Origin of the sequence: Diaphorobacter sp. (assembly GCF_050251835.1) — a bacterium.
GTDB lineage: Bacteria > Pseudomonadota > Gammaproteobacteria > Burkholderiales > Burkholderiaceae_C > JBFXIE01.
The window spans coordinates 15,468-60,776 of the sequence record NZ_JBFWLZ010000018.1 but is presented as its reverse complement, the minus strand read 5'-3'; the positions used below and the strand labels follow the sequence as shown (position 1 = coordinate 60,776).

Here is a 45,309-nt window from a genome sequence, read left to right as displayed (position 1 = left end):
TCACCTTCAACGAGCGCCTGTCGCAGCAGTTCCGCCAGTTCTTTGCGCGCACCGACACCTTCGGCCTGGGCGTGTGCAACGGCTGCCAGATGTTTGCCGAGCTGGCCGACATCATCCCCGGCGCGCAGGACTGGCCGCGCTTCACGACGAACCAGAGCCACCGCTTTGAAGCGCGTCTGTCGATGGTCGAGGTGCTGGAGTCGCCCAGCCTCTTCCTGCAGGGCATGGCCGGCAGCCGCCTGCCGATTGCCGTGGCACACGGCGAGGGTTATGCCAACTTCCAGTACCGCGGCGACGCGGACAAGGTGGTGCGCGCCATGCGCTTCGTGGACAACCACGGCCAGCCGACCGAACGCTACCCCTTCAACCCCAACGGCAGCGCAGGCGGCCTGACGGCCGTGACCACGGCAGACGGCCGCTTCACGGCCATGATGCCCCACCCCGAGCGGGTGCTGCGCAACATCCAGATGAGCTGGACCGACCTGGCCGCCACCGGCGGCAAGGATGCGCTGAGCCCCTGGATGCGCGTGTGGCGCAACGCGCGCAAGTGGGTGGGCTGACAGAGCCGACGAAAGACGACGGCACTATTAAAACCATAGCCTCCAGCGCTTGATGGGCAAGCGCTGGAGTCGGTTCTGGTCATAATGCCATTCCCTGACTATTTGGAGTGACCATGGCCGGTGCAAGCCTTCTGACCCTGCTGGACGACATCGCCACCATCCTCGACGACGTGGCACTGATGACCAAGGTGGCTGCCAAAAAGAGCGCAGCCATGGCCGACGATGTGTCCGTCATGACCAAGGTGGCGGCGCAAAAGACGGCTGGCGTGCTGGGTGATGACCTGGCGCTCAACGCCCAGCAGGTGACCGGTGTGCGTGCCGACCGTGAACTGCCCGTGGTGTGGGCCGTGGCCAAGGGGTCGATGGTCAACAAGGCAATTTTGGTGCCCGCGGCGCTGCTCATCAGCGCCTTTCTGCCCTGGCTGATCACGCCCTTGCTGATGGTGGGCGGGGCTTTTCTGTGCTTTGAAGGCTGCGAGAAGCTGGCGCACAAGTTCTTGCACTCCCCCCAGAAAGACGCGGCTGCGCATGCGCAGCACATCCAGGCCAATGCCAACCCGGCGGTGGATGTGGTTGCGCTGGAAAAGGACAAGGTCCAGGGCGCCGTGCGCACTGACTTCATTTTGTCGGCCGAAATCATTGCCATCACCCTGGGCACGGTGGCCACCGCACCTTTGGCACAGCAGGTGGCGGTGCTGGTGGGCATTGCCGTGCTGATGACTGTGGGCGTCTATGGCCTGGTGGCGGGCATCGTCAAGCTGGATGACCTGGGCCTGTGGCTGAGCCAGCGCACCGGCACTGCCGCGCAGACGCTGGGGCGCGGCATTCTGGCAGCGGCACCCCGGTTGATGAAGGCGCTGTCGGTGGTGGGCACGGCGGCCATGTTTCTGGTGGGCGGTGGCATTTTGGTGCACGGCGTTCCCGCGCTGCACCACGCCATCGAGGGCCTGGGCGCTGCGGCGGGCGGTCTGCCGCTGGGCGGGCTGTGGTCGGCCCTGGCGACCCAGGGGCTCAATGCGCTGGCAGGGTTGGTGGCAGGGGCTGTGGTGCTGGCCGGCTGGATGTTGTTGGGGCGCCTGCGCGGCACATCTGCTGGGCACTGAAAGCAGGGCTCGTTGTGTGTTGCATTCGTGAAACTGTCCCGTCGCGGCGCAGTGCCGGGCCCTGCGCGATTTGATCTACGGCAATATTGTCCTGTCGTTTCGTAGGCTTAATATGAGTCACGGGGGTCGTCCCCGGATAACCGAAACAACGAATCCTTATGCAAAAGAATCTTCTGACCCTGGCCGTTCTGTGTGCAATGACCTCCGGCGCTGCCTTCGCGCAGCAGGTGACGGAAGGTTCCTGGATGGTGCGCGCGCGTGCCGTGCATCTGAACAGCGACAACGGTGGCACCGCTGGCGCTGCCGGTGTGAGCGTCAACGACAAGTGGCTGCCTGAAGTGGATGTGTCCTACTTCTTCACGCCCAACATTGCGGCAGAGCTGATCCTGACTTACCCGCAAAAGCACGACGTGCGTCTGAACGGTGCCGATATCGGCTCGCTCAAGCACCTGCCGCCCACGCTGCTGGCCCAGTACCACTTCACCGGCATGGGCGCGTTCAAGCCTTACGTTGGCGCTGGTATCAACTACACGCGCTTTTCCAGCGTCAAGCTGCCTGCCGGTCTGGACGTGAAGCGCAACAGCTGGGGCGGCGCGCTGCAGGTGGGCGTTGACTACCTGCTGGACAAGAACTGGTCGCTGAACCTCGACGTGAAGAAGGTGTACATCGACACGGATGTCCGCGGCGTCGGCACGCTGAAGGTTGACCCGGTGCTGATCGGCGTGGGCGTGGGCTACCGTTTCTGATGCTGCCTGCAAGTTCTTCAAGGTGAAAAAAGGCCGGTGCATGCACCGGCCTTTTTTATTCCGAATCTGAATGCGGGATCGCCGCAATATCGGTCAAACGGCTTCCAGCGCTTGTGCCAGGTCGGCGCGCAGGTCATCGATATGTTCGATGCCCACCGACAGACGCACCATGCCTTCGGTCACACCAGCCTTGGCCAGTTCTTCGGGGTTGAGCTGGCGGTGCGTGGTCGATGCCGGGTGCGTGGCCAGCGACTTGGCGTCGCCAATGTTCACCAGTCGCGTGAACAGCTTGAGCCCATCCAGCAGACGCGCACCGGCGGCGCGTGGGTCGTCGCCTTGCTGCTTGAGGCTGAACGACAGAATGCCCGACGCCCGCCCGCCCAGCTGGCGCTGCACCAGCGCATGGTCCGGGTGGTCAGGCAGGCCGGCGTAGCGCACCCATTCCACCTTGGGGTGTGCTTGCAGGTAGTGAGCCAGCGCCAGTGTGTTGTCACAGATGCGGTCCATGCGCAGGGCCAGGGTCTCGATGCCCTGCAAGATCAAAAAAGCGTTGTGGGGCGAGATGGCCGCGCCCGTGTTGCGCAGCGGCACCACGCGCACGCGGCCGATGTAGGCGGCCGGGCCCAGGGCTTCGGTGTAGATCACGCCGTGGTAGCTCACGTCCGGCTCGTTCAGGCGCTTGAAGCGGGCCTTGTGCTCGGCCCACGGGAACTTGCCGCTATCGACCACGGCGCCGCCCACGCTGTTGCCGTGGCCGCCCAGGTATTTGGTGAGCGAGTGCACCACGATGTCGGCGCCGTGCTCGATGGGGCGCAGCAGGTAGGGGCTGGGCACGGTGTTGTCCACGATCAGCGGCACGCCGTGGGCATGGGCCACGTCGGCCAGCGCGCGGATGTCGGTCACGTTGCCCAGGGGGTTGCCGATGGATTCGATGAAGACGGCCTTGGTGCGCGCGTCAATCAGCTTGCCAAAGCTGGCGGGGTCGCGCGGGTCGGCAAAGCGCACCTCGATGCCCTGCTGCGGGAAGGTGTGGGCAAACAGGTTGTAGGTGCCCCCGTACAGCGTGCTGGCGCTGACGATGTTGTCGCCCGCCTCGGCAATGGCCTGGATGGCGTAGGTGATGGCCGCCATGCCCGACGCCACGGCCACAGCGGCAATGCCGCCTTCCAGCGCCGCGACGCGCTTCTCAAGCACGTCGGTGGTGGGGTTCATGATGCGGGTGTAGATGTTCCCGGGCACCTTCAGGTCGAACAGGTCGGCACCGTGCTGGGCGCTGTCGAAGGCGTAGGCCACCGTCTGGTAGATGGGCACGGCCACGGACTTGGTGGTGGGGTCGGGTGCATAACCCGCGTGAACGGCCAGGGTTTCGATGCGCATCGTGTGTCTTCCTTGGGGTGTTGGAGATAGGCCGGGCATTGTCGGCCAAGGCGCAACGGCCTGGAAAGATGCGTTGGCTATGTGCTTATGCGCGCAAAATTTGCTATTTAGTCTATAGCTGCTGGCGCTTTGCTCACGCGGGCTAAAGCGTGTTTTGGCTATGGCGCAAACTATCGGCCAGCAGGCGGCCGGTCAGGAAACTGGCCGTGTGCGGTAGAACTGCAGCGGGTGCTCCTGCATCTCCTTGCGGTGCTGGTTCAGCACCGATTTCTTCATCTTGCCCACCACATGCATCTCGCAGGGCTTGCAGTCAAAGCGCAGGGTGAGTTTTTCGCGGCCATTGATCAGCTGCAGCGGCTCAGCCTTGATGGTGCCCTTCACGCCGATCACGCCCTTGGCCTGCTTGGGGCACAGGCTCATCGAAAAGCGCACGCAGTGCTTGGTGATCATCAGGCTGACTTCGCCTTCTTCCTCTTTCGACTCGTAGGCGGCGTCGATCACCTTCACGCCGTGCTTCACGTAAAAGTCGTGCGCCTTGTGATTGAACACGTTGGCCAGATAGGTCAGCGTGTCCTCGGGGAAGGGCGCGGGCGGCTCCACGGGGGTGGCGCGCGGCAGGCGCACGAAGCCCTTGGCACGCGCCTGTTCGAGTGACGCCAGCGCGTCGCGGCGCAGCTGGTTGAGGGCCGATGCCGGTACAAACCACGGCTGCGACAACTGCAGCGCAAGGTCGTGGACTTCAAAAATCGTCGTGCCAAAGCGGCCCAGCTGCTCGCGCAGCGTGGTTTCGGCGCGGGCCGCCTCGGTGGCGATCTGGTGCGCGTGGGGGATCGCCGCACTGCCGACGAAACCGTCTTCGTCGGTGAGCGTCAGCGAAAGGCTATCCGGGGTTTCCTGCAGGCCGGCCCACAGGCCGATGCGCCGGTCGCTGGACTTTTTCTCCAGCGTGCGCACCCAGTCCATGTCCCGGTTGCGGTTGATCTCCAGGCCCTTGCGTAAATCCTTGAAGCCGGCAATCGGGTCCTTGGGGAACACACGCCAGATGCCCTTGCCGGCATGTACGCTCTCGGCGCGGTTGATGTGCACGCCCACCAGTTCTTTTTGCAGGTTGTAGTAGCACAGGCCGTCGCCGTTGTGCAGCACGCAGGCCTTGTCGCTCACTTCCAGCTCGAACCAGTTGTCGCCCAGTTGCGTGACCCAACCGATGGCGCGCCCCGGCGTCTTGGGCGTGTCAAACGCGCCAATGTCGTCCTTGCGGCCATTGACGAAGTAGTCGGTGAACTCGCGGTTGAAGTTCTGGTCCGGGTCGGGCGTGAAGGTGAAGGTGGTGCGCCCGCTGGATGCACGGGCAAACGTGCCCCCCTCGACGATTTCGTCAAGTAGCTTGCGGTAGTGGGCCGTGATGTTCTTCACGTAGCCCATGTCCTTGTAGCGGCCCTCGATCTTGAAGCTGCGCACGCCGGCGTCGATCAGGGCGCGCAGGTTGTCGCTCTGGTTGTTGTCCTTCATCGACAGCACGTGTTTTTCGTGCGCAATGATGCGGCCCTGACCGTCCAGCACCTCGTAGGGCAGACGGCAGGCCTGGTTGCAGTCGCCCCGGTTGGCGCTGCGCCCGGTGTGGGCGTGGCTGATGAAGCACTGGCCCGAGTAGGCCACGCACAGCGCGCCGTGCACAAAAAATTCAATCGTGGTGCGGCTGGGGTCGGTGGCGGCGCGGATGGCGGCGATCTGGGCCAGATCCAGCTCGCGGGCAATCACGATCTGCGACAGGCCTGCATCCTGCAGAAAGCGGGCCTTTTCCGGCGTGCGGATGTCGGTCTGCGTGCTGGCATGCAGCTGGATGGGTGGCAGGTCCAGCTCCAGCAGGCCCATGTCCTGGATGATGAGCGCGTCGGCGCCGGCCTCGTACACCTGCCAGGCCATGCGGCGGGCATCTTCCAGCTCGTCGTCGCGCAAGATGGTGTTCAGCGTGATGAAGATGCGGCTGTTGAAGCGGTGCGCGTGGTGGATGAGCCGCTCCAGGTCGCGGATGTCATTGCCCGCCGTGGCCCGCGCGCCGAAGGCGGGGCCGCCGATATAGACGGCGTCCGCGCCGTGGTTCACGGCTTCGATGCCGATGTCGGCGTCGCGCGCGGGGGAGAGCAGTTCAAGCTGGTGGGGCAGGAGGGACATGGGGCGGGATTATCCCAGTCGAACCCCTCGCGCGCTGGGGCAGGGCGAATCCCCCGCCCCAAGCGTGCTGCCGCGGGGAAAATCGCCGGTACAGTCCGGGACTGCCCCGCCTGGCTTCATCACCATGTACCTGCAGCCACAGTTCGCCTCCAAGGACCGCGCCCATGCCCTGACGCTGATGCGCGCGCACCCGTTCGCCAGCCTGATCAGCAACGACGACGAGGGCTTTCCGTTCGTCACCCACCTGCCGCTGCATGTGCAGCAAGGGGAGGGCGACGCGCTGGCTCTGCTGGGTCATTGTGCGCGGCCCAACCCGCACTGGCGCTACCTGCAGGCGCGGCCCGAGGCGCTGGTCACCTTCCAGGCACGCCCGACGAGCGCGCGCTGGCCGATTGGATGCAACGGCTGGGCATGACCGGCGACGAGGAATGAGAACGAAAACGGCCTCTAGCGCTTATCCATCAAGCGCAGACAGCTATTGAAAGATGAGTGAAACCGACGACGTCCGCTGGATGCGCGAGGCCCTGGCCCAGGCGCGCGCCGCGCAGCAGGCGGGAGAAGTGCCCGTGGGTGCCGTGCTGGTGCGTGAGGGCCAGGTGATCGCCACCGGGCACAACGCGCCGATTGCCAGCCACGACCCCACGCAGCACGCCGAGATGGCCGCGCTGCGCGCCGCCGCGCATGTGCTGGGCAACTACCGGCTCGACGGCTGCACGCTCTATGTCACGCTGGAGCCTTGCCCGATGTGCAGCGGCGCCATGCTGCATGCGCGCCTGCCCCGCGTGGTCTTCGGCGCGGCGGACCCCAAGACCGGGGCGGCAGGCTCGGTGGTCAACCTGTTTGCCGAGCCGCGCCTGAACCACCAGACCGCCGTGCAGGGCGGCGTGCTGGCCGACGAGTGCGGCGCGCTGCTGAGTGACTTCTTTCGTGAGCGCCGCCGCGCCCAGCGCGCGCAGCAGCTCGCAGCCCACCCGCTGCGCCAGGACGCGTTGCGCACGCCCGGGCAGGCCTTTGCCGACCTGCCGGACTATCCCTGGGCGCCGCACTATGTCAGCGACCTGCCTGCGCTGGCCGGGCTGCGCCTGCACTATCTGGACGAGGGACCGCGGGACGCGCCCCGCACCTGGCTGCTGTTGCATGGCAGGGCGGCCTGGAGCTACCAGTACCGCCACCTGCTGGCCGCGCTCGCCGCCGCGGGTGAGCACGTGGTGGCGCCCGACCTGATCGGCTTTGGCAAGAGCGACAAGCCCAAGAAGGAGCGCGCGCACCATCTCGCATGGCATGGCCAGGTGCTGCAAGAGTTGCTGGAGCGGCTGGATCTGCGCAACGTGGTGCTGGTGGCGCAGGACGACACATGGGGTGCGCTCTTGCAGGCCGCAGCGCCTGCGCGCCTCGCTGGCACGCTGGTGCTGCAGGCAGATACACCCCGCGGCAGCGCCTACGACGCACCGTTCCCCGACGCTGGCCACCGCGCCGCGCCGCGTGCCTTTGCCCGCATGGCAGAGGACGGCCGCGCCGCGCCCGTGGCGGGGCTGTCGCGTCTGCATCTGCGCTGCGCGCTGGAGCAGCCCCAGCCTGCGCGGGATGCCGCGGCGCGCGCTGTGGAATACTTTCGGCTTTGAATCCCCGGGCGCCGCCACTGGCGCGGCGCCCGTTTCTTTCTGCTCGGAGCGCATCCCACCGGATGCGGAACACCGCCTTGTCCCACGCCCACAACACCCACCACAGCGGCCACGATCATTGCGATCACCCCCACGGCCCCCGGCACATCTACATCTACTCGCCATCGGGCGCGGTGCGCGACAAGGCCGCCTTCCGGCGCGGCGTTGCCCGTCTGAAGGCCATGGGCCACGAGGTGGAGGTTGACCCCGACGCGCTCGCCAGTCATACCCGTTTTGCCGGCGACGATGCCACGCGCCTGGCGGCCATCCACCGTGCTGCCGCCAGCGGCGCCGACGTGGCGCTGATCAGCCGCGGTGGCTACGGCCTCACGCGCATCCTGCCGGGCATCCAGTACCAGGCCGTGGCCCAGGCCATCGAGCGCGGCACGCAATTTGTGGGCGTGAGTGATTTCACCGCCTTCCAGGCCGCGCTGCTGGCACAGACCGGCGCCACCACCTGGGCAGGGCCCGCGCTGGTGGGCGACCTGGGCTGCAAGGACGATCCCGACGACATCATGCTGGCCTGCCTGGACGATCTGCTGACCGGCCACGGCGAGGGCAGCGGCTGGCGCATGAAAGCCGAGAAACCCCGCCCCGGCGGCCAGGCCGCCGTGCCGGACATCTATGTGGAACAGGCCACCCTGTGGGGGGGCAACCTGGCAGTGCTGTGCTCACTGGTGGGCACGCCGTACTTTCCGCAGATCCAGGGCGGCGTGCTGTTTCTGGAGGACGTGGGCGAGCATCCCTACCGCATCGAGCGCCTGCTCACCCAGCTGCTGCACGCTGGTGTGCTGGGCCGGCAAAAGGCCGTGGTGCTGGGGCAGTTCAACGAGTACAGGCTCACGCCGCATGACAAGGGCTTCAAGCTGCAAAGCGTGGTGGACTGGCTGCGCACGCAGATCAAGCCGCCCGTGCTCACCAACCTGCCTTTCGGTCATGTGCCCACCAAGGTGCTGCTGCCCGTGGGGGCACAGGTGTCGCTGTCGGTAGAGGGGCGCGATGCGCTCATCTACTGGGGGCACGCGCATTGACGCTCCAGAGGCCGCCTTGGCGGCCTGGGGTCAGGCCGCTGGTTTGAGCATGGTGGATTCGATCTTGTTGGCCAGCTGCGCCACTGCCAAGGCGGCCGGGCAGCCCGGCATTTGAAGCATGAGCAGTTGACGGCGCATGACCGCGTCGCGCACGGATGTGTCCGCAGGTATGTCACCCATATGAATCAGGCGCATGGGGCGGCCCGATTCGGTGGTGACGAAGCGATCCAGCACCTGCTGCAGCTGGCTGGTGATGGCGCGGCCGTCGCCGGGGCGGGCAGCCTGGTTGATCACTATGCGCACGTGCTGGCGTTTTTGCTGAGTCGCCAGCACCTTGATTGCGGCGTAGGCGTCCGTCAGCGAGGTGGGCTCCGGCGTGGCCACGATGAGCACGTCCTGGGCCAGCGAGATGGAAAAAAGCACCACGTCGGAGATGCCTGCACCGGTGTCCAGCAGCACCACGTCGTAGCTGGGCGCCAGGGCCTGGATCACGTTGAAAAGCTCGCTGCGCACCTGGGGGGTCAGGCGCGAATACTCCACCATGCCCGATCCTGCCAGCAGCACCGAGAAGCCGCCAGGCGCCTTGATGACGGCTTCGTCGAGCTTGGCCTTGCCGGTGAACACGTCGTGCAGGGTGATCTTGGGGTGCAGGTTCAGCACCACATCCAGGTTGGCCAGGCCCAGGTCGGCATCCAGCACCAGCACCCGGTGTCCACGCCGGGTCAGTGCGGTGGCCAAGTTGGCGGAAACAAAGGTTTTGCCCACACCGCCCTTGCCGCTGGTGATGGCGATGATGCGCGCATCGATCGGCGCTGCGGAGGCGGGCGAGGGTGTGATGGCCGGTGCTGAGGCACTGGCCGAAGGCGTGGTTGTTGGGGGGGACAGCGCGTCGTTCATCGCTCGTCTTTCATTGGGCGCTGCCTGTGGAGGGTTCCATAGGCGGGGGGAGGTCACCCCATCCTGATGGGGTGTATAGCGGGCCAAACAGCAAACTCTTTTCTTCTGCGCTGACGGTGCTTTCGGGCTGGGATTCGATGCTGATGCAGTTGCGGCCGTCCAGCTTGGCCTTGTACAGCTCGGCATCGGCGCGATCAAACCACAGCGCGGCAGTGCTGCGGATCCATTGCAGCGCAAAAGCGCCGCCGATGCTCGCGGTGACGTTGAGCGTCAGCGACGGCGAGATGTGCACCGGTGTGGACTCTATGGCGCGGCGCACGCGTTCGGCGATCACCTTGCCAAAGCCGAACTGGCACGCCGGCAGCACGATGGCGAACTCTTCACCGCCGTAGCGGGCCACGGTATCCATGGGGCGCACACAGGTTTCGATGGTGCGGGCAATCGACTGCAGCACCACGTCGCCAGCCAGATGGCCGTGGGTATCGTTGACACGCTTGAAGTGATCCACGTCCAGCATCAGCAGCAGCGCGGCTTCGCCGGTGCGGGCCACGCGGTCGATCTCGCGCTCGAGCACGGCCTGCACATAGCGGCGGTTGGGCAGCCCGGTGAGGGGATCCTTGAGCGATAGCTCGCACAGTCCGTCGATCAGGCTTTGCAGATACACCAGTGGCGCTTGCCCTTGCAGGTGCATTTCGGAGCCAAGCGACTGCGCCACCAGCGCATGCGCGGTGGCCAGACGCAGATCACGCAGATGGATGGAAGCGGAGGCCGGGGAGGTGGTCACACAATGAAACAAAATGTTCTATGAGAAGTGTAGCAGCTATAGCTTATGGCCTCAGTGCCCCGGATTGTGGCCCGGAGCCGCCCGCGGGCTTGCGGGTGCGGGGCGCTGCAGTGCGGCGATGGCCTCGGCATCAGTGCGGTGGGTGACGAAGTTGGGGCCGGGAACCATTGCGCCTGCGTTGTCCAGCACCTGGTGCACCGGCAGCTTGATGCCCGCCACATGCAGTGTGCCGCCCAGGCCTTGCATCAGCGCGCGCAACCGCATGAAGGCCTCGACACCTGTCACATCAATCCGGTTGATGGGCAGGGCAAACAGGCACAGGTGCCGCAGCTCGGGCCGGTCGGCCAGTTCGGTAGCCACCCGGCGCTCCAGCGCATTGGCCGATGCAAAGTCCAGCTCAGCATCCATACGCAGCGCCAGAACCCGGGGTGCCAGCGGCGGCAGTTGCCACAGGTGGCGGTCGCGCAGGCTGCCGTCGGGGTGCAGGCCCACTTCGATGATGCGCGGATGCAGGCGCTGGTACAGGAAGTGACTCAGGTTCATCAGCAGGCCCACCAGCACGCCCCAGTACATGCGCGGCGCGGTGGCCAGTGTGAGCCCGAAGGTCACCAGACTGATGGCGGTCTCCACGCGCGAGATGCGCCACAGCCCCAGCATGACGCCCGGCTTGATCAGGCTGGTGACGGCCGTGACCACGACGGCGGCCAGCACCGATTGCGGCACATGGTAGAGAGCGGGTGTGAGCCACAGCAGCGTCGCCAGCACCAGAACCAGCGAAAACAGCGTGGCCCAGCCGGTCTTGGCGCCTGCGTACAGGTTGATGGCCGAGCGTGAAAACGAGGCGCTGGTGGCAAAGCTGCCGCACAGGCCCGCGCTGATCTTGGCCATGCCGTGCGCTATCAGGTCCTGGTTTTCGTTCCAGCGGGTGCCGCCTTGCTGGTGTTCCACTTTGGCGCTTGATGCCGTTTCCAGGAAGCTGACCAAGGTCACCACCAGCACTGGCATGACGAGGGTGCCCAGCTCGCCCCAGGACAGCCACCCAGGCCAGTAGGGCGACGGCAGACCCGAAGGCAGGTGACCGACCACGGCGCCGTCTGCGTCTGCGTAGCCCGCCACCCAGCTTGCCAGGGCCGCCAGCGCGATCACCACGATGGCGGCCGGAAAGCCCGAGCGCCAGCGCCTGGCCAGCACCAGCAGCGCCATGCTGCCCAGCCCGAAGGCCAGCGCAGTCAGGTCGAAGTGGTGCAGCGACGGGCTGGCGGCCAATGCGCCCCAGCTGGTGCGCAGGCCCAGCAAAGCCGGTAGTTGCGATGCCAGAATCAGCAGCGCCGCCGCCTGCGTGAAGCCATTGAGCACCGGTGACGTCACTAAATTGAGCAGCCAGCCAAAGCGCGCCACGCCCAGCACCATCTGCAACAGGCCCGACAGCAGCGCCATCCACGCGGCCAGCGCGACCCAGTGGGCGCTGCCGGGTTCGGCCATGCCGGTGAGCGATGCGCCAATCAGCAGGCTGGTGAGCGCCGTGGGGCCCACGCCCAGGCGGGTGGAAGAACTCCACAGCACGGCCACCAGCGCTGGTATCAGCGACGCGTAGATGCCGGTCACCAACGGCATGCCGGCCAATGCGGCGTAGGCCACACCCTGGGGCACCAGCATCAGGCCCACGGTCATGCCGGCCCAGAATTCACCCTGCATCAAGCCCAGGGTAGGCCTTGGCCAGGCCAGAAAAGGAAACCAGCGGTGCAGCAAGGGCGTAGCAAGGGACATGGCGCGCGATTGTCGGGCATCCATCTCAGGGGCCCAGGCCGTTCATCGCGTATCCGGCTGCGGGACTGGACATTTCAGCCATCCGTGCCATGGTGGCGCTGCCTTACCATCCGCCCATGACCCAGATACCCGCCACCGACCTCCGCACCCGACTCATACACCACGACTACGAGCCGCCGCAGGGCTTTCTGGCGCCGCAGCCGCCGGTGCACAAGGCGTCCACCGTCATCTTCCCCAACGTGGCCGCTTTGCGAGCGCGCGAGTGGAAAGACAAGAGCAGCTACACCTACGGCCTGCATGGCACACCCACCACGTACCAGCTGGAAGAGCGGCTGGCCACGCTGGAAGGTGGCCTGCAGTGCCTGCTGGCGCCCAGCGGTCTTGCGGCGATCGCCACGGTATCGCTGTCGCTGCTGCGGCGCGGCGACGAAGTGCTGATCCCGGACAACGCCTACGGCCCCAACAAGGCGCTGGCCGAGGTGGAGCTGCGCCATTACGGCATCCAGCACCGCATCTACGACCCGCTGGATCCGGCCGACCTGGCCGCCAAGATCACCGATGCCACCCGGCTGGTGTGGCTGGAGGCGCCGGGCTCGGTCACGCTGGAGTTTCCCGACCTGCCCGAGCAGGTGCGCATCTGCCGCGCGCGCGGGGTAACCACGGTGCTGGACAACACCTGGGGTGCCGGCCTGGCGTTTGCGCCCTTTGACTTGCTGGGCGATGGCCCGGGAGGGCAGGGCAGCCTGGGCGTGGATGTGTCCGTGCATGCGCTCACCAAATACCCCAGTGGCGGCGGCGACGTACTGATGGGCAGCATCACCACGCGCGATGAAGCCCTGCACCTGCGCATCAAGCTCACCCACATGCGCCTGGGCCTGGGCGTGGGTGCCAACGACGTCGAGGCCGTGCTGCGATCACTGCCCAGCATGGCGCTGCGCTACCACGCCCACGACATGGCCGCGCGCGATCTGGCGCAGTGGATGGGCGCGCAGACGGCCGTGGCGCAGGTGCTGCACCCGGCGCTGCCTGGCTCACCCGGCCACGCCAGCTGGCAGGCGCTGTGCGGCGCTGCGAATGCAGGGCAGGGCGCTGCGGCGGGCTTGTTCAGCGTGGTGATCGACGCCCGCCATAGCCAGGATCGGGTGGATGCGTTTTGCGACGCCTTGCGTCTGTTCAAGCTGGGCTACAGCTGGGGCGGGCCCATCAGCCTGGTCGTTCCCTACGACCTGCCCAGCATGCGCAGCGGCTCCACCGCCCACCTGCGGCCGGGCACGGTGGTGCGTTTTTCGGTGGGACTGGAGGCGGTGGAGGACTTGCGCGCCGACCTGGCACAGGCCCTGGCCCGTGCCTTTGGCGACACTGCTGGCTGACGGGAACCGGATGCGCTGCTGATGCGCCGCGCGCGCACCCGGCGGGGTGCCCCGTGCGCAGCGCCGGGTGGTACTTTCCTTGATGGCGGCGCGCCTGTGGTGTGGTTAATGTGGTGGCAACACCACTGCCGCAGCGATGCCGACCTGCCATGTCCGAATCTTCCGCGCCGGTCACTGCCGCCACCCCATCAGCGCCGCTGGCGCTCACCCCCTTGCACTGGCAAGACCCGCTGCGCTGGCTGGCACGGGGTGCGCGGGACCTGGCCACCGCGCCCGGGGTGGCGCTGTTTTACGGCGCGTGCTTTTGGGGCATGGCGCTGATGCTGGGCTGGGTGTTTCGGGCGCGGCCCGAATACACCATGTCCCTGGCCAGCGGCTGCCTGCTGGTGGGGCCTTTTCTGGCCATGGGCTTGTACGACACCAGCCGCCGCCTGGAGCTGGGCCTGCCCGCCAGCCTGGGCGAATCCCTGACGTGCTGGGACAGGCACATGGGCAGCATGGGCATGCTGGTGCTGGTGCTGGTGGTGCTGGAACTGCTGTGGGGACGCGCTTCCCTGGTGGTTTTTGCGGTGTTCTTCAACACCGGCATGCCCTCCACCACGGGCGTGTTGCAGGCGGTTTTCAACCCGGCCAACTGGCAGTTTGTGGCCGTCTATCTGCTGGTGGGCGGGGTGTTTGCGGCGTTGGTGTTTTCCAGCATGGTGGTATCCATCCCCATGATTTTGGATCGCGACACCGACGCCCTCACCGCCGGCATCGCTAGCATGCGGGTGGTGCTGGAGAACCCCGGTGTGATGATTTTCTGGGGGCTGCTGATCACGGCGCTGGTGGCGGCGTCGCTGCTGGCGTGGGGCGCGGGGCTGCTGGTGGTGGGGCCGTTGCTGGGCCACGCCAGCTGGCATGCCTACCGCGCAGCGGTGGCTTGGCCCGCACAGCCCGGTGAAGACGCTCCGGCAGGCCCGGCGCCGGCGCCTGAGCACGGCGTGGGCTGACCGCAAGCCCTGAAGCGGCTTGACAGCTTCGTCAGCCCTGGCTGCGCAGCTGCTCCAGCCTCGCCAGCAGATCCTGAGGCACTTCATCGACGAGTTCGGCGGCGCCCGCGTAGATGCGGCCTTCGTTGCCGTCCAGCGTGAGCGTGTCGCCTTCGGAGTAGCGTTGGCCGGCAATCGTCAGGCAGCGCGCCGTCTCGTCCACGGTCATGGCCTCGCAGCCCACCAGGCACACCTTGCCCAGCTGGCGCGCCACCACGGCGGCGTGGGATGTGCGCGCGCCGTGCTGGGTCAGCAGGGCGTCGGCCTTGTCCAGCGCCGATATGTCGCGTGTCTCGGCGTCGCGGCGCACCAGGATCAGGGGAGTGCCTTCCAGGCTGCGGCGCTGCACGAAGTCTTCGCCAAAGGCGATTTCGCCGGTCACCACGCCGGTGGAGGCGGTGGCCGCCGTCGCAATGGGCTGCAGCGCAGCGCCATCGCTTGCGGCAATGCGGCGCAGCGTCAGGGCGGTGGCGTCCAGGCCAGCGGTGCGCTGCAAGGCAGTGGCAGCGTCAATCAGGCCCTCGTCCCACAAGTCCAGGGCAATGCGTGCCGCGGCGCGCGCGGTGCGTTTGCCATTGCGGGTTTGCAGCAGGAACAGCGCGCCGTCCTCGACGGTGAACTCGAAGTCCTGCATGTCGCCAAAGTGGCGCTCCAGCGTGGCTGCAGCCTCGACCAGCTCGCTCCACTGGGCAGGCGCCACAGTGGCCAGAGCCTCGTGCCCCTGAGCGCTGCGCCGGCCGCTGACCACGTCTTCGCCCTGGGCGTTGAACAGAAAATCCACCCACGGGCTGGCTTCGCCCGTACTGGGGTTGCGCGTAAAGCCTACGCCTGCGCCCGACAGACCGCCCGCATTGCCAAAGACCATGCGCTGCACCGTCACGGCCGTGCCCATGCCGTGATCCAGGCCGTGCAGGTTGCGGTACGCGACCGCCTTGTCGCCATTCCATGAGCGAAACACCGCGCCTACCGCTTCGGCCAGCTGCTGAGCGGTATCTTGGGGAAAGGGGCGGCCGGCTTCGCGTTGATAAGTCTGCAGGTGCAGCTGCGTTACTTCGCGCAGCGCCGCGAAGTCCATGCTGCGCTCGTCTTCGGTACCGTCGTCGCTGCCGTCGCTGCCGTCGCTGCCTCGGTGGCTGGCGCGCACGGCGTCCAGGTCGGCCTCGAAGTGGCGCGCATCAATGCCCGCCACCACTTCGCCAAAGCCGGCCACCAGACGCCGGTAAGCGTCCCAGGCCAGGCGCGGGTGACCGGTCTGGCGGATGAAGCCGGGCAGGGTGGCGTTGTTGAGACCGATGTTGAGCAGCGTCTCCATCATGCCCGGCATGGAAACCGGCGCGCCAGAGCGCACCGACAGCAGCAGCGGGCGGCGTGGTTCACCCAGCTTCAGGCCGCTGGCGCGCTCCATGCGTGCCAGTGCGTCGCTCCACAGCGCGGGCGTGACTTCTTCGGGGCTGATGCAGTAGCCCGTGCCGATCACGAAGGCAGGCGGCACGCGCAGGCCCAGTGCGGCCATGCGGGCCAGGTTATAGGCCTTGAAGCCCAGAGCCTCGGGGGTGCAATCGGGGCCGGGGGCTGCAGGGTCAATGGTGTAGATGATCTTGCGCGCCGCCTGGGCTGCCGCGTTGAGTGGGCTGCTCATGGGCGCGCCCCGATGCTGTCGATGGCCAGCGCGCGCACGCCAAAGCTGGTGGCAAGCAGCGCGTCCGTGGCCTGCTCGATGCTGGAGGCAAAGTCGGTCGCAAGGTTCAGCGACACCGCATCATTGACCTGCCGCACCAATGCGCGCCGCACTTCCCGCAGCAGCTCGTCGCACTGGCGCTCAGCGTCCACGGCGCGCCAGGTGACGGCCAAAAAGGCCTCGTGGTCTTCGGCGCTGCCGCCTTCGCGCAGCACGCTGGCAATCGAAAGCGCCCGGACATGGTCGCGCACGGCCTCGTGGGTGCGGTTGGCCAGCTGCCGCAGTGCATCGCGCACGTCGCCATGCCAGCCCTTGTGGTGGTCCTCGGCAATCAGGGACAGCAGGAAGATGGCTTCTTCCAGGGCATCTGCCACATCGTCGGCGCGCTCGATCATGAGCGTGAAGGGTTGCCAGCGCGCGTTGCGCTCGGCGCGCGAGCGCGAGCGCATGACCAGCTGGTCTGCCTCGCGCTCCCAGGTTTTGGCGCGGGCGGCCAGTTTGGCCGCGCCCTTGGTGTCGCGCTCCAGCCCGTGCGCCAGCGCGTCGCGCAGGCCTTCGGACAGTGCGTGGCAATAGGCTGCGTGTTCGCTCAGCAGCTCGAAGGAGTCGCGTTCGCGGCCCAGGTAGCGCAGCAGCAGCAGGCGCACCGAGTCGGCGATGCGCGGCAGTGGCTGGTGCTCTTGCATGGCCTGCAGTGACGAGGCCATGACTTCCAGCAGAAAGTCGTGCGCATGCTCGGCACCGAGTACGGTGTCCAGCCGGTCGCCGATGCGAAAGAAGTCACTGCCCACGGCTTCCATGGCGCCGTACAGCAGTTGCTCGCCGCCAGCTTCCAGCCACCCCATGTGGCCCACCTCGCGCAGCGCGCTTTCAGTCAACAGGGCGATGGCCCTGGACTTGCCCACCAGCGGCCGAAGGCGCCTGCGCGCGCGGTTCCAGTCGATCAAAAAGACGATGCGCGCGCCCAGGCCTTCCAGGGCCGCGTGCAGCGCTGCCTCGTCGGCGCAGTCGAAGGTGGCGGTGCCCACGTAGTAGGCCTCACCGGCGTTCAGCCCCTCGGTGGTGCGCGCGCCCACGCCCGACCAGGTGGCGCCAATGCGCGTCAGCAAGTCCTGAAAGAAGGCAAAGCGCTGCGAATGCAGATCGGAATAGGTGAGCGACAGGCGCAAACCTTCCACCTGAATGACCAGCACATGGGCGTCGTTGGTGCCGATGTCGTTTTGGATCAGCAGCCGCTGGCCGTCACGCGTGGCGGCCGTGTCCAGCCCTGGGTGGCTGAGCTTGAGCGGGCGCGTGCGGTTCAGGCCGCGCATGAAGGCGGCGACACGCGGGCGGTCTTCTTCGGCCAGTTGCCAGATGTGCGCGCCTGCGATGTTCTCTTCGGACAAGGTGGCCGCCAGTTGATTGATGGCCTTGTGCAGATCCATCACCAGGATGTGAAAACTGTCCTGATCGCCGCGCTTGCCGCTGGTGAGCAGCTTAAGCTCGTCGGCATCCAGCACGCAGGGTGCCAGCGACTGCAGCCATTGGCACCAGTGCTCCACGCGGGCCAGCAGCGCGGTGTGGGCTGGCTCTGTATCGCCCTCCAGAGGACGACCCATCAGCCGCAGGTCGGTGGCCAGGCGTTCGATCAGCAAGGGCAGGTCATCAGCGTGCAACACGCCGCCCTTGCGGTGGCTGGATTCGGGCAGGCTCAGCAGCCGGGGCGCATCGACCCGGGCGGCGGCGTATTCGCGGTGCAGTTCGGGCAAGGGTTCTTGGGGCTGCGCGGCATGGCTGTAGGCCGTTTGCAGTGCCGTCAGGTAGAACTTGAGGCGGTCATTGGCGGCGAGCGCAGCCTTCAGGTAAGCGGGGCGCAGCAGTTGTGCTTGGCCCAGCGAAGCAATGGCGTCTAGTTTTTCCATACGGTGCAGTCCTGGCAGGTTCAGACAAAGGCGTCGAGAGGATCAACAACACCGCCTTTGACCACTGGCAGCAACGTTGTCGCCTGCGTTTGACCGTAGTTCGTTTGTGTGACTGACCGATGAACTCGCTCCGCCAGGTCTTGATCCAGGTCAGAGCAGCAGCTTTTTCAGCACCGGCCAGACGTTGTCCAGCATCAGCGGCTGGGCCTCGGGGCGGGGGTGGATGCGGTCGGGCTGGAACATCGCCGTGGGGTCGGGCCCGTCGGCCACGCCTTTGAGCAGGAAGGGCACCAGCGCGGCCTTGCGCTCGCGCGCCACGGTCTCGAAGACGCGGGCAAAGCGCTGCGTGTAGTCGGTGCCGTAGTTGGGCGGCACCTGAATGCCCACCAGCAAGGCGCGCGCGCCAGCCTCTTGCGCGGCACGGGTCATCCAGGTCAGGTTGTCCGCGGTGCTTTGCAGCGGCAGGCCGCGCAGCGCGTCGTTGCCGCCCAGCTCGATCACCACCACGGCGGGCTTGTGCCGGGCCAGCAGCGCGGGCAGGCGGGCGCGCCCGCCTGCGGTGGTGTCGCCGCTGATGCTGGCGTTGATCACGGTGGCGCGGCCGTTGTGCTGCGCCAGGCGCTGCTCCAGCAGCGCCACCCAGCCGCTGCCGCGCGGCAGGCCGTATTCGGCGCTGAGCGAGTCGCCCACCACCAGGATCACCGGCGCGCCTTGCGCGGCCGGCTGTGCCTTAACCCCTTGCTGCGCCAGTGAAGTCGCCACGCCCCCCAGGGCCACAGCGCCCGCCACGATAAAGTCACGCCGAACCCATTGCTTCATTGCCCAAAACCTTTCATGCCAGAAACCCTTGCTGCCGCAGCCCCTGATGCCGCCGACCACCGCCCGCCTGCAGAGCCCATCATCGCCGTGGAGCATGTGTACAAGTCAGTGACAGACTCCACGGGCACGCTGGAGATTTTGCGGGATATCGATTTCCGCCTGGCACCGCGGGAGACTGCGGCCATCGTGGGCGCATCGGGCTCGGGCAAGAGCACGCTGCTGTCCATCATCGCCGGGCTGGACACGCCCACCAGCGGCACGGTGCGCCTGGGCGGGCAAGACCTGTTTGCGCTGAGCGAGGACGACCGCGCCGCGCTGCGCGCCCGGCAGGTGGGCTTTGTGTTCCAAAGCTTTCAGCTCATGGGCAATCTGACGGCGCTGGAAAACGTGATGCTGCCGCTGGAGCTGGCAGGAGAGCGCGCTGCACGCCAGCGCGCCGCCGACATGCTCGATCGCGTGGGCCTGGGCCAGCGCCTGCAGCATTACCCCAAGGTGCTGTCGGGCGGCGAGCAGCAGCGCGTGGCGCTGGCGCGGGCCTTTGTGGTGCAGCCAGCCGTGCTGCTGGCCGACGAGCCCACGGGCAGCCTGGACTTCGCCACCGGCGAGACCATCATGGAGCTGATGTTGACCCTCAATCGAGAGCAGGGCACCACGCTGGTGCTGGTCACACACGACCGCGGCATTGCAGCGCGCTGCGACCGGCGCATCGCCATCGAGGCGGGGCGGCTGGCGGCCGATTCCTGAGCCGTGGTCCCCGAGGCAGCCCGTGCCCGCTGAGGGCCCGGCTGCGAGAGGGTGTAAGCCATTTACGGCCCAAACCCAGGCAAATGAAGCGCCAAAAGCTATTGTATTGATAGCAAATCAGCCCCGTGCCTTGCGCTCTTGCGCCAGGCAGACGGCTGCGGTGAAGAGCACGTCGGTGGAGGAGTTCAGCGCTGTCTCGGTCGAGTCCTGCAATATGCCGATGATGAAGCCGATGGCCACCACCTGCATGGCCACATCGTTGCTGATGCCAAACAGGCTGCACGCCAGCGGAATCAGCAGCAGCGAGCCACCGGCCACGCCCGACGCGCCGCAGGCGCACAGTGACGCCACCACGCACAGCAAGACGGCAGTGGGCACATCCACCTGAATGCCCAGCGTATTCGCAGCCGCCAGCGACAGCACGCTGATGGTGATGGCCGCCCCCGCCATGTTGATGGTGGCGCCCAGCGGAATGGCGATGCTGTAGGTGTCCTCGTTCAGTCCCAGGCGCTTGGCCATTGCCAGGTTGATGGGGATGTTGGCCGCCGAGCTGCGCGTGAAGAACGCCGTCACCCCGCTTTCGCGCAGGCACATCAACACCAGCGGATACGGATTGCGACGAATCGTCAGATAGACGATCAGCGGGTTGACCACCAGCGCCACAAACAGCATGCAGCCCAGCAGCACCGCCAGCAGATGCGCATAACCCCACAGGGCCTGCGTGCCCGCTTCGGCAAAGGTGCTGGCCACCAGCCCCAGGATGCCCAGCGGCGCCAGCCGGATCACCCGCTGGATGATCTGCGTGATGGCTGTGGCGCCGTCTTGCAGCAGTGCGCGCGTGCCCGCGCTGGCGTGGCGCAGCGCCAGGCCCAGCGCAATGGCCCAGGCCAGGATGCCGATGTAGTTGGCCTCCAGCAGCGCCTTGACCGGGTTGTCCACCACGCTCTTGAGCAAATTCATCAGCACCTCGGACACCGACCCCGGCCCCGCGGCGGCCTGCGCGGGCGCCTGCAGCACCAGCGTGCTGGGAAACCACAGGCTGGCCGTCACGCCCACGATGGCTGCCGCCAGCGTGCCAGCCAGGTACAGCACCAGCACCGGGCGGATGTGCGTGGTCTCGCCCGGCGTATGGTTGCTGATGGCGGCCATCACCAGCACCAGTACCAGCACGGGCGCCACCGCCTTCAGCGCCGAGATGAACAGCGTGCCCAAAATGGCCAAATGCGCCGTGGCGGCCGGCCAGACGGCTGCCAGCACGAGGCCGGCGACCAGGGCAATGGCGATCTGGGTGACCAGGCTGGTACGCTGCACCCAGCGCAGCAGGGGCGAGAACATCATGATGCGAACAGTCAAAAAAACGCGCCGGCACGGGCTGCGCGCGGCACGCGGGGGGTGGAGTAGGGCCGCTTTGCAGTGGCTCACGCAGCGTCCGCCTGGGCGTATGCTGAACAGCCTTGTCAAACGGCGAAAGGGCGCAATTTTAGGCCGCGCCCCGTTCACAGCCGGGGGTGTGCGCGGCAGCAGCCTGATAATCGCGCCATGTCCTCCCCCAAAGTTCTTTTCGGCTTTCACGCCGTCGGCGTGCGCCTGAAGACCGCGCCCCAAAGCATCATCGAGATCTATTACGAGCCCACGCGGCGCGACGCACGCATGCGCCAGTTTCTGGAGCGCGCGCGCGAGGCCGGCTTGCGCCTGATCGAGGCTGACGGCCTGCGCCTGGCCAAGCTCTCAGGCAGCCACGGCCACCAGGGCGTGGCCGCGCGCGTCGAGGCGGTGGCGCAGGTGCACTCGCTGGACGAGCTGCTTGACGGGCTGGAAGCCGGCGGCGTGAAAAACCCGCTGCTGCTGGTGCTGGACGGCGTGACCGATCCGCACAACCTGGGCGCCTGCCTGCGCGTGGCCGATGGCGCGGGAGCGCACGCCGTCATCGCGCCCAAAGACCATGCGGCGGGCATCAGCGCCACCGTGGCCAAGGTGGCCAGCGGCGCCGCCGAGACGGTGCCGTACTTCATGGTGACCAACCTGGCGCGCACGCTCAATGAGCTGAAAGAGCGCAACATCTGGGTCATTGGCACCAGCGGCGACGCGGACAAGACCCTCTACCAGGTGGACTTGAAAGGCCCGGTGGCGCTGGTGCTGGGCGCCGAGGGGCCGGGCATGCGCCAGCTCACGCGCAAGACCTGCGACGAGCTGATCAGCATTCCCATGCAGGGCGCGGTGGAAAGCCTGAATGTTTCCGTGGCCAGTGCCGTGTGCCTGTACGAAGCCCTGCGCCAGCGCAGCATTTGAGCTCCTGACATGCCGGATGACGCCCAAGGCAATCTGACTGAGGTGAGCGCGTGGCTGCGCGAGGCCCGGCACATCGCTGTGCTGACCGGCGCCGGCGTCAGCGCCGAATCAGGCGTGCCCACCTTCCGTGACGCGCAGACCGGCTACTGGGCGCAGTTCGACCCGCAGGACATGGCCAGCGAGGCCGGCTTTCGTGCCGCGCCATCGCGGGTATGGGCCTGGTACGAGCACCGCCGTGCGTTGGCGCAAAGCGCGCAGCCCAATGCCGGTCACCATGCGCTGGCGGCGTTTGCGCAGCGCTGGCCGGGGCGCCTGACGTTGATTACGCAAAACGTGGACGGCCTGCACCAGCAGGCGGGCAGCGAGCCGGTTCTGTGCCTGCACGGCAATTTGCTGGACAACCGCTGGCTGGACGTGCCGCGAGACTGCTGCCGCATGGAGCATGCCGCCGCCGGCAGCCCTCCGTACTGCGACCGCTGCGGCAACCTGGTGCGCCCGGGCGTGGTGTGGTTTGGCGAGCCCTTGCCCCTGGCCACGCTGGATGCGGCGCAGCGGGCAGCGCAGTCGTGCGCGCTGATGCTGGTGGTGGGCACGTCGGGGGCGGTCTATCCGGCAGCGGGGCTGGCGCATCGGGCGCGCGCCGCCGGTGCGCGCGTGGTGGTGATCAATACCGCGCCCAGCGAGCTGGATGCCATCGCCCATGCGGTGTTGCGGGGCCCGTCGGCACAGCTGCTGCCCGCGCTGCTGGGCACGGCGAACCCCGTGGGCATGTCAAACCCAGCCTAGCGCCCCCAGCAACGCGCCCGCGCCCAGCAGCCACAGCAAGTGGATGCGCGTGCGCCACACCAGCAGCGCGGTGGCGGCGCTTACCAGCCACAGCGGCGCGTTGCGCAGCGGATCGCCATGGGCGCTGGCCAGTACCCAGGCCGTGGCCAGCAGCAGGCCAATGACCACCGGCGCCATACCTTGCTTGAAGGCGCGCACCGAGCGGCGCTCGCTGTTGCGCCGCGCCCAGCGTGTGGCGGTCCAGGTCAGCAGGCTGCTGGGCAGCATCACGCCCAGCATGCACAAGGCCACGCCCAACACGCCGGCCGCCCAGGCCGCGGGCGCGCTGGTGCCGACGGTGTTCAGACCCACATTCCAGCCCAGCAGGGCGATGAACAGCACGTTGGGGCCGGGGGCGGACTGGGCGATGACGATGGAGGTGTTGAACTGCACGTCGGTCAGCCAGCCTTGGCGTTCCACCAGATAGCGATGCATGTCCGGCGCGGTGGCAATCGCGCCACCCACCGACAGCAGCGACAGCGACAGAAAGTACAAAAACAGGTTCAGCCAATCCAGCGGCTGAAATTGCAGGTGCAGTGCGGCAGGCATGGTGTGGGCCAGCTTCAGTGCTGCGGCGGCGCCAGCTTGCGCCAGGTCAGCGCGCATGCTGCGCCGCCCACCATGGGCAGCACCCAGGCCAGCGGCAGGCGCAGCACGCTCATGGCGATGATGGTGGCAGCGGCAATCACGCCGCAGACGGGCAGCCCCAGCGGGTGCTTGCGCAGCGATACCGCCAGGCGCAGGCCCACGCCTGCCACCAGGCCCGCGGCTACCGCGCCCATGCCGCGCAGGGCACCGGCCACCCGGGCGTGATCGGCAAAGCCCGCATACACCGCGGCCAGCGCCACGACGAGCAGCATGGGCAGCGCCAGCATGCCCGCCATGGCCGCCAGTGCGCCGCGCCAGCCGAAATAACGGTCGCCCACCATGATGGACAGGTTCACCACGTTGGGGCCGGGCAGGATTTGCGCGGCGGCCCACTCTTCCACAAACTCTTCGGGCGTCAGCCAGCGCCTGCGATCCACCAGTTCGCGCTGCACCACGGCCAGCACGCCGCCAAAGCCCTGTAGCGCCAGCCAGGTAAAGGCCCAGAACAACTCGCCCAGGCTTTGCGGGCGCGGGCGGTCGTCGTTGGGCATGGGGGCCGGGGCGGGCTGGGACGCAAGTGTGGACGTTGGCTCAGGCAACTGCGGGGGGAAGAGGGGGTGTGACTGGGGCATGGCATCTCAGGCGAAGCGGGCCATGCTACGCCCCCAGCCCGCTACCCGCGCTTGCAGTCCCATCACCTTGTGCGATGCGGCCATCATTGGTGCCGATGGCAGGCATTGATCTGCTTTTACATGGTAAATTGCCTTTCAGCACTTATCTGGCAAGCGTAAACAGCTATCATTTTTGATATTCTGCGCGGGCAGGCTATGCGCTTGCGGGTCTTCATTTATCCCCCTCCATCCATGCACCCCTACATCCTGCTTGGCATCTCCATCGTGGCGGAGGTGGTGGCCACCTCGGCGCTCAAATCGTCGCAGGGGCTGACGCGGCCATGGCCCAGTGTGCTGGCGGTGCTAGGTTATTGCGTGGCGTTCTACCTCGTTTCCAAGGTGATGAGCCACATGGCCACGGGCGTGGTGTACGCAGTGTGGTCGGGCTTGGGTATCGTGCTGATCTCGCTGGTGGGCTGGTTGATGTACGGCCAGAAGCTGGACATGCCGGCCCTCGTGGGCATGTCCATGATTGTGGGAGGCGTGCTGGTGATACAGCTGCTGTCCAAGACCACGGGCCATTGAGCGTGAGCTAGCCTCGCCTTGATCCGATAAGCGTCAAAAGTCACCGCTTCGCTTTCAGCGCTCGCTCCTCGCGCGCTGAGTGGTTTGTTGGCCATATGTGTCCACCGTTGTCACTTGAATCCATGCACGCACTCCTCGACGCCATTTCCACCCTGGAGCCACCGGTCCAGGCCCGCCGCATCTTTCACGGGCGGGGCGGGCGCTTTGCGGGCTGTGAACAATGGACGCTGGATGCCTATCCGCCCGTGCTGGTGCTCACCAGCTTTGCCCCGGCGACCGATGACGAGCTGGCCACCATCGACGCTGCCTTGCGTGCGCGCTGGCAGCAGGCGGCGGCGGGCCAGCCGCTGAACTGGGTGTTTCAGCAGCGTGGCGAGGCGCTGCGCATCGAGGGCCGCAGCGACACCCGGCTGATGGCCGGCGAGGTGCCCGAGCCGCATGTGGTGATGGAAGACGGTGCGCTGCTGCGCGTGCAGCTGCAGCGCGGGCAGAACCACGGCTTGTTTCTGGACATGGCCGAGGGGCGGCGCTGGGTGCGCGCGCATGTGGCGGCCCATCGCGCACGCACGGGGCAGGGCGCGCGGGTGCTCAATCTGTTTGCCTATACCTGTGCGTTCTCGGTGGCTGCGCTGCAGGCCGGAGCGGCCGAGGTGGTCAACGTGGACATGAGCCGCGGCGCCATGGCCACGGGGCAGCACAACCACCAGCTCAACGGTCTGCTGGCCGGGGCGCGCTTTCTGGCGCACGACATCTTCAGCTCGTGGGGCAAGATCACGCGCAGCGGGCCTTACGACCTGGTCATCGTGGATCCGCCGTCCTACCAGAAGGGCAGTTTTGTCGCCACCAAAGACTACGCGCGGCTGATGCGCCGCCTGCCCGACCTGCTGGCACCCGGCGGCCATGCCCTGCTGTGCCTGAATGCGCCCGAGCTGGGCGTGGACTTTCTGCGTGCGCAGATGCACGAGCAGGCGCCCGGGCTCGCCTTTGTCGAGCGCGTTGCCAATCCTGCGGTGTTTGCCGACATCGACGAGGATCGGTCGCTGAAGGTGCTGGTGTTCCGCGACACGCCACCGTGAATTACGCCGGTGCGTGAGCGGCGCCCGCACGTGAAAAAGGCGCCTGGGTAGGCCTATGCCCAGGCGCCTTGATTTTCGTGATGAGCCATCGCCCGCCGACGGGCGGTCTGCTGCCGCACCGTCTGCCAGGCGATCAATAGCTCAGGTTGAGCTGAATCACTGCGGTGCTGCCACTGACCTCGTTGCCCACCAGCAGCAGCGGTTTGCCATTGGGCGACTGACGCGCGGGGATGAACGCCAGACCTTCGGGGCCCAGGTCGCCCACCTTGGCCAGTGCCGGCGGTGTGGCATCGTCAAAGCTGGCAGTCCAGTCTTCGCGGGTGTTCAGGTAATCCACGCGCTTGGCGGCCTTGGGGTCGGTGATGTCGAAAACGATCACGCCGCCCATGCGCTCCAGGCCGACGAAGGCAAAGGTCTTGCTGCCAATGGTGCCGATGGTGAGGCCTTCGGGCTCTGGGCCCTTGGCGGAACTGCGAGCGTCCAGCTTGGCGGTGGCGTCATGGCCGGTGTTGAAGTAGGTCTTGCAGGCGATGTCGCGCTTGGCGCCCAGCTTGCACTCGTCGCTGGCCAGGAATTGCTCGATGGCAGCGCCCGAATCCCACACCTGGGTGCCCTGGGCATTCCAGATGGAGATGGAGCGGCCGCCGTACGCGTACAGCTTGTCGTACATCAGGCGGTTGCCATTGGGGTCGGCAACGCCCGCGGCGTTGTACCAGACGGGGCTGCCATCGGCGTTGGTCTGGTAGCCCTGGGTCCAGGTGATCTTCAGGCGGCCCAGCTTGTCATCGTCGCGGCAGGTCTTGGGGTCGCCAGCGATGGCGCCGCACCAGGCGAAGTTGGCGGGGTTGAGCAGCGCGCCGCCGTTGCCCTTGGCCAGAGCGATCAGATGTGCGGGCAGGTCATCGCCTGCACGGCGCAAAAAGCCGTCCTTGTGCACCAGGTGCTTGACGCGCCATTCTTCGACAAAGCCCTTGGTCACATCACCACCCTTGGCTGCCACGGCGGGCGCGGTGCTAGTGGCCTTGACGGCCGCCGTGCCAAAGTAGGCGGGCGTGTTTTCGCCCCAGGCGCGCGCATCGCCTTCGTTGGCCGTCACCAGGTAGGTCTGGCCGTCGCCCGCCTTGTAGGCGGCGATGGCGTCGGGCATGTACATGCCCAGCACATTGGGGGCCACTTTGATGTCGATCACTGCGTTCTTGCCGTCGCTGTCGGCAAAATCCAGCGCGTTGGCTGCCAGGCTGTGATCCTTGTAGCCCAGCGCCACGACGTCCTTGACGGTGGCACTGGCAATGTCCACGATGGCCATTGCGTTGTTTTCCTGCAGCGTGACCCATGCGGTCTTGCCGTCAGGCGAGACGGCAATGTATTCGGGCTCCAGATCTTGCGCCACGGTGGCCTTGCCGGTGTTGTTGGCGTTGGGGCCAAACAGGCGCACGCCCTTGCTCCTCAGTTCGGCAGCGCGGTCGTTGAAGGCCTTGAAGTCGGCGGTGCGCACCTTGAGGCTGGCGGGGTTGCTCACGTCCACGACGCTGATCGAGCCCTCGGGGTCGATCTGGTAGTCGTCGCTGGGTTCGGCCTCATTGGCTACCAGCACGGTCTTGCCGTCAGGCGTGAAGGTCAGCATGTCGGGCAGCGCGCCCACCGTGGCCGAGCCCAGCAGTTTCAGGTCGGACGCCTGATAGATCGCGATGCGCCCAGCGTCGGTCTTGGGCTTGGCCTGAATGGCCACGGCCACCAGGCCGCCTTGCACCGCCACGCTGTTGACCTCGCCATCGGCCAGCACGCTGGTGGCGTTGACTTCGCCCACCTTCTTGGGGTTCTTGGGGTCGCTCAAGTCCAGCACATCCAGCTTGCCCGACTGCGCATTGACCACAAAGGCACGCCTGGACGCGGCGTCAAAGGCTGGAATCTCAGCGGCGCTCTTGAGGAAGACATTCGACGAGTAGCCACCAATTTTCTCCAGTTGAAGCGTCTTGGGTGTTTCCTCGACGTAATCGTCGTCACCGCCGCAGGCAGCGAGGGAAGCCGCCGCAATCAGCGACAGGCACAGCAGGGAGGCGCGGGAGGAAGTAGAAAACTGCATGGTCGGGTGTAATGGGTCAAGGAATGTAAGCAAAAGCTGCGATTCAATGACTCAACCATGACCGTTGTGTGAAGCCCCGCGTGATGGAGGGTGTACAGCCCGGGTGTACGGACTTGTGCGGGACTGAGCACATCGAAGTGCGATACAAGCACGCATCCGCTGGACGCAGCGCAATGCAAACCGGCCGCATCGAGGCGGCCGGTGGCAAGTCAGACAGTGGAACCGAAGGTCAGATTTACTGCGTCGAGGTTGCTGCGAAAGGCGAGCCCACATCATCCTGCGCCACGCGGCGGGCGCCGTTGAAGCGGCGCTGCCAATACGACGCACTCATGTCCTCCACGCGCACCTGGGCGCCGGATCGCGGCGCATGGATGAACTTGCCGTCGCCCAGGTAAATACCCACATGGCTGAAGGCCCGGCGCATGGTGTTGAAGAACACCAGGTCGCCGGGCTGTAGATCTTTCTTGTCGATGACTTCGGTGGCAGCGGCCTGTTCGGCAGCGCGGCGCGGCAGTGCCAGACCTTTGGCCTGGTCGAAGATGGCGCGCACGAACCCGCTGCAGTCAAACCCGGTCTCAGCGCTGTTGCCGCCGCGCCGGTAGGGCACGCCAATGAAGCCCATGGCGGTGGAGATCAGTTCAGAAGTACGGCCGGCCACGCTGTGGCGCACGTCGTTGAATTGGGCGACCAGTTGACGCTCAGCTGGCATGCGCTCCGGCTCGGTAGGAGGAGCCGCGTAAGCATGGGCGCTGACTAGTAACAATAAGCTAAGCCATCGGGACATGGGGTGCGAGGGTAACACGGGCACGCCGCCGGACGGCTACCTAATATGTTGCAAGCTGTTGATTCGCTCGTAAGTATTTGCATCGCCCGCTTCAATGGTGCGCCACAGGACCGCCTGTGCCTGGGTCAGGCAGGGTTGTGGGGATTGATGGCTGACTGCGAGGGGTGGACAACCCCCTGACAGCATGAAATGCCGAGGTTCAGGCACGCTATGTGCTTTATGCAGGCGCTGCGGGCCTGGTGTCACCAAACATCGCTATGCTTGCGCCCGCCGCCCGGCTCGTAGGTGATGTGTAGGCGCGGCCTCATCCAACTCGACTTTCTCCCGATCGTATTTTTCGGCCCATGTCCCGATCCGCTGTCTCACGCCCATCGCCCTGGTTCTGGATGCCGGGTGTGGCTGTGGCATTGACGGGTTGCGTGGCCAGTTATGCCCTGTGGCAGCAGCAGCACGACTCGATGGCGTCCATCGCCCAGATGCGGTTCGAGCAAAAGACACTGGTGTTTGCCGAACGGCTGCAGCAGCGCATGGCGTCCTATTCCGATCTGCTGCAGGGCATGCGCGGCCTGTTGACCGTCAACCCGCAGCTGCGGCGCAGCGAATTCGAGCGCGTGGCTAACGAACTGGGGCTGCAGCGCAATCACCCGGGAATCAAGAACATCCACTTTGCCCGCCATGTGCCCGGCCCGCAGCGCGAGGCCTTCGAGGCGCACGTCCGCGGTGATGCCCACCTGGACGGCAGTCTGCCAAGCAACTTTGCCATTCACCCGCCGCGTGAGCGGCAGGAATATTTCGTGGTCGATTTTGTCTGGCCGCTGGTGGGCAATGCCCAGGTGCCGGGCCTGGAGATTCATTCGCAGCCCGCCAACCTGGAGGCTATCTACCGCGCGCACGACAGCGGCATGCTGGTGGCTTCCGCGCCTTTTGAGCTGGTGCAGTTCAACGAGAAACGCGCTGGCGTGATTCTTCGCATGCCGGTGTATGCCGGTGCCGCCCAGGGGCAGTCTGATGGGGCGCGTTTTCTTGGTGCCATTGGCGTGACGCTGCGCATCCACGACATCGTGCAGGGTTTGCGCGGCGAGGGCTTCATGGACGGGCTGTCTTTGGCCATGTCAGATATCGGGGCGGTGGACTCCCCCATGCCCACGCCGACCTACCTCTTTTTGAGTCTGGACGAGCACACTGGCGCCCACGGGCCTCTGCGCCACGAGCGCAACATCCACGTGGGCGGGCGCGTCTGGCGTCTGGAGATGCAGCCCATCGACAGCCTGCTGACGGCCCAGGAGGAGCGCCTGCCCGGAATTTTGGGGCTGGGCGGTCTGGTGGTGACCAGCTTGCTGACGGCACTGGTGCTGTTGCTGCTGCTGCTTCGGGCGCGGGCGCTCAGTCATGTAGTAGTGGCTGACACGGCGTTGGGTGAGAGCGAGGCACGCTTTCGCACCGTATTCAACCAGGCGGCCGTGGGCATTGCGCAGACCGACTCGCGCACCGGCCGTCTGGTGCGCATGAACCAGAAGTTCTGCGACATGCTGGGCTACACCGAGGCTGAGCTGCAGCAGATGCGCTTTCAGGACATCACCGATCCGCAGGATCTGGCCGAAGACACCATGCAGCTCGAGCGCATGCTGGCCGGCGAACTGGGTGAGTACCGCCTGGAAAAGCGCTACCGGCGCAAAGACGGAGGCACCCTGTGGGTGGATCTGCGCGTCTCCCCGCTGCGCCTGAGCGGCGAAACCGGGCAGCACCTTGCCGTCGTGCAGGACATCACCGAACGCAAGCACATGGAGCAGGCCCTGCGCCAAAGCGAGCAGCGCCTGCGCAGCATCCTCAACCACATGCCGGTGGGGGTGAACCTGGTACAGAACGGCGCCATCGTCTTTCGCAACGATCGCCATGTGCAGATTTGCGGCTACAGCGCGCAAGAGGCGCCGGACGTGGACGCCTGGTGGCGTCTGGTGATGCCCGATCCGCAGCAGCGCCAGCATGTGCGCGACGCCTGGCTTGCCGGCTGCGCTGCGGCCAGAGCCGAGGCCGATGGCACCATCCGTCCGCTGGAATGCGTGATCACCAGCAAGGCGGGTCTGCATCGCACCATCGAGTTGTCCGGGATGCTGCTGGAGGGTGGGCACATCGTCACGATGGTCGATCAAAGCCAGCGCAAGGCCGCCGAGGAAGAGGTGCGCTACCTGGCCTACACCGATCCTCTGACCGGGCTGTCCAATCGCCGCTTGCTGCTGGACCGCCTGCAGCAGGCACTGGCCGCCAGTGCGCGCCACCAAAGCTGCGGCGCGCTGCTGATGCTCGACCTGGACAATTTCAAGAACATCAACGAAACCCAGGGCCACGAAATGGGTGACCGCCTGCTGCACGCCGCGGCGCAGCGCCTGCGTAGCTGCATGCCCGAGGGCGACACCCTGGCGCGCCACGGCGGCGACGAGTTCGTGGTGGTTATTGAAGATCTAGGCGCAGACCTTCAGGAAGCTGCCGCCCATGCCGAAGACCTGGGTCAAAAGATGCTGGCCGCCATGCGCCAGCCCTTTGTGTTTGAGGGCAGCGAGCCGTGCCACACCACGCTCAGCGTGGGCATCACACTCTTTCAGGGACAGCAGGAATCGGCCGACGAACTCCTCAAGCGCAGCGATCTGGCCATGTACGAGGCCAAGGGCGCGGGTCGTGACACCCTGCGCTTTTTCGATCCGCAGATGCAGGCGGTGGTCTCGCAGCGCGTGGCGCTGGAGGCAGACATGCGCACTGGCCTGGAGAAAGAGCAGTTCGAGCTGTTCTACCAGCCCAAGGTGGTGCACGGACGCGTGACGGGGGCCGAGGCGCTGATCCGATGGCGCCACCCCGACAGAGGCTTCATAGCACCCTCACAATTCATCCCGCTGGCCGAGCAATCCGGCCTGATCCTGCGCCTGGGCGAGTGGGTGCTGCGCGCCGCCTGCCAGCAACTGGCGCAATGGAGCGAACACCCCGTGCTAGGCAGGCTGTCGGTAGCCGTCAACGTCAGCCCGCGGCAATTTCACGAGGCGATCTTCGTGCCGCAGGTGCTGGCGGCGCTGGCTGGCACCGGAGCCGAGGCCCGCCAGCTGCGCCTGGAGCTGACCGAAGGCATGTTGCTGAAGGACGTGGAGGACACCATTGCCAAGATGGTGCAACTGCGCGGCTACGGCGTGGGCTTTTCGCTGGACGACTTCGGCACCGGCTATTCGTCGCTGGCTTACCTCAAGCGGCTGCCGCTGCACGAGTTGAAAATCGACCAGGGTTTTGTGCGTGATGTCCTCACGGACCCCAATGACGCGGCCATTGCCCGGACCATCGTTGCGCTGGGCACCAGCCTGGGGCTGCAGGTGACCGCCGAGGGGGTCGAGACCGAGGAGCAGCGCGTCTTCCTGGAGCGCAACGGCTGCCATGCCTGGCAGGGCTACCTGCTCAGTCCCCCGCTGCGGGCGCGCGACTTCGAGACCCTGGTGCTGGAGCGCGCCTCACCTGCGGCCGACGCCGACTGAGCATCGCCGGGCATCACCGTGGTGTGGACTCCCGCTTTCGCAGGCGCGACGGGGCGGGGCAGGAATGCCGGGGGCGATGCGATTGCTACGTTATTAATAGCTGCTGGCGCTTTATCTATAAGGTCTAGAGGTAAAAAATACCATCATCCCAGCGAAGTTGGGAGCCCATACGCCCACAACGCCATCGGGCGATGCGCAGTCACGCCACCTTGCGGCGGCGGGCCAGCGCGGCGCCCAGCAAGCCCAGGCCTACCAAGGCGAGAGAGGCAGGCTCGGGCACCTGCTGCCCGGGGCCGCAATTGGGCGTGCCTACGATGCAGCCGGGAAACGTAAACGAATTGCCGCTGTTGCCAACGCTTTGAAACCTCACGCTGTACGGGCTGGTGAACTCAATCCCGCTGGTGACAAAGTTGCCTGCGGTGCCCAGTGTGAGCAAAAAGGATTCGACCGCGCCTTCGGCAACACCCTGGTTGCCACCGCCGGAGCAGTTGGAACCATCCCAGACGCAAAGATCCACCTGCTGGAAGGCCGGAAAGGTGACATTGCGCGAGGCATCCCAGCCGTTGTTGGCCGACGCAGAGTTCAGCGTGGGACTCACGATGTCGATTCCGAACGACTTCAAATCGTTGGCCCCCGGCCCGAAGGAGTTGTTGGAAACCTGCACCGCGAAGACGGCCTGCGAGGCCGACAGCGTGTTGAGCGTGAACTGCACCGTGGCAGACAGCGTGGCGCCATCACGGGTCGTCGCATACAGGATGGAGCCCATGTCGCCCACACTGTCGAACAACATGGTCGCCGAATGGGCACTGCCGATGCCCGTCAGACCGCAGCACAGGGCCAGGGCGCGCAATGTACTTTTCTTGAACAGCATGGGGGTTCCCTTCAGGCAGGTGCAGATTGCAAAAAATATGTTGCACCAAATGCAAGCACGATGTGTGCCAAACAAGCCGTATCCATCTAAATCAAGCTGTTGCAAACCTGAGTTGAATGATTGCCAGGTCAGTTGTCAAAAATATCGACACCTGCGGGTCGTTCTTTGCACGGGGCGATGACCAGGGCGGGCGGCGTAGCCACCGGCGTCATGCGGGGCCAGCCGCCTCGGGTAACATTCACGCCCTCGACTGCCGGCACGCCATCGGCAAGGTGTTACAGGTAATTCGTGCGTCTCAACTCGATCAAACTCGCCGGCTTCAAGTCCTTTGCCGAGCCCACCAATTTCGTGCTCCCAGGCCAGCTTGTGGGCGTGGTGGGGCCGAACGGCTGCGGCAAGTCCAACATCATGGATGCCGTGCGCTGGGTGCTGGGCGAGAGCAAGGCCAGTGAGCTGCGCGGCGAGTCCATGCAGGACGTGATCTTCAACGGCACCACCAGCCGCAAGCCCGCCAGCCGCGCCAGCGTGGAGCTGACGTTCGACAACAGCGACCACCGCGCGGGCGGGCAGTGGAGCCAGTTCACCGAGATTGCCGTCAAGCGCGTGCTGACGCGCGACGGCAGCAGCAGCTACTTCATCAACAACCAGCCGGTGCGCCGGCGCGACGTGCAGGACGTGTTCCTGGGTACCGGACTGGGGCCGCGCGCCTACGCCATCATCGGCCAGGGCACCATCAGCCGCATCATTGAAAGCCGTCCGGAAGAACTGCGCCTTTTCCTCGAAGAGGCCGCGGGCGTCTCCAAATACAAAGAGCGCCGGCGCGAGACTGAAAACCGCCTGCACGACACGCGCGAGAACCTCACCCGCGTCGAGGACATCCTGCGCGAGCTGAACACCAACCTGGAGCGACTCGAAAAGCAGGCCGAGGTGGCAGCACGCTACAACGCGCTGCAGTCCCAGGTGACCCTCAAGCAGCACCAGCTGTGGTTTTTGAAGCGCGCCGACGCGCTGGCCGAGCAAAACCGCGTGCGTGCTGAGGGGCTGGCGGCCGTCAACGACCTGGAGTCGCGCATGGCCGACCTGCGCCATGTGGAAGCCGAGCTTGAAACCATCCGCCAGGCGCATTACGAGGCGGGCGACAAGGTCAACCAGGCGCAGGGCAAGCTGTACGAAGCCACGGCCGAGGTCGGCAAGCTGGAGGCCGAAATCCGTTACGTGGTCGAAGGCCGCCAGCGGGTGGAGCTGCGCCTGGTGCAGCTGGCCGAGCAGATTGCCCAGTGGTCCGCCCGCAAGGAAGAGGCCGAGGCCGAGCTGGAGGGCATTGAGGGCGCCGGCATGAATGCCGAAGAGCAGGCCGAGATTCTGGCCGCGCAAGTCGAAGAGCAGGCCGCGCGCCTGCCCGACCTGGAAGACGCCCTGCGCCAAAGCCAGCAGCGCAGCGACGAGCAGCGCGCCGCCGTGGTGCAGGTGCAGCAGCAAATTCAGGTGCTGGCCGCAGAGCAGCGCAGCCTGGATGAGCAAAGCCGCCAGTTGCAGACACGCCTGGAGCGCCTGCGCGCAGACCGCAACGCGCTGGCTGCGCCCGACGAGGCCCGCCTGGCCAATCTGCGCCAACAGCTGCAGCAGGCCGAGGAGGGCGCCGAGGTGGCCGAAGCGCGCCTGGCCGATCTGCAAGGCAACGTGCCCCAGCTGGACGAGGACCGCCGCGCGCGCCAGCAGGCCGTGAACCACGAAGGCGCCCGCCAGGCCGACCTGTCCGCGCGGCTGCAGGCACTGAAGGCGCTGCAAGAAAAAGTGAAGGTGGACGGCAAACTCCAGCCCTGGCTGGCCAGGCACGGGCTGGACGGGCTGCAGGGCCTGTGGAGTCGCATCCATATCGAGCCCGGCTGGGAAAACGCCCTGGAGGCCGCGCTGCGCGAGCGCCTGGCCGCGCTGCCCGTGGGGCGTCTGGACATGGTGCGCGGCTTTCTGGGCGCCGGCGGGCAGGACGCGCCACCCGCGCGGCTGGCGTTCTACAGCACGGCACCAGCGCCCGCGCCCGATGGGCCCGCAGGGCAGCAGCGCCTGTCTGACCTGCTGCGCGTGTCAGACGCCGGGCTGCGCGCGGTGCTGGTGGACTGGCTGCAGGGCTGCTACACCGCGCAGACGCTGGACGATGCGCTGAACCGCCGCGCGCAGCTGCAGCCGGGCGAAGTGATTCATGTGCCCGAGGGGCACGCCGTCAGCGCGCACAGCGTCAGCTTTTATGCGCAGGACTCCGAACAGTCCGGCCTGCTGGCCCGCGCCCAGGAGATTGAACACCTCGAAAAAGAACTGCGTGCCCAGGTGCTGATTGCCGAAGAAGCGCGCACGGCGCTGGTGCGGGCCGAAAGCCTGTATGCCGACGCCACGCAGCGCCTGGTGGTCGTGCGCCGTGAGGCCAGCGAGGCCCAGGGCCGCGCGCACGAGTTGCAGGTGGAGACGCTGCGCCTGTCGCAGCTGGCCGAGCAGACGCGCTCGCGCAGTGAACAAATTGGCGCCGACCTGGCCGAGGTGCAGGCGCAGCTGGACGAGCTGCACGAGCGCCGCGCCACCGCCGAGGCGCGTTTTGAAGAACTGGACATGCAGCTGGCCGACAGCCAGGAGCGCCACGCTCAGCTGGGCGACCGCGTGATCAAGGCCGAGCGCCGCCTGTCGGAATGCCGCGAGCAGCAGCGCACCCTGGAGCGCCAGGCGCAAGAGGCGCAGTTTTCCCAGCGCAGCCTGCAGGCGCGCCGCACCGAGCTGGCACGCACCCTGGACACCGCCGCCAGCCAGGCACGCACGCTGCACGATGAACGCCAGCGCGCGCAAGACGAACTGTCTCGCCTGTCCGACGCTGCCGCGCAAGGCGGCCTGCAGCAGGCGCTGGAGCTGAAGATCGAGCGCGAGAAAGACCTGGCCGCCCAGCGCAGCCAATATGACGACCTGACGGCGCGCCTGCGCGCCAGCGACGAGCTGCGCATGCAGCACGAACGCACGCTGGAGCCTCTGCGCGCGCGCATCACCGAGTTTCAGCTCAAGGAGCAGGCCGCGCGCCTGGGCCTGGAGCAGTACGGCACGCTGCTGCAGGACGCGCAGGCCGATCTGGAGGCCGTCGAGCGATCCATCCAGGAGGGCGGCGTGCGCGTGGGCGGTCTGCAAGGCGAGATTGACCGCCTGCACCGCGAGATCACCGCGCTGGGCGCCGTCAACCTGGCGGCGCTGGAAGAACTGCAGCTGGCGCGCGAGCGCAAAGGCTTTCTGGACGCGCAGACCGAAGACCTGACGCTGGCCATGACCACGCTGGAAGACGCCATCCGCAAGATCGACGGCGAAACGCGCACCCTGCTGTCAGGCACCTTCGAGACCGTCAACGCGCACTTTGGCCGCATGTTTCCCGAGCTGTTCGGCGGCGGGCAGGCGCGGCTGATCATGACGGGCGACGAAATTCTGGACTCCGGCGTGCAGGTCATGGCCCAGCCGCCGGGCAAAAAGAACCAGACCATCCACCTGCTGTCGGGCGGCGAAAAAGCCCTGACCGCGATTGCACTGGTGTTTGCCATCTTCCAGCTCAACCCTGCGCCGTTCTGTCTGCTGGACGAGGTGGACGCGCCGCTGGACGATGCCAACACCGAGCGTTATGCCAAGCTGGTGTCCAGCATGTCCAAGGGCACGCAGTTTTTATTCATCAGCCACAACAAAATCGCCATGGAAATGGCCGAGCAGCTGATCGGCGTCACCATGCAAGAGCAGGGCGTATCACGCATCGTGGCCGTGGACATGGAGTCCGCGCTGACCATGGCCGAGGCCTGATCCACCGATTGATTCACCATGAGCAACTTTCAACTAGGACTTCTCATCTCTGGCGCGCTGGTGCTGGTCGCCGTGCTGGGCTACAACGCCTGGATCACCCACCGCAACGCGCCCAAGCGCGCCCTGCCGCCCGAGCCCGGCGCCGCGCCAGAGCCCCTGGCGCGCCTGGAGCCGGACTTTGACGGCGCGGCCCTGGGCCTGCCCGCCAGCGCAGACGACACTGAACCCGCCTTCGACGGCCATGCCGTGGACCTGCGCGATGCGCTGCAGCTGCCCGTGCCCCCGGCGGAGCGCCGCGGCGGGCTGGACCCGCTGATCGACGCCATCGTCCCCATCGCTGCCGAGCAGCAGGTGTCGGGCGACGCCGCCCTGGCGGCCTTGCCGCCCACGCGCCGCGCAGGCAGCAAGCCGTTTGCCATCGAGGGTTTCAACGAAGCCACACAGCAATGGGAAACGCCCCAGCCCGGCCAGCGCTATCGGCAGTTTCAGGCCGGCGTGCAACTGGCCAACCGGCTGGGCGCGCTCAACGAGATCGAGTTTTCAGAATTCGTCATGAAGGCCCAGGGCTTTGCCGACGCCATCAACGCCATGCCCGACTTTCCGGACATGCTGCACGAGGTGGCCCGCGCCCGCGAGCTGGATCAGTTTGCCAGCGAGCATGACGCGCAACTGTCGTTTTTGCTGCGCGCGCGCCAGGCTGCGTGGAGCCCTGGCTACGTGCAGCAAAACGCCGCGCGGCTGGGGCTGGTGGCCGGCGCGATTCCGGGGCGCCTGGTGCTGCCCGCGGGCGAGGCCGGACTGCCCCCGGTGCTGACGCTGAGCTACGACTCGCAGGCCGCCATGTCCGACGACCCCGAGCAGTCCGCGGTACGCGACATCATGCTCAGCCTGGACGTGCCCCTGGTGCACCGCGCGCAGCAGCCCTTTGCGCGCCTGCGCGAGATCGCCGCCGCGCTGGGCCAGGTCATGGACGGTGTGTTGTGCGACCAAAACGGCACGCCACTGCCCGCCATGGCCATGGACCCCATCGCCGCCGACCTGGAGCAGCTGTACGACAAGCTCGATAGCCGCGACCTGCCTGCTGGCTCGGTGCTGGCGCGGCGGCTGTTTAGTTGAGGACACCCCCCTGCGTCGCTTCGCGCCTTCCCCCCTCTCTCCAATCGCTGCACGATTGGGGAGGGAGGACGCTCCCGGTGCGGCGGGGCGGCCCTTGCGCGGGAGCCCTGGCCTGGGCCATGTCAGTCTCATGCGCCACTGGTAACGCGCAGTTCCATGAAGTTTGAAATGACCGAAAACTTGGCCCTTTTTTCGGCTCCAGCGCCCGGTGGGCAAGCGCTGGCAGCTACAAAAATCAAAGCACTGCGCGACCAGCTGAACCGCTGGGCTCACGAGTATTACGTGCAAGACGCCCCCAGCGTGCCCGATGCCGAGTACGACCGGGTGTTTCAGCAACTGCAGGCGCTGGAGGGCGCCTACCCGGAGCTGGTGACGCCCGACTCGCCCACGCAGCGTGTGCTGGGCGCGGTGCTGGACGGCCTGGCCCCGGTGCGCCACCGCGTGCCCATGCTCAGCATCAGTACGGAAACGGATACGACCCAGGCAGGCGCAGAAAAATTCGAGTCGCAGATCCGTAACTTCTTCGCTGGTGAGCTGCGTCGCACGCAACTCAAACCTGGCGATGCGCGATACCGCGCGGAGCCGTTGGGTGAAGAAGCGTTGAAAGTCGTGGCCGGGGCAACCATCGAGTACGTCGCCGAGCCCAAGTTTGACGGGCTGGCCATGAGCCTGCGCTACGAGCACGGGCGCCTGGTGCAGGCCGCCACCCGCGGCGACGGCGAGGTGGGCGAGGACGTGACGCACAACATCCGCACCATCCGCCAGATTCCGCTCAGCCTGCCCGAGGGCGTGCCCCCGGTGCTGGAGGTGCGCGGCGAGGTTTATATGCGCCGCGCGGACTTCGAGCTGCTGAACGAGCGCCAGCGCGAGGCGGGTGCCAAAACTTTCGTCAACCCGCGCAACGCCGCCGCGGGCGCGGTGCGCCAGCTGGACTCGGGCATCACCGCGCAGCGACCGCTGTCGTTCTTTGCCTACGGCCTGGGCGATGTCACGCCCGCCGATCAGGGCGGCCCCGCGTTTGCCACCCACTTCGAGGCGCTGCAACAACTGAAGAAATGGGGATTTCCGGTTGCAGAGCAGGTGCAGATTGCGCAAGGCGCTATTGAACTAATAGCGTTTCACCAGCGCATCGGCGCCCAGCGCGATGCGCTGCCCTACGACATCGACGGCGTCGTCTATAAGGTCAACAGCCTGGCGCTTCAGGCGCAACTGGGTTTTGTCACGCGCGAGCCGCGCTGGGCGGTGGCGCACAAGTATCCGGCGCAGGAGATGGTCACGCACGTGGAGGGTATCGACGTGCAGGTGGGCCGCACCGGCAAGCTGACCCCCGTGGCGCGGCTGGCGCCGGTGTTCGTGGGCGGCGTCACGGTCACCAATGCCACACTGCACAACCTGTTCGAGCTGCGCCGCAAAAAGCTGCGCGTGGGCGACCAGGTGATCGTGCGCCGCGCCGGCGACGTGATTCCCGAGGTGGTGGGCGTGGTGCCGCAGCCCCAGCCACGATCTGCCTACGTGCCCAACTTCCGCATGCCGCGCCAGTGCCCCATTTGCGGCAGCGCCGTGGTGCGCGAGCCGGGCGAGGTCAACCACCGCTGCTCGGGCGGGCTGTTTTGCCCCGCGCAGCGCAAACAGGCCGTGCTGCACTTTGCCCAGCGCCGCGCCCTGGACATCGAGGGCCTGGGCGAGAAGCTGGTGGACCAGCTGATCGACGGCCATGTGATCCGCACGCTGCCCGACCTGTACCGGCTAAGGCTGTCCAGTCTGGCGCAGCTGGACCGGATGGCCGAGAAGTCCGCGCAGAACGTGCTGGATGCGCTACAAAAATCCAAGCAGACCACGCTGGCGCGCTTTCTGTTCGGGCTGGGTATCCGCCATGTGGGCGAGGCCACCGCCAAAGACCTGGCGCGCCACTTCGGCACGCTGGATGCCATCATGGACGCCAGCGCGGACCAGCTGCTGCAGGTCAACGACGTGGGCCCCGTGGTGGCGCAGGCCATCCACACCTTCTTTGCCCAGCCGCACAACCGCGAGGTGGTCGAGCAACTGCGCGCCTGCGGCGTCACCTGGGACGAAAGCGCCCCCGCCGCCGCGGCCGCCCTGCCGCTGGCCGGCATGACCGTGGTGCTGACCGGCACGCTGCCCACCCTGAGCCGCGACCAGGCCAAAGACCTGCTGGAAGCCGCGGGCGCCAAGGTGGCCGGGTCGGTCAGCAAGAAAACCAGCTACGTCGTGGCCGGCTTTGACGCGGGCAGCAAGCTGGCCAAGGCCCAGGAGCTGGGCGTGCCCGTGCTGGATGAGGACGGTCTGCAGGCGCTGCTGCAGGGCACGCAGCCCCATCGTGTGCAAGAGGGCGGTACCTAGATGGCACTGACCCGCCGCACCCCGCGGCTGGGCCTGGCGCTGGGCAGCGGCTCTGCGCGTGGCTGGGCGCATATTGGCGTGCTGCAGGCGCTGCGCGAAGAAGGCGTGCGGCTGGACGTGGTGTGCGGCTCGTCCATCGGCGCGCTGGTGGGTGCGGCCTACGCGGCGGGCGAGCTGGAGCGTTTTGCCGACTGGGTGCTAAGCCTGGGCCTGCGCGACGTGTTTGGTTTCATGGACTTCAACCTGGCGGGCGGCATGCTCAAGGGCGATAAGCTGATTGCCTTCTGGCGACGCAACTTTGCCGACTTTGACATCGAGTCGTCGCCCCTGCCTTTTGGCGCGGTGGCCACCGACCTGCACTCTGGCGCCGAGGTCTGGCTGCGCGAAGGCTCGATTGCCGATGCGGTGCGCGCGTCCATCGCGCTGCCGGGGCTGTTCACGCCGGTGGCGACGGGCGACGGGCGGCTGCTGGTCGATGGCGGGCTGGTCAACCCGGTGCCCGCGTCGCTGGCGCGGGCGATGGGGGCAGACATCGTCATTGCCGTGGATTTGAACTCTGACATCGTGCACCGCCACATGTATCCGCTGGCGCTGATGCGTGAGCCGGAGGCGCAGCGGGCGCAGGGCGCAGTGGCAGAACTTCCGCCCGAACCCGCGATCGAACTCGCCCGCAACGGTGACTGGATGCGCCGCCTGAAGTTCTGGGCGCCCGCCAGCGGCGAGGCACCGCCGCCCAGGCCGTCGGTGCTGGACGTGGTGATGACCAGTGTCAACATCATGCAGATGCGCATCACACGCAGCCGCATGGCTGGCGACCCGCCCGAGGTGGTGATTGCCCCGCGCCTGGCGCAACTGGGCCTGCTGGACTTTCACCGCGCCGATGAGGCCATTGCCGAGGGTCGCCGCGCCGCCCAGGCCAGCTTGCCCCAGCTGCGGCGGTTCATGGGCTGATGTCGCGGCTTGTGGTGCGCGCGATGAGCTGTTCAATTGCTCCTGTATGTGTAGCTGCTGGCGCCTGACAAACGGGCTCTGCAGGCATTTTTTACCTGAATTTTTATGACTGTCTTCGCATCCCTGCATGCCCGCTGGGCCGTGCTGCGGCCCGCATTGGCAAAGCTGGCACGCCGCCCCGAGCGCTGGATATCCGCCCACGGCCTGGTGTGGCTGCTGGGCGCGCTGGCGCTGGCCGGCGTGCTGTACGTGCTGGCGCTGGTGCCGTTCACGCCCGCCATCAGCGACATTCGCAAGGCCAAGAGCGACCAGCCCGCGCAGCTGGTCTCTGCCGACGGGCGACTGCTGGCCGAATACCGCTGGGTGAACCGCGAGTGGGTGGCGCTGGAATCCATAGCCCCGCCGGTGGTCGATGCGCTGATCGCCACCGAGGACCACCGTTTTTACGACCACTTCGGGTTGGACTGGCGGCGCACGCTGTCGGCTGTGGTGCGCACTGTGGGCGGCGACCGGCAGGGCGGCTCCACCATCACCCAGCAACTGGCGCGCAACCTCTACCCCGAGGACATCGGCCGCGCGCCCACGCTCACGCGCAAGATCAAGGAGGCCATCACCGCGCTGAAGATCGAGGCGCTGTACTCCAAGGACGAGATCCTGGAGACCTACCTGAACACGGTGCCCTTTCTCTACAACGCCTACGGCATCGAGATGGCGGCGCGCACGTATTTCGACAAATCGGCCGACAAGCTCAACGTGCTGGAAAGCGCCACGCTGATCGGCATGCTCAAGGGCACGGCCTACTACAACCCGGTGCTCAACCCCGAGCGCGCCCAAGCCAGGCGCAACACCGTGCTGGCGCAGATGGCCAAGCGCGGCAAGCTGTCGCAGGCCGAGTACGAGCGGCTGATCAAGCGGCCGCTGCGCATCCGCTTCGAGCGCCAGTCCGAGGTGGCTGGCCTGGCCCCGCACCTGGCGCAGCAGCTTCGCCGCCAGCTCATCGACTGGGCCGACCGCAACGGCTACAGCCTGTACTCTGACGGGCTGGTGATCCGCACCACCATCGACGCGCGCCTGCAGGAAATGGCCAATCAGGCCGTGCAGCAGCAGGGCAGGGCGTTGCAGGGCGTGGCCGATGGCGCCTGGGCGCCGCGCAGCGCCTGGGGGGACAAGAGCGCGCTGGTGCAGCAGCTGGTGCGCGAATCCCCGCAGTACGAAAAAGCCGTGGCCGCGGGCGCTGCGCCGGGCGACGCGCTGCGCGAACTGCTGGAGGACAGAGACTTTTTGCGCCAGCTGCGCCAGTCCAAGACCCGCGTGCAGGCAGGCTTCATGGCCATGGACCCGCGCAGCGGCGCAGTGCTGGCCTGGGTGGGCAGCCGCGACTATTCAAGCGACCCCTTCGACCATGTGCAGGCCGCGCGCCGCCAGCCCGGCTCCACCTTCAAGCCCTTTGTGTACGGCGCGGCCTTTGCCATGGGCTTGCAGCCCACCGACACCTTGCTGGACACGGCCGTCGAAATCCCCCTGGGCGGCAAGCAAGTCTGGCGCCCCACGGACGGCCGCACGCCACCCAGCGAGGAGCCCATGACGCTGCGCGACGGGCTGGCGTACTCCAAGAACACCATCACCGCGCAGCTGATGCACAAAGTGGGGCCAGCGCGCGTGGCGCAGCTGGCCCGCGCCATGGGCGTGCGCGAATCCGAGCTCGATGCCGTGCCCGCACTGGCCCTGGGCACCAGCCCGGTCACGCTCAAGGAGATGGTGGCCGCCTACGGCACCATCGCCAACGGCGGGCGCTACCTGGCACCCCGGGTGATCACGCGCATCGAGGACAAGCACGGCAAGCTGCTGGAGGAGTTCAAACCCGCATCGCCCGAGCGCGCGCTGGGCATCACCGCTGCCCAGCAACTGCGCGACGCCCTGCGCGGCGCAGTGGACCAGGGCACGGGCCGGGCCATACGCAGCCGCTACGGCATCACGGCCGACGTGGCGGGCAAGACCGGCACCACGCAGGACAACACCGATGGCTGGTTCATCCTGATGCATCCGCAGCTGGTGGCCGGCGCCTGGGCGGGCTTCAATGACGGGCGCATCACGCTGCGCAGCGACTACTGGGGGCAGGGCGCGCACAGCGCGCTGCCCATGGTGGGCGAGGTGTTCCGCCAGGCACTGCGCGGCAAGCTCATCGACGCGGGCGAGCGGTTCATCGACGAGGAAGAAAGCTCCTGGATCGCCACGGCCACTGGCACGCTGCGCAACTGGGTCTATGACCTGTTTGGCCGCCCCACGGGTGAGCAGGCCGGCCCGGCGGGCGCGCCAGCGCCCCGGCCATCGGTGCCGCCTGTCGCGCAGCCCGCGCCGCAGGATGCTGCGCCGTTGCCAGAGTCTTCGTCGCAGGCGGGCAATCCGTCGCCCGAGAGCCGCCCGGAGATCACCGAAGCGCCGCTGGTGCCCCTGCAGCAGGTCATGCCGCGCGCCCCGCAGCCAGCGCAGCCGCCCGTGTGGGTGAATGAGCCGCAGGCCCCGGAGCCCGATGCGGTGGCGCCGCTGCCGCAGGACGGTACGCCGGTTTTCAGCGAAACTCGCTGATAACTCTGCTGATCCGGTCGCCGCTCGATGCCAACACCCCACACGCCACAGCCATCGCCCTCATCGCCAGTTCCACCGAGCATACCGCCAGCCGTCTGGGCGCTGGGCCTCGTCAGCATGCTGATGGACATCTCTTCCGAGATGATCCACAGCTTGCTGCCCATGTTCATGGTGGGGGCGCTGGGCATGTCGGTGCTGGTGGTGGGGTTCATCGAAGGCCTGGCCGAGGCCACGGCGCTGATCGTCAAGGTGTTTTCGGGCACGCTTAGCGACTACCTGGGTCGGCGCAAGGGCCTGGCGCTGCTGGGCTATGCGCTGGGGGCCTTTACCAAGCCACTGTTTGCCGTGGCGCAGGGTGCGGGCCTGATCGTGGCGGCGCGCCTCATCGACCGCGTGGGCAAGGGCATACGTGGCGCACCGCGCGATGCGCTGGTGGCCGACGTGACCCCGCCCGAGGTGCGCGGCGCCGCCTTCGGGCTGCGCCAGTCGCTGGATACGGTAGGCGCCTTTGTCGGGCCTTTGCTGGCCGCGGGCCTGATGCTGCTGTGGGCAGGCGACTTTCGCGCCGTGTTCTGGGTGGCCGTGGTGCCGGGCCTGCTGGCGGTGGCGGTGCTGGCCCTGGGCGTGCGCGAGCCCCAGCAGCGCGAAGGCACGCGCCGCACCAACCCCATACGGCGCGAGAACATCCGCCGTCTGGGGCCGGTGTACTGGTGGGTGGTGGCCGTGGGCGCCGTGTTCACGCTGGCGCGTTTCAGTGAGGCATTTCTGGTGCTGCGCGCCCAGCAGATCGGCATTGCCATGGCGCTGGTGCCGCTGGTCATGGTGGCCATGAATATGGTCTATGCCGCCGCCGCCTATCCGTTTGGCAAGCTGTCGGACCGCATGGGGCACAGGCAGCTGCTGGCCTGGGGCCTGGTGGTGCTGATCGTGGCTGACGTATTGCTAGCCACGGCCCAGCACTGGAGCGTGGTGATCGCGGGCGTGGCCGTATGGGGCATTCACATGGGCATGACGCAGGGCCTGTTGGCCACCATGGTGGCCGACGCCACGCCGCCCGACCTGCGCGGCACGGCCTACGGCGTGTTCCACCTGGCCAGCGGCCTGGCCATGCTGGCGGCCAGCGTGGTGGCCGGGCTGCTGTGGGATACGGTGGGCCCGCAAGCCACCTTCTGGGCGGGCGCGGCGTTTGCGCTGCTGTGTCTGCTGGGGCTGGGCCTGCGGCGTGCCCCGGCGGGTTAGGCGTTTAGCCCACGCTCAGGTGAGGTCGATGCTGTGCAGGCCGAAGCGCCCGGCGCGGCGGTCGGCAAAGAAGCGCTCCAGCGTGTGCTTGACGGTGCGAAACGACAGCTCGTCCCAGGGGATTTCTTCCTCGGTGAACAGACGCGCTTCCATGGTCTCGTGGCCGGGGTCAAAGCGGTCGCTGAGCAGCGTGGCCAGGTAGAAGATGTGAACCTGGCCGACTTGCGGCACGTTGAGCAGCGAAAACAGCGGGCCCATCTGGATCTGGGCACCGGCTTCCTCGTCAGTCTCGCGCGCCGCGCCCTCGCTGGTGGTCTCGTTCAGCTCCATGAAGCCCGCGGGCAGCGTCCACTTGCCCCGGCGCGGCTCGATGTTGCG

At 66.9% G+C, this 45,309-nt stretch carries 34 protein-coding genes and 1 pseudogene; 20 read left to right on the top strand and 15 right to left on the bottom strand.

Going from position 1 to position 45,309, the window contains the following annotated elements:
* The 3 genes from AB7E35_RS08400 to AB7E35_RS08390 form a co-directional block, all read left to right on the top strand.
* Nucleotides 1-560: phosphoribosylformylglycinamidine synthase subunit PurQ (locus AB7E35_RS08400; protein WP_428167404.1), on the top strand; the 560-nt coding region annotated here is incomplete at its 5' end.
* A 113-nt stretch (nt 561-673) separates the two neighbouring features.
* Entirely contained in the window at nt 674-1,663 is a 990-nt protein-coding gene (locus AB7E35_RS08395) for a DUF808 domain-containing protein (protein ID WP_428162508.1), read from the top strand.
* 158 nt (nt 1,664-1,821) lie between these two features.
* Entirely contained in the window at nt 1,822-2,409 is a 588-nt protein-coding gene (locus AB7E35_RS08390; RefSeq protein WP_428162507.1) for an OmpW/AlkL family protein, read from the top strand.
* 93 nt (nt 2,410-2,502) lie between these two features.
* On the opposite strand, the gene AB7E35_RS08385 is transcribed toward AB7E35_RS08390, so the two are convergent.
* Nucleotides 2,503-3,786, bottom strand: coding sequence for an O-acetylhomoserine aminocarboxypropyltransferase/cysteine synthase family protein (locus AB7E35_RS08385; RefSeq protein ID WP_428167403.1), 1,284 nt, complete (start codon nt 3,784-3,786; stop codon nt 2,503-2,505).
* A 192-nt stretch (nt 3,787-3,978) separates the two neighbouring features.
* Nucleotides 3,979-5,958 carry a peptidase U32 family protein gene (locus AB7E35_RS08380; protein WP_428167402.1) on the bottom strand — a complete coding sequence of 660 codons (1,980 nt, stop codon included), beginning with the start codon at nt 5,956-5,958 and terminating at the stop codon, nt 3,979-3,981.
* Between the two features lie 124 nt (nt 5,959-6,082).
* On the opposite strand from AB7E35_RS08380, the pseudogene AB7E35_RS08375 reads away from it, so the two are divergent.
* From AB7E35_RS08375 to AB7E35_RS08365, 3 genes and pseudogenes are all read left to right on the top strand, one after another.
* A pseudogene (locus AB7E35_RS08375) lies at nt 6,083-6,319 on the top strand (FMN-binding negative transcriptional regulator); the annotation flags it as partial.
* 124 nt (nt 6,320-6,443) lie between these two features.
* The gene (gene tadA, locus AB7E35_RS08370; protein WP_428167401.1) at nt 6,444-7,580 is read left to right on the top strand and encodes a tRNA adenosine(34) deaminase TadA; all 1,137 of its coding nucleotides are present in this window, start codon (nt 6,444-6,446) and stop codon (nt 7,578-7,580) included.
* A 77-nt stretch (nt 7,581-7,657) separates the two neighbouring features.
* Complete coding sequence (locus AB7E35_RS08365; RefSeq protein ID WP_428162503.1) at nt 7,658-8,650, top strand: LD-carboxypeptidase; 993 nt, start codon at nt 7,658-7,660, stop codon at nt 8,648-8,650.
* A 30-nt stretch (nt 8,651-8,680) separates the two neighbouring features.
* Here AB7E35_RS08365 and AB7E35_RS08360 read toward each other — a convergent pair whose 3' ends face one another.
* The 3 genes from AB7E35_RS08360 to AB7E35_RS08350 are packed head-to-tail and all read right to left on the bottom strand — an operon-like array spanning nt 8,681 to nt 12,098.
* Complete coding sequence (locus AB7E35_RS08360; RefSeq protein WP_428162502.1) at nt 8,681-9,547, bottom strand: MinD/ParA family protein; 867 nt, start codon at nt 9,545-9,547, stop codon at nt 8,681-8,683.
* 10 nt (nt 9,548-9,557) lie between these two features.
* Nucleotides 9,558-10,331 (bottom strand): GGDEF domain-containing protein, encoded by a 774-nt coding sequence (locus tag AB7E35_RS08355; protein WP_428162501.1) that lies wholly within the window; start codon nt 10,329-10,331, stop codon nt 9,558-9,560.
* A 51-nt stretch (nt 10,332-10,382) separates the two neighbouring features.
* Entirely contained in the window at nt 10,383-12,098 is a 1,716-nt protein-coding gene (locus AB7E35_RS08350) for a SulP family inorganic anion transporter (RefSeq protein ID WP_428162500.1), read from the bottom strand.
* A 116-nt stretch (nt 12,099-12,214) separates the two neighbouring features.
* Between AB7E35_RS08350 and AB7E35_RS08345 the strand changes: the two genes are divergently transcribed.
* Together AB7E35_RS08345 and AB7E35_RS08340 are read left to right on the top strand one after the other, a co-directional pair.
* Nucleotides 12,215-13,468 (top strand): PLP-dependent transferase, encoded by a 1,254-nt coding sequence (locus AB7E35_RS08345; protein WP_428162499.1) that lies wholly within the window; start codon nt 12,215-12,217, stop codon nt 13,466-13,468.
* A gap of 149 nt (nt 13,469-13,617) precedes the next feature.
* Nucleotides 13,618-14,460, top strand: a complete 843-nt coding sequence (locus AB7E35_RS08340) for a DUF2189 domain-containing protein (RefSeq protein ID WP_428162498.1) — start codon at nt 13,618-13,620, stop codon at nt 14,458-14,460.
* Between the two features lie 31 nt (nt 14,461-14,491).
* On the opposite strand, the gene AB7E35_RS08335 is transcribed toward AB7E35_RS08340, so the two are convergent.
* From AB7E35_RS08335 to AB7E35_RS08325, 3 genes are all read right to left on the bottom strand, one after another.
* Nucleotides 14,492-16,138 carry a PEP/pyruvate-binding domain-containing protein gene (locus tag AB7E35_RS08335; protein WP_428167400.1) on the bottom strand — a complete coding sequence of 549 codons (1,647 nt, stop codon included), beginning with the start codon at nt 16,136-16,138 and terminating at the stop codon, nt 14,492-14,494.
* On the bottom strand, nt 16,135-18,081 hold the full coding sequence (locus tag AB7E35_RS08330) for a phosphate transport regulator (RefSeq protein ID WP_428167399.1): 1,947 nt from the start codon (nt 18,079-18,081) through the stop codon (nt 16,135-16,137). The genes AB7E35_RS08335 and AB7E35_RS08330 overlap by 4 nt, the downstream gene beginning before the upstream one ends.
* Before the next feature lie 150 nt (nt 18,082-18,231).
* Nucleotides 18,232-18,900, bottom strand: a complete 669-nt coding sequence (locus AB7E35_RS08325; RefSeq protein WP_428162495.1) for an arylesterase — start codon at nt 18,898-18,900, stop codon at nt 18,232-18,234.
* A 15-nt stretch (nt 18,901-18,915) separates the two neighbouring features.
* Between AB7E35_RS08325 and AB7E35_RS08320 the strand changes: the two genes are divergently transcribed.
* A complete protein-coding gene (locus AB7E35_RS08320) occupies nt 18,916-19,644 on the top strand; it encodes an ABC transporter ATP-binding protein (RefSeq protein WP_428162494.1) in 729 nt (242 codons plus the stop codon).
* A 117-nt stretch (nt 19,645-19,761) separates the two neighbouring features.
* Here AB7E35_RS08320 and sstT read toward each other — a convergent pair whose 3' ends face one another.
* Nucleotides 19,762-20,982 carry a serine/threonine transporter SstT gene (gene sstT / locus AB7E35_RS08315; RefSeq protein WP_428162493.1) on the bottom strand — a complete coding sequence of 407 codons (1,221 nt, stop codon included), beginning with the start codon at nt 20,980-20,982 and terminating at the stop codon, nt 19,762-19,764.
* Nucleotides 20,983-21,183: 201 nt separating this feature from the next.
* On the opposite strand from sstT, the gene rlmB reads away from it, so the two are divergent.
* Nucleotides 21,184-21,933 carry a 23S rRNA (guanosine(2251)-2'-O)-methyltransferase RlmB gene (gene rlmB, locus AB7E35_RS08310; protein WP_428162492.1) on the top strand — a complete coding sequence of 250 codons (750 nt, stop codon included), beginning with the start codon at nt 21,184-21,186 and terminating at the stop codon, nt 21,931-21,933.
* A 9-nt stretch (nt 21,934-21,942) separates the two neighbouring features.
* Nucleotides 21,943-22,719: an SIR2 family NAD-dependent protein deacylase gene (locus tag AB7E35_RS08305; RefSeq protein ID WP_428162491.1), complete on the top strand. Its 777-nt coding sequence runs from the start codon at nt 21,943-21,945 to the stop codon at nt 22,717-22,719.
* On the opposite strand, the gene AB7E35_RS08300 is transcribed toward AB7E35_RS08305, so the two are convergent.
* Nucleotides 22,705-23,307 (bottom strand): chromate transporter, encoded by a 603-nt coding sequence (locus AB7E35_RS08300; protein ID WP_428162512.1) that lies wholly within the window; start codon nt 23,305-23,307, stop codon nt 22,705-22,707. The genes AB7E35_RS08305 and AB7E35_RS08300 overlap by 15 nt on opposite strands.
* Nucleotides 23,308-23,321: 14 nt before the next feature.
* Nucleotides 23,322-23,897: a chromate transporter gene (locus AB7E35_RS08295; protein WP_428162490.1), complete on the bottom strand. Its 576-nt coding sequence runs from the start codon at nt 23,895-23,897 to the stop codon at nt 23,322-23,324.
* A gap of 312 nt (nt 23,898-24,209) precedes the next feature.
* On the opposite strand from AB7E35_RS08295, the gene AB7E35_RS08290 reads away from it, so the two are divergent.
* Nucleotides 24,210-24,542, top strand: a complete 333-nt coding sequence (locus AB7E35_RS08290) for an SMR family transporter (protein WP_428162489.1) — start codon at nt 24,210-24,212, stop codon at nt 24,540-24,542.
* A gap of 122 nt (nt 24,543-24,664) precedes the next feature.
* Complete coding sequence (locus AB7E35_RS08285; RefSeq protein WP_428167398.1) at nt 24,665-25,618, top strand: class I SAM-dependent methyltransferase; 954 nt, start codon at nt 24,665-24,667, stop codon at nt 25,616-25,618.
* A 133-nt stretch (nt 25,619-25,751) separates the two neighbouring features.
* Here the strand turns inward: AB7E35_RS08285 and AB7E35_RS08280 are convergent, their stop codons facing one another.
* Complete coding sequence (locus AB7E35_RS08280; RefSeq protein ID WP_428167397.1) at nt 25,752-27,701, bottom strand: choice-of-anchor I family protein; 1,950 nt, start codon at nt 27,699-27,701, stop codon at nt 25,752-25,754.
* Nucleotides 27,702-27,936: 235 nt separating this feature from the next.
* Nucleotides 27,937-28,485 carry a C40 family peptidase gene (locus tag AB7E35_RS08275; RefSeq protein WP_428167396.1) on the bottom strand — a complete coding sequence of 183 codons (549 nt, stop codon included), beginning with the start codon at nt 28,483-28,485 and terminating at the stop codon, nt 27,937-27,939.
* 344 nt (nt 28,486-28,829) lie between these two features.
* Between AB7E35_RS08275 and AB7E35_RS08270 the strand changes: the two genes are divergently transcribed.
* Entirely contained in the window at nt 28,830-31,994 is a 3,165-nt protein-coding gene (locus AB7E35_RS08270; RefSeq protein ID WP_428167395.1) for a bifunctional diguanylate cyclase/phosphodiesterase, read from the top strand.
* 199 nt (nt 31,995-32,193) lie between these two features.
* Here the strand turns inward: AB7E35_RS08270 and AB7E35_RS08265 are convergent, their stop codons facing one another.
* Complete coding sequence (locus AB7E35_RS08265; protein ID WP_428162484.1) at nt 32,194-32,865, bottom strand: cistern family PEP-CTERM protein; 672 nt, start codon at nt 32,863-32,865, stop codon at nt 32,194-32,196.
* Nucleotides 32,866-33,153: 288 nt separating this feature from the next.
* Between AB7E35_RS08265 and smc the strand changes: the two genes are divergently transcribed.
* The 6 genes from smc to AB7E35_RS08235 all read left to right on the top strand — a co-directional run bounded on the left by smc (nt 33,154) and on the right by AB7E35_RS08235 (nt 44,931).
* A complete protein-coding gene (gene smc, locus AB7E35_RS08260) occupies nt 33,154-36,678 on the top strand; it encodes a chromosome segregation protein SMC (RefSeq protein ID WP_428167394.1) in 3,525 nt (1,174 codons plus the stop codon).
* Nucleotides 36,679-36,696: 18 nt separating this feature from the next.
* Complete coding sequence (locus tag AB7E35_RS08255) at nt 36,697-37,794, top strand: cell division protein FtsZ (RefSeq protein ID WP_428162482.1); 1,098 nt, start codon at nt 36,697-36,699, stop codon at nt 37,792-37,794.
* 168 nt (nt 37,795-37,962) lie between these two features.
* Nucleotides 37,963-40,155: an NAD-dependent DNA ligase LigA gene (ligA, locus tag AB7E35_RS08250; RefSeq protein ID WP_428162511.1), complete on the top strand. Its 2,193-nt coding sequence runs from the start codon at nt 37,963-37,965 to the stop codon at nt 40,153-40,155.
* Nucleotides 40,156-41,106: a patatin-like phospholipase family protein gene (locus tag AB7E35_RS08245; RefSeq protein WP_428162481.1), complete on the top strand. Its 951-nt coding sequence runs from the start codon at nt 40,156-40,158 to the stop codon at nt 41,104-41,106.
* A gap of 105 nt (nt 41,107-41,211) precedes the next feature.
* A complete protein-coding gene (locus AB7E35_RS08240; RefSeq protein ID WP_428167393.1) occupies nt 41,212-43,692 on the top strand; it encodes a transglycosylase domain-containing protein in 2,481 nt (826 codons plus the stop codon).
* Nucleotides 43,693-43,809: 117 nt separating this feature from the next.
* Nucleotides 43,810-44,931, top strand: a complete 1,122-nt coding sequence (locus AB7E35_RS08235) for an MFS transporter (protein WP_428167392.1) — start codon at nt 43,810-43,812, stop codon at nt 44,929-44,931.
* 15 nt (nt 44,932-44,946) lie between these two features.
* Here AB7E35_RS08235 and AB7E35_RS08230 read toward each other — a convergent pair.
* Nucleotides 44,947-45,309, bottom strand: a 363-nt coding sequence (locus AB7E35_RS08230) for an NUDIX domain-containing protein (protein WP_428167391.1), incomplete at its 5' end; no start/stop codon positions are given.

Excerpts from the sequence above, each read along its gene's own strand:
- AB7E35_RS08395 (WP_428162508.1), top strand. The coding sequence starts at position 674 with ATGGCCGGTGCAAGCCTTCTGACCCTGCTGGACGACATCGCCACCATC.
- AB7E35_RS08390 (WP_428162507.1), top strand. The coding sequence starts at position 1,822 with ATGCAAAAGAATCTTCTGACCCTGGCCGTTCTGTGTGCAATGACCTCC.
- AB7E35_RS08385 (WP_428167403.1), bottom strand. The coding sequence starts at position 3,786 with ATGCGCATCGAAACCCTGGCCGTTCACGCGGGTTATGCACCCGACCCC.
- AB7E35_RS08380 (WP_428167402.1), bottom strand. The coding sequence starts at position 5,958 with ATGTCCCTCCTGCCCCACCAGCTTGAACTGCTCTCCCCCGCGCGCGAC.
- tadA (WP_428167401.1), top strand. The coding sequence starts at position 6,444 with ATGAGTGAAACCGACGACGTCCGCTGGATGCGCGAGGCCCTGGCCCAG.
- AB7E35_RS08360 (WP_428162502.1), bottom strand. The coding sequence starts at position 9,547 with ATGAACGACGCGCTGTCCCCCCCAACAACCACGCCTTCGGCCAGTGCC.
- AB7E35_RS08350 (WP_428162500.1), bottom strand. The coding sequence starts at position 12,098 with ATGTCCCTTGCTACGCCCTTGCTGCACCGCTGGTTTCCTTTTCTGGCC.
- AB7E35_RS08345 (WP_428162499.1), top strand. The coding sequence starts at position 12,215 with ATGACCCAGATACCCGCCACCGACCTCCGCACCCGACTCATACACCAC.
- AB7E35_RS08340 (WP_428162498.1), top strand. The coding sequence starts at position 13,618 with ATGTCCGAATCTTCCGCGCCGGTCACTGCCGCCACCCCATCAGCGCCG.
- AB7E35_RS08335 (WP_428167400.1), bottom strand. The coding sequence starts at position 16,138 with ATGAGCAGCCCACTCAACGCGGCAGCCCAGGCGGCGCGCAAGATCATC.
- AB7E35_RS08330 (WP_428167399.1), bottom strand. The coding sequence starts at position 18,081 with ATGGAAAAACTAGACGCCATTGCTTCGCTGGGCCAAGCACAACTGCTG.
- AB7E35_RS08325 (WP_428162495.1), bottom strand. The coding sequence starts at position 18,900 with ATGAAGCAATGGGTTCGGCGTGACTTTATCGTGGCGGGCGCTGTGGCC.
- AB7E35_RS08320 (WP_428162494.1), top strand. The coding sequence starts at position 18,916 with ATGCCAGAAACCCTTGCTGCCGCAGCCCCTGATGCCGCCGACCACCGC.
- sstT (WP_428162493.1), bottom strand. The coding sequence starts at position 20,982 with ATGATGTTCTCGCCCCTGCTGCGCTGGGTGCAGCGTACCAGCCTGGTC.
- rlmB (WP_428162492.1), top strand. The coding sequence starts at position 21,184 with ATGTCCTCCCCCAAAGTTCTTTTCGGCTTTCACGCCGTCGGCGTGCGC.
- AB7E35_RS08305 (WP_428162491.1), top strand. The coding sequence starts at position 21,943 with ATGCCGGATGACGCCCAAGGCAATCTGACTGAGGTGAGCGCGTGGCTG.
- AB7E35_RS08300 (WP_428162512.1), bottom strand. The coding sequence starts at position 23,307 with ATGCCTGCCGCACTGCACCTGCAATTTCAGCCGCTGGATTGGCTGAAC.
- AB7E35_RS08295 (WP_428162490.1), bottom strand. The coding sequence starts at position 23,897 with ATGCCCAACGACGACCGCCCGCGCCCGCAAAGCCTGGGCGAGTTGTTC.
- AB7E35_RS08290 (WP_428162489.1), top strand. The coding sequence starts at position 24,210 with ATGCACCCCTACATCCTGCTTGGCATCTCCATCGTGGCGGAGGTGGTG.
- AB7E35_RS08285 (WP_428167398.1), top strand. The coding sequence starts at position 24,665 with ATGCACGCACTCCTCGACGCCATTTCCACCCTGGAGCCACCGGTCCAG.
- AB7E35_RS08280 (WP_428167397.1), bottom strand. The coding sequence starts at position 27,701 with ATGCAGTTTTCTACTTCCTCCCGCGCCTCCCTGCTGTGCCTGTCGCTG.
- AB7E35_RS08275 (WP_428167396.1), bottom strand. The coding sequence starts at position 28,485 with ATGTCCCGATGGCTTAGCTTATTGTTACTAGTCAGCGCCCATGCTTAC.
- AB7E35_RS08270 (WP_428167395.1), top strand. The coding sequence starts at position 28,830 with ATGTCCCGATCCGCTGTCTCACGCCCATCGCCCTGGTTCTGGATGCCG.
- AB7E35_RS08265 (WP_428162484.1), bottom strand. The coding sequence starts at position 32,865 with ATGCTGTTCAAGAAAAGTACATTGCGCGCCCTGGCCCTGTGCTGCGGT.
- AB7E35_RS08255 (WP_428162482.1), top strand. The coding sequence starts at position 36,697 with ATGAGCAACTTTCAACTAGGACTTCTCATCTCTGGCGCGCTGGTGCTG.
- ligA (WP_428162511.1), top strand. The coding sequence starts at position 37,963 with ATGACCGAAAACTTGGCCCTTTTTTCGGCTCCAGCGCCCGGTGGGCAA.
- AB7E35_RS08245 (WP_428162481.1), top strand. The coding sequence starts at position 40,156 with ATGGCACTGACCCGCCGCACCCCGCGGCTGGGCCTGGCGCTGGGCAGC.
- AB7E35_RS08240 (WP_428167393.1), top strand. The coding sequence starts at position 41,212 with ATGACTGTCTTCGCATCCCTGCATGCCCGCTGGGCCGTGCTGCGGCCC.
- AB7E35_RS08235 (WP_428167392.1), top strand. The coding sequence starts at position 43,810 with ATGCTGATGGACATCTCTTCCGAGATGATCCACAGCTTGCTGCCCATG.